The organism is Streptomyces sp. NPDC004647 (assembly GCF_040609575.1).
Classification (GTDB): Bacteria; Actinomycetota; Actinomycetes; order Streptomycetales; family Streptomycetaceae; genus Streptomyces.
In genome coordinates this window covers 1-57121 of the sequence record NZ_JBEXKU010000008.1, presented here as the reverse complement: position 1 = coordinate 57121, position 57121 = coordinate 1, and the positions used below count along the sequence as shown (strand labels likewise).

Genomic DNA, 57121 nt, shown 5'->3' with positions numbered 1-57121 from the left:
TACGTCACCTTCGCCTACTACGGCAACACCCGGACGCTGGACCTGAACGGGGTGCTCGGCGCCCAACCCAGCCCCCTGGGCGCGTGCCCCTGGCTGTGGGACGGCAGCGACGAGGCGCACCCGCTGGCCGAGATAGGCGAGGACATCGAACTCGACCTGGCGTCGGCCCTGGCCCCCTATGACTCCCCGGCCTGGGCCTGCGTCAGCCGGAACTCCGCCAGCGACGGCAACAGCTGGCTGCTGGAGCTTCCGCCGCCCGACCGCGCCGCGCGCATCGCGGAGCTTGTGCGCGGATACCACCCGGAGGCGACCGCACTCGTGGTGGACGGGCCCAGCGCCGGCGGACGCGTCCTCGAGGTCGTCGAGGGCGTCACCGAAGACGGCTCCGAAGCCCAGACCCGCCGACGCTGGTCGCGCGAGTGCGACCACGCCATCACCCGGCTCGTCGCCCAGATCTTCGCGCTGCCCGAGCTCGCGGACCGGCATCTCGTGCCGACCTACGGTCTCTACGCCTCCGGGGACGGCAGGGGCTCCAGTGACCTGGTGCGCCTGCTGCCGCTGCCGCCGACTGCGTAGCCGCAGCCCACCAGAGAGCACCTGATGAGCGGCACCGAGTGGGTCAACGAAGCGCCATGCGTGGGCGACCCGCGATTCACGATCCGACCGACATGGCCCGCGTTCGCGAGCGAACTGCCCCAGCTGCTGCTGCGGGTGTGCCAGAGCTGCCCGTTCCGTTCGGAGTGCATCGAACTCGTCCTGCCGCGCCAGACCCGGTTCGACGGGGTCTGCGGTGGCCGTCTGTTCGTCAACGGCCAGATCTACGCGACCTGCCAGAGCGCAGACCCCGACGAACTCACCGAACACGGCACGTACATCGCCCACGGCACGGAGGCCGGAGCCCGCGCCCACAACCGGCGCGGCGAATCCGCCTGCGCGTGGTGCCGGGAAGCCGGGCGGATCGCCCAGGCCCAGCGGCGCGCGAAGAAGCGTGCCGAGCGCCCCGACCATCCCAACCCACCTCAAGGAGAATGATGTTCACGATCAGAGCGGACGCGCTGTCCGCCATCCTCGACAAGGTCGCCCCGCACCGCCCGTCCGGGCCGGACATGGAGCACCTGGACATGGTGCTTCTCGACTGCAACCGCGGCTGGCTGCACGCCGTCGCGGGCGGAGACCGGACGCTCGCGGTCGCCCGCACGACCGTCGCCGGTTCGCACTGGACCGCACCCCTTGCCTTCGGAGACGCCTCCGCCCTGCGCGGCTGGCTGGAGTCCTCCGACCACGTCCTGGTGGAGCACGTCCTGGAGGACGGCCGACAGCTGCTGCGCTTCTCCGAAGGTTCGGCTCAGACGACGGTGCCGGTCGCCACGTACATGGCCGATCTGCCGTGGCGCACCCTGTTGCGCGCGGAGGCCGGGCCCCCGTCTTACGAGCGTGGTCCCGTCCGGCTCAGCGCCGAAGACCTCGCGCTGTGGGAGCACGTCGGCGAGGAGGTCGAGGTGCGGCACGCCGCCCGGCGGGCGGCGCTCGTCATCACGGCGGGCCCGGACTTCATCGGATTGCAGATGCCGCGCCCCGGCCACCGCAGCGTGAACGCACTGGACGGGTGGTCCACCTCGGTTCGCTCGCAGCACTTCCTGTACGAGGGGATGCCCTATGAAGTCGGGGCCCTCTACATGGACGTACTAGGGACGGTGTGGCGGGTGGTGGCGCGGCCTGCCCCCGGCGAAGAGCCCGTGGTCGTCAGCGCGGATCGATCCGGCGTGGTGCTGCCGCTGGCCGCCGTGCTCAAGGTCGGGGGACGTCTGATGCCCCTGGCGGTGTGATCACCTCGGCCTCAAGATAGGAGACATTCATGAAATCGAGTGAGTTGTTGTGGGTGTCGCCGCCCGGCCCCCAGGCCGCCACAGATCCCGAAGACGACCCGGGCGTGGGCCTGATCCCTCTCCCGGCCGCGTGGCGCGCCCCGCGGCATCACCCCGCACCACACGCCACCCCAACCTGCCCTTCCTGTACATGAATCGAGAGGAATCCCCCGTGAACAAGGCTCAGCTCGTCGAAGCCGTCGCCGCGCAAACCGGCGGCCGCGCCAAGGCGGCAACCGCCGTGGACGCCGTACTCGACGCCATCGTCCGCGCCGTCGTCGCCGGAGACACCGTCTCGGTCACCGGCTTCGGCAGCATCTCGGCCCGCGACGTCCCGGCCCGCTTCGCCCGCAACCCGCAGACCGGCGACCGGGTGAAGGTGCCCGCCACCCGCGCCCTGCGCTTCCGCCCCGGCGCGAAGTTCAAGGACCTTGTGGCCCGACGCGAACCGCTCCCCGCCTCCGGCAACAGCATCCAGAAGGCCCCCAAGACCCCCCGCCCATAACCCCGTACGACGGCGTGCCGCCCCGGCCTCGGGCCGGGGCGGCCCTGCCCCGAAGGAACTCTGATGAACGACCCTGTCGGAACCGAGATAGCAGCCACCGCGACGTGGCTGGAGGAGCACGCGGCACCCGGCGCGGCCACCGTCCTGCGCCGCGTCGCCCGTCAACGTGACCAAGCGCGAAGGGATCTGGCAGCCGAACGCGCCCGCCCCGCAGCAGCGCCCGCCGCGCCTCAACAACCCCAGGAGACCCGGCAGAGCGCGGATGACCACCCCAGCGTGCCGCCCGCCCCCGAGGCCGCCCGCGTCATCGCGATGCTGCGCACGGACCTGGCCCGCTTCCAGGCACTGGCCGAACGCGCGGGCTGGGTACCCGACGGCGGCAGCAAACGGCTGTGGCGCTGGCGCGAAGGCTGGTGGGAACTGGGCCACCGCAAGAAGAACCCGAAGGACGGCTACCACGACACGGGCTGGTACCTGTGGGGTCCCGACGGCAGCTTCGGCGAGTGGATCGCGCCCCACAAGGCGGACGCGATGACCGACGCCGACCGGCTCATCACCAAGCACCTCGCCGCCACGGCGGAGGTGAAGCCGTGACCGGCCAGCTCGAACTGATCACCGCCCGCGACGCGCACGGCCCGGACCCGTCGCCCGACCTTGCTGCCGCCGACCGAATCGTATTCAGTAGCAGCGGAGGCAAGGACAGCCAGGCGGCGCTCGACGAGACGGTGCGCCAGGCCGACGAGGCCGGCGTGCGCGACCGCATCGTGGTGCTCCACTGCGACCTGGGCGTCACGCCCCGCGGGCACACCGTGGAGTGGCCGGGCACCCTCGACCTCGCCCGGAAGCAGGCCGAGCACTACGGGCTGCCCTTCGAGGTACGGCGCGCGGCCCGGTGGGCCTCCCTCATCCACCGCATCCGCGCCCGGGGCCGGTTCCCCAACCTGTTCAACCGCTACTGCACCGGCCTGAAGCGAGATGTGTCGCGGACGTTCATCACCGAGCAGGTCAAGGCGCTGGGCATCACCGGCCGACCGGCGCGGATCGTGCTGATCCTGGGCCTGCGGGCCGAGGAGTCGCGGGCCCGCGCGGGCAAACCCGCCGTGGAGATCGACCGGCGCGCGAGCAGCGGACGCCGCACCGTCACCCTCTGGTACCCGGTGCTGCGCTGGAGCACCGCCGAGGTCTGGCAGCGCATCCGCGAAAGCGGCGTCCCCTACCACTGGGCGTACGACCAGGGCATGTCCCGCCTCTCATGCAGCCTGTGCGTCCTCGCCTCGATTCCCGATCTGACCCGCGCCGCGAGCCTGCGCCCCGAACTGGCCCAGGAATACGCGGACCTGGAAGAGGAGTTGGGCGAGCCTTTCCGCCGTGAGCTGCCGATGGCCGAGGTCATCCGGCGGGCCGGGACGGCGGCATGACGGCCCTGCTCCAGAGCGCGCCCGTGACCCTGCCCAGCGTCCAGAGCGCGGGGGAGTGGCAGCCGCGCGTCATCGGCCTGGACCTCTCGTTGACCTCCACAGGCATCGCGGGCACGGACTGGGCGCGGGCGGCTCGCCCTGGCAGGCGGCGCAGCCATGAGCGGATGGACTGGCTGTGCGGGCACGTCGCTGTCGGCGTGGACGGCGCGGATCTGGTGGTGGTCGAGGGCGCGGCCTACGCCCAGGGCGGCCAGGCCGGTCATCACGAACTGGCGGGACTGTGGTGGCTGGTGACCCAGTACCTGTGGCGGCACCGCGTCCCGTACGCCGTGGCCAACCCCCATCACCGCACGATCTACGCCACCGGCCGCGCGAATCCGGCACAGGACTTCCCGCGCAAGGAGCGGTCGCGGGTCGCCAAGGGCATGGTGCGCAGCGTGGCTGTCGAGCGGTACGGCGTCGAGTGCGAAGGGCCCGGCCGCTACGACCAGGCGGACGCCACAGTCCTCGCACAGATGGGGCTCGACTGGCTCGGCTACCCCACAGTCCCGGTGCCGGACACCCACCGGCGCGCGCTGGAGGCAGTGCGCTGGCCGGAGTTGATACCGGTAGCCGCGAAATAGGGAATTGAATTCCCGGAATCAATTCGAATTAAAAGGGGGTGAACCTTGAATTTGCGGTGTTTGCGATTAAGATATAAGTAACAAGTTCGGAAATGCCGGACGGAACGGAGGAGGAAATGAACGGCTGCCCGTGCGAGTGCAGCGGCGGCGGCTTCTGCGGCGGCTGCGGTCACGCCGGATGCCGCCGCTAAGCACCAGCAAGCACCAGGTCACACCCCGCGCCCCCGGCCCACCGCCGGGGCGCACCCATACGCGCAAGCGTCCTCTTGGAGAACACCACATGACCCACAGTCGAGGAATTCAAACCCTCTCCGAACAGATCGGCGTAGAGCCCGACCACGTCGCTCACGCCCTCCGCCTCGCCTCACGCACCTTCGCCGCCATACAGACCACCCACTTCCGGGACATGACCGCAGACCAGTTCCGACGCCTCATCGGCAGCGACCGCCACGCCGTCGCCATCGTCGCCAACCTCGCTATGCGCCATGCCAAGCGCATCGAGGACGCCCAGATCCTCATGAGCGTCTACAAAGCCAGCTCGGGCATCGCTCCCCACCGCCCGGTCATCCGCGAGGGCGTCGGCACACTGCCCGAGTACCGCGACCACGCCTACGTGCGGCAGGCCATCCACATCCTTCAAGCCGCCGACCTGCCGCCCATCCACACCGACGGCACCCACGAACTCAGCCCCGGTTTCCAGGTCATGCCCGGCTGCGACGACCTCCCCGGCTGGCTCTTCATCGCACCCGACCCGGACTGCGAGGACCGCCCTGGCTTCGCCGGCGGCCGACTCGGCTACCTCGCCGTCATGCGCTGGGCCGGATGGGGCGTCATCACCGAACCCCTCGCCGACGGCCTGTGGGCCGTCTGCCACCCCGACTACCGGAACAATCCCTTCCCCTCCTGATCACGCCGAACGAGAAAGGCCACCACCCATGCAAATCCCGGTAGACGACACGACACTCACCGCTTGGGCATCCCTCCTCGGCATGACCAGCCAGCAGACCGCCGACACCATCACCCAGATCGAAGAGAAGCTGCGCCTGGGCTACGCCTTCCGGCCCGATGCGGTGCGACACCTCAGCTTCGAAGAACTCATGGCCGACATGGGCGCGGACGAGTTCGCCCTGATGTTCCTGGAAACCGGCCTGCGCTGCACCGGACACCCTGACGCAGCCGCCTCCGTCCTTGCCCGCGCAATGAGCGCCGCAGGCCACACCACCACCGGCTGACCCCAACACCGCACCCCTTTCGCCGCCCCGGCCGCGCTCTGCGCACCGGGGCGGCGCCATGCGCGCAGACAGGAGACCCATGTCCGACGACGAACTGTTCGTCCCCCGAGCGGCCACCCCCGCCGCGCGGCCGGTCCCGGCCTGGGCCAAAACGGGCCCGCCCAAGTCCAAGGCCGCCGTACGAACCGCGCCCAAGGTCGCCGCGCGGAAGTACCTCGCACCCTCCGATCCGCACGAGCACGCCCGCAAGATCGCCGAGAACGTCATCGACGCCTGGTACCAGAACTTCGGCGGCAGCAGCATCGACATACCGCTTGGCACCGTCGGCGCCCTCGCGCTCCTGCGCCAACCGAAGGAGATAGGCACCGGCCTGGCGGACTGGATACTCAACCTCCGGCCTGACGAACTCCCGCAGTTCTTCAAGGAGATCTACCTCGGCCACTGGATCAAGCGCCCCGACCTGATCAACCGCGCCCTGCGCCTGCACGACTGGGCCTGGAACCCCGATCCCGACACGCAGCAGCTCCGCGCCGTCCACGCCGTCACTAACCGGGCTATCAACACGGGCCTGTTGGACCTCACCGGCCACGACGACCCGTACTGGCGCTCCGAGTCCGACGTCCTCAGCCCGTTGCTGACCGGCCTGCGGCACAAGAGCGACAAGAAGTGGCGCGGTGAGTACCACACGCCGGCGTGCGTGACCGACCTGATGGCCCGGATCCTCGTGGACAAGGACTTCGCCGGACCGAACATGGCCATCCGCGAACCCGCCGTCGGCTCGGGGACCATGTTCCGCTCCGTCGCCCAGCGCCTGCGCGACCTCCAGCTCAACCCGCACGACTACACCTGGTACGGCAACGACATCGACTCGCTCGCCGCAGCCTGCGCCGCCGTCAACACGATCATCTGGGACCTCGGCCCGCGCGCCCTCATCGGCTGCGCCGACTCCCTCGCCCCCGAAGACGACTACGCCAAGACCGTCGAAGAAGCCAAGGACGCTTTCGCGCAGCGCGACCGCTACGTGGACACCGCGAGCGCCATCGCCGCCTCCCGACGCGCCTTCCGGCTCATCGACCAGCTCATGCCCGACAAGAAAGACGTCCCCGCATGACCGAAGAACACGACCTCGCACGCCCCCGCGCCACCCCCGCCCCACGCACTCGCAGACCATCATTCGCCGCTCCTGACGAGACAGCCACCGCGCACCCACTCGACCAACTCGCCCCAGATCTGAAAGCGCCCTGGATCAAGGAGGACACCGACACCCCCGAGCGCACCACCCACTACACCCACCCCGAAGGCCACCGCATCGGCCTGCGAGTGCAGCCCGGCGACCTGATCATTCAGACCTGGATCACCGCAGGCCCCGAACTGCCGCCGCTTCCCGCCGGCACCGCCGAGGAGAAGGCCGCAGCCCAGGCAGCCAACGACGCCCGCGTACAGCCCGGACGCACCTGGCACGCCACCGTCCCGACCCGGCCCGCCGACGACCTCCCGGCAGCCCTCGCCACTGTCCTGCGCGACCAGTTGCTCCCCGCTCTCACCAACAAGCCCAGGCACGTGACCACCGCCACGACCGAGCCGAAGCCCGAGCCGAAGCCCGAGCCGAAGCCCGAAGCCAAGACACCTCCGGCCAAGAAGCGCCGCGCCACCACGAACAAGGGAACCCAGAAGTGACCACATCGCAGAAGCTCACGATCCAAAACCCCGGCGGCCTCGCCGAACTCCTGCCGTTCCTCCTCGGCCTGTATCCCGATGACAGTATCGTCCTCCACAGCGTCACCGGTCCCAACATCGTCGACGGGCCGACCATGACGGCACCTATCCCCGACGACCCCGCCACCTGGCAGGAGACGGCCGAGACATTCGCCTGCCACTTCCTCAACACCGTCCAGGACCGCGGAATCAGGCCCGAGAAAGTCATCATCTACCTCTGCCGCGAACCTCGTCCCGGCCAAGCCGCCGAGGACACCGCCGAGGAGCTGCGCTCCCTGGCCAACTGGATCACCGACACCTGCATCGGGCATGGGGTGCCCGTCCTCGAATCCCTCGGCATCACCGCAGGTCGCTGGTGGGCCTACCAGTGCATCACTCCCGGTTGCTGCTTCGGCGTACCGCTCCCGCCGCTCGACGCACCCCATAGCGTCACCGCCGAGCTGATCCGGAAGGGCTACTCACCCGGCCGCCGCTCCAGCGAGATCGCAGCCGAGTTCCATCCTCTCGAAACCAATGCCGCCCCGCTCCAGTGGCAGGCGTTCGAAGACGAAGGCGTCAGCCTCCAGGCGCAGAACACCACACCCACAGGGAAGCGCACCGCGCACGAGTTCACCGGCAGGCTCCTTGCGACCGCCATGCAGGATTTCCGGGAAGGAGCCACCGAACTCGCCGACGACATCACTGCCCGGCTCATTCTCGGCCTGCAAGACAGCCACGCCCGAGACCAGGCGGTCGAGTACTGCGAAGACGACGACCTTCCCCATGCGCGACGACTGTGGGCCTACCTCGCCCGACGCTGCGTCTCGCCACACACCGACAAAGCCGTCCCGCTCCTCACCCTCCTGGCATGGGTCGCCTGGCGCCAGAACGACACCGTGACCGCCCGCGTTGCCCTCCGACACGCGCTGACCACCAACCCCCGCTACACCCTGGCCGGTCTTCTCCACGACGGCATCAATGGCGGCGCGGGCCCACTCGGGTTGCTGGCCATAGCGCGCGACCAGCGAGCCGAACGCCTCTCCGAGGCACACCGCGAACAGCGCACCGACTCACACTGACCACCTCGGTGGCCCCGGCATCACCGGGGCCACTGCGGCCCGAGAGGCCAGAGCATGACCACCGCCAGCAGTTCCGTTACGTGGCTGCGCCCCGAGTACGAGGGACGCGAGGACGAACTGATCAACCTCGCCGAGGGCGCCCACCTCGCCGGCGTCAGCCGCAGCGCCGTCAGCAACTGGGCATCCGGCCACTCCAACTTCCCCTGCCTCGTGCTCTTGACGGGCATTGACAAGAAGCGCAACAAGTTCGTCGTACGTGAGGAGTTCATCGACTTCGCTCGCGCTGAGCGGGCCAAGCCTCGCAAGCCACCGGCCGACTACAAGCCCCGCCGACGCTCCATCGAGATCCGCGCCGACGAGGTCGAGCACTACACCCAGCAGGTCGTAAGGCTTACCGAGTTGGTCCCTCGGCACTCCGTACCCTCGCCGCTGCGCGGGGCCGGCTCCGCGCAGCGAAGCAGCGACTCCGCAAAGCCCGCCAGCAGGTGAACGGCGAACTCGCCGCGGCCCGCAAAGTCAAGCGCACCACAGCACAGCAACAGAAAGACCAGCCATGAGCACCCCGCCCAACCCACCCATGCCCAACCCCCGCCAGGCCAATGGCTTCCTCGTCACTGTCAGCCTCCCGTCGACGCTCATCGCGTCCCGCTTCCGCCGAGGCGACGTCTTCGCACTCCCAGAGAACCCGAACGCGCACTTGACGATCGAGACCATTGCGCCCCATCCCGAGCTCGGCTCACGGCTGATCATCACCCCCAACGACAAGACGGTCCCGTTTACGCTGCACGTCGACGAGCCCGTACAGCCCGTGCGCATGCCACGCACCATCCAGGTGACGTGCCAGCTGTGCGACACGGCCACTACTACAGACCTCGATCTCGTCGCCCACGGAGAACCAAAGACCTGGGTCTGCAACCGGCACTAGCCACCGATCGACACCTGGGACTGCCGACATCACAGCGTCCGCCCCGGGCATATCGGGAAAGGACACACTGACCATGACCGACAACGTCGGACGGAGACGTGACGCGGTCGCCTATGACGAGACGGCTGACCTGCGATAAGGCCGTGCGGCTCCACCCTCGGGCGAAGAGGGTGGAGCCCTTTTCGTCGGTAAGACATTCCGCGGCTGCCCTCTTCGAATCTTGCTGTGGCAGGCGCATCGACCCGCCGCGATTCCTGAGACCCGTCTCGCGAGGAGCGCGGGGCAGGGACGCGCGGCCACTGGGTGGCCCCGCAGCGGCCGGAAGGACAGGTAGATGCTCGATGGGCCTCGTGTGGCGTGAGATGTGATCGCGAATAGATGGCCGTCGGGGCCCCGGATTTGACCGAGCGAGTGCGCCGGGCCATGGGTCGTAGAACCCAATCAGCTGCGGTCGGCGTCTTCCCTTCGTGTCCATCGAGGGGGTACCCGCCGCTACCCTCCGCTTGTCAGCCAGTTGTGTGAGGGCGTGAGCATGGTGCAGCAGACATGGAGCAGCGATCGCAGACTGACCGCGATCAGCAGAGCAAGCCTCTCTGTCCCCGCGCGACAGGCCATGGTTGACAAGCAGGTACTCCCCGGGCGCACCGTCCTTGACTACGGCTGCGGCCGTGGGGGCGACGTACGTACGCTCCAACAACTGGATTGCCAAGCAGTCGGCTGGGACCCGTTCTACCAAGCCGACACGAAGCTGGAGCCAGCGGACGTCGTGCTCCTCACCTACGTCCTCAACGTCATCGAAGACCTACAGGAGCGACGCAAGACCCTGAAGAAGGCGTGGGACCTAGCTGGAACAGTCCTCGTCGCCTCAGCACGACTGACGTGGGAGAAGTCAAAGGTCAGAGGAGAGGCATTCGGCGATGGCCTGCTCACCAGCCGGCAGACGTTCCAACACCTCTTCGGGGCCAGTGAGCTACGGGCCTACGTCGAGGAAGTAACCGGAGTACGGACAGTCTCCGCCGCACCAGGGGTTGTCTATGCCTTCAAGGATGAGAGAGCACGGCTCAGTTACCTTGCCCGACGGATCGTTCCCGATGCGGAGTGGCTCGCATCCGAGGACACGACCTCAGCGATCGCAGCCGTCGTCGACTACGCCGAACGTCGCGGGCGGCTGCCTCGCATGGAAGAAGTCCCCCAGCCAATGGCCGAGTTGCTCGGCCACCTGCGCCCCAACGAGGTCCGTCGACTCGTACGGGACTCCGCCGACTCCAGCAAAGTCGAAGAAGGCGAGAGGCTAACCACGCTCAACACCTTGCTCTTTCTCGCCGTCGAGCTCTTCAACGGCCGCGGCCCCTTCAGCAGCCTCCCGCTCAGCGTCCAACTCGACGTCCGCGCCTTCTTCTCCTCCTACAAGGAAGCCTGCCAGCGATCCGACCGGCTGCTGCTCAAGCTGCGCGACGATACGTACATCCGCGGAGCCATGAACGCCTCCGCAGTTGGAAAACTGACCCAAACCGCTCTGTACGTCCACCAGCGAGCACTCGACCGCATGCCCACAGTGCTGCGCCTCTACGAGCACTGCGCATCCATCGCCGCCGGCCGCCCACAAGAATGGACCCTGGCCAAGCTCCGCCACCAAGGCCGGGCGGTGAGCTGGCTGGACTACCCGGACTTCGACACCGACCCACATCCAAGGACGCTGTCCTCGTACCAAGTGGACTTGAAAACGCTGGAGACGTCCTTCACCTCGTACGCCGAATCCCTGAACAGGCCTCTACTCCATCGCAAGCACGAGTTCCTGGCCGCGGATGATCATGACGTCGAGCGGTACAAGCGACTCACGGCCGCAGAGATGAAGGCGGGACTGTACGAGCGCCCTCACCTCATCGGCACAGAGAACGGCTGGGAGGCAGAGCTCATCCGCTGCGGTCGGGCCCTTCGCGGACATCGACTAGTGCGCCGTACGGCAGGATGAGCGATCAGGCAGAGTCGGGCTGCATCCACGCGATCAGGTCCGCCAGTTCCTCAACATCAAGGTCAGCTGCTTGGCTCGGGAACCAGGACAGGCGGAGCCCATTCTCCGCCGCATCCTCGGGCAGCCCCATGGCGGTGAGCACGTGACTCGGGGTGTACGAGGCGCTCGTGCACGCAGAGCCCGTCGCGACGGCTACGTGGTGCTTCAACCGGACAATGAGCGCCTCGGCGTCCACACCGTCGAAGGACAGGTTAAGGATGTGCGGGACGGTGTGATCTTGGTCCCCATTGATCCGGAATCGGGTCTTCGCGAGCGAATCCAAGAGCCGGGAGCGGAGCTCCGCCGCGCTCCTGCTCCACTGCCTGTGCTCCTTCTGGAAGATCTTCGCCGCCTCAGACAGGCCCATGATCAGCGGCACCGGCAGTGTTCCCGGGCGCAGTTTCCGCTCCTGACCGCCACCAAACATGATCGGCTGCAGTGGCAGCCTGTCCCAGCGTCGGCGCCGGGTGACCAGCATCCCGACACCCTTCGGAGCGCCAATCTTGTGACCGCTGACGCTGATCATGTCGATCGGCGCGGTCAGATCCTCAGGTACTTTCCCGTACCCCTGCGCGGCATCCACATGCAGGTACGTCGGGGTCTCACGTAGATGCCCAGCGAGCTCGGCCACAGGCTGGACCACACCCGTCTCGTTGTTCACGTGCATCAGAGAAACGAGGAGCGTGTCCGGACGCAGCCGCTCCATCACTGCTTCGACGGAGACCCTGCCTGACGAGCCAGGCTTGATGAAGTCGACTTCGAAACCGCGAGACTGCAGGTGCTCCAGGGGCTCGATCACTGCCTTGTGCTCGATCGCCGAGGTAATGATGTGACGCCGACCACTCTGCTCGCCATGGGGAGCAAGGCCGAGCAACGCGATGTTGTTGCTCTCAGTAGCCCCACTGGTGAAGATCAACTCGTCCGATTCGGCGCCGACAGTGCCTGCGAGGTACTCGCGCGCCTGCTGCACCGCTCGCTTCGCGCGGGTCCCGTACTCGTGTGTCCGGGAGCCGGCGTTCCCGAAGTCCTCGGTCATCCAGTGCATCACCACATCGGCCACACGCGGGTCCACACGTGTCGTAGCCGCAGCATCGAGATACGTCACCACTAGCCCCACCACACCTTTGACCGTTAATCCAGCACGTCTTGTACGTCTTTTACCTCACGTACGATAGCGTTACGCGAGTGGGATCATCGTCATCTTCGCAGCTTGCCGACACCGCCACCTCCGCCGGCTTTGACTACATCTTTCCAGCCATCCGGGGCGTCCAGGCGGGGCGCGAGTTCTACGTGTCCATGTGCCCTCTGCGGCTCATCCCGAAGATCTTCCTCTTCGACGAGGATGAGCTGGCGCCGGAGGTTCGAGCCCAACGAGTCCTGAACAAGGGACGGCTTCCAGCACTCACTCGGTACATCGTCGACAACCCAGACGATTACGTCTTCAGCGCGCTCACTGCGTCGGTCGACGGTGAGATGTACTTCGAGAGCATTGCCGACTCCGGCATGGGGATGCGTGCTGGTCAGATCCGCATCCCCATGGCTGCCCGCTTCTTGATCAACGATGGGCAGCATCGGCGGGCGGCCATCGAGCAGGCCCTGAAGGAGAACCCCGACCTTGGCGAGGAGACGATCGCCGTCGTCTTCTTCCATGATGCTGGGTTGGCCCGCTGCCAGCAGATGTTCGCCGACCTCAACCGCCATGCCGTGCGCCCGCAACGTTCCATCGGCGTGCTGTACGACCACCGAGATGATCTGGCGATCATGGCTCGACTGTTGGCTATGAAGTCCCCTGTCTTTAAGGGACACGTTGAGATGGAGAACAGCACCCTCGCTCAACGCTCCCGCAAGCTCTTCACCTTGAGCGCCGTCTACTACGCCACCCAGTCCCTCCTGCAAGGGCTGGAGATCAAGAAGGACAAGGCCCAGGCGCTGGCGGAGGCATACTGGGAGGCCGTCGACTCTGTGGTTCCCGAGTGGGGGATGGTGCGCGGGCGCGAGCTTGCAGCCCCTGAGGTACGCAAGGACTACATCCACAGCCATGGCATTGCCTTGCACGCTCTCGGCCGGATCGGGAACTCGCTCCTGCGGGATTCCGAGTCACCCCAGGTGTGGCATTCGAAGCTCAAGCGCCTGACTTCGGTTGATTGGTCCCGGATCAACCCGGATTGGGAGGGTCGCGCGCTGATCGGCGGGCGTGTGTCGAAGAGCCACCAAAACCTGACCCTGACTGTGAACTACCTGCGCCGTCACATGAAGCTCCAACTCAGCCCGGAAGAGCAGCGTGTAGAGGACGCATACCTGCGAGGAGATGCATGAGCACCCCGAAGTCGTCGGCCCCCTTCCAGGGGAGGGCCCTCGCCGAAGTAGTCAGCGAGCTCACGGAAGAGATCCGTGAGCTCTACACAGCTGACGAGGTGCCTTGGGTCATCGGCTACAGCGGCGGCAAAGACTCCACCGCCGTACTCCAACTCGTCTGGCTTGCCCTCCAAGGGCTGCCGGACGAGCAGCGCACCAAGCCCGTGCACGTCATCAGCACGGACACACTGGTTGAAAATCCGGTGGTCGCCGCCTGGGTCACCCAATCACTAGACACGATGGGGAAGGCAGCGAAGGAGCAGGGGCTGCCTATCGAGCCGCACCGTCTCATCCCCGAAGTCAAGGACACCTTCTGGGTCAACCTCATTGGTAAGGGCTATCCAGCCCCTCGCCCCAAGTTCCGCTGGTGCACGGAGCGGTTGAAGATCAAGCCGTCGAACGCGTTCATCCGTCGCGTCGTACGCCGTCACGGTGAGGCAATCCTCGTTCTCGGCATTCGAAAAACCGAGAGTCAAGCGCGTGCCCGCGCCATGGCGAAGCACGAGAAGCGCCGCGTGCGAGACCGTCTCTCTCCCAACGGCAATCTGCCGAACTCCCTCGTCTACAGCCCCATTGAAGCGTGGGGCACCGATGAGGTCTGGATGTTCCTGATGCAGTACTCCAACGCGTGGGGGCATCGGAACAAGGATCTGCTGACCATGTACCAGGGCGCATCCGAGGACTCAGAGTGCCCCTTGGTGGTGGACGACACCACACCTTCCTGCGGTGACAGTCGCTTCGGATGCTGGACTTGCACACTTGTGGACAAGGACAAGTCGATGACTGCCATGATCCGCAACGATGACGAGAAGGAGTGGATGCGGCCCCTCCTGGAACTCCGGAATCTCCTCGATGACGTGTCGACGGAGAAGGAGGACCGAGACTTCCGGCGGATGAACGGCAACGTTCAACTCTTCCACGACGGCGTCATCCAGGGGCCGTACACGCAGGAAGCGCGTCAGAAGTGGCTGACTAAGCTTTTGGAGGCGCAGACTCTCGTGAGGGAAACCGCACCGGAGAGTGTGCGGGGTATCGAGCTGATCTCGGAGGCGGAGCTGCACGAGATCCGCCGCATCTGGGTGTTCGACAAGCATGAAGTCGAGGACACGCTGCCGGCGATCTATGAGGCAGCCACGACCGAGACGTTTCCTGGACGGCCTCTTGACGAGCAGCTCGTGCTGGGGGCGGAGGAGATCGATCTCCTCAAGGAAGTGTGCGATGGCGACGACATCCACTTCACGATGACGCGTGAACTCCTCGCGGTCGAGCGGAAGCACCGGACTATGACGCGGCGCTCTGGCCTCTTCAAGGAGCTGGAGAGGACGATCAAGAAGGGGTTCTACGAGAACGAAGACGACGCCCTTCAGTTCGCGCAGCGTAAGCAGGAGATCCGCGACACTGCCCCGACCTACGTGACGCTGGACGAAGAGACCACCGATGCTCCTTCATAACATTGCACTTCACGATTTTGGCGCCTACCGCGGCAAGCAGTCCCTCGACTTGAGCGTTAAGCCCGGGCGGCCGATCGTCCTGATCGGAGGCCTCAACGGCTGCGGCAAGACGACCCTGCTGGATGCCATCCAACTGGTGCTCTACGGCAAGCGAGCGCAATGCAGCGGTCGTGGAACCCGCTCCTACGACTCTTACCTACGCGAGAGCATCAACCGCAAGGCCAACCCGGCCGACGGTGCGGAGATCGCCCTGGAGTTCTCCGTCGTTGTGGATGACCAAGAGCGGCACTACCGGGTTGTCCGGAGCTGGCACATCAGCGGTAAGCAGCTCAAGGAATTCCTGAACGTCATCGTGGATGGCCAGTTTGACCGGATCCTCAGCGACGGCTGGGCCGAGCACGTAGAAGACATCCTTCCGCTCGAAGTAGCCTCGCTCTTCTTCTTCGACGGAGAAAAGATCGAGTCTCTCGCGGACCCTGAGCGGGCAGCCACCGTCATCGAGTCTGCGGTCCACTCGCTCCTCGGCGTGAGCACGGTGGAGCAGCTCCGTACCGATCTTGTTGCGCTAGTACGACGACAGAGACTGTCCAGCGAGGACCAGGCCATCCTCGACCAGATCCGCGCCCAAGAAGCCGAGTACGAAGCGGCGAGACAGGAAATCGCGGACCGCACACAGACCTTGGGCAGCGTCCGTTCCAGGTGCGACCGGCTGCAGATGCGACTCGACAAGGTGGAAAAGGAGTTTGAGCGGGCCGGCGGAAAGCTCTTCGAGCGGCAGAAGGAACTCGAGAGTAATCAGAAGGCCATCGCCGATCGTCTGGCAGCCCAGCGTGCTTCCCTGAGGTCTCTCGCTGCCGGGCCATTGCCTCTCCTCATGCTCCCGCAGCAGCTGGCCAGGCTCCGCGAACAGGCCGGACGAGAGAAGGATGCTGACGACGCCACGCGAGTCGTAGGCGTCCTAGAGGACCGCGATGCGTGGCTCCTTGACCAGCTTCCTGCGTCGGTGACGGCTGCCGCGCGCACAGCGTTGAAGAAGAAGCTGGCCACGGATCGCCTGAAGCGCGAGAGCGCAGCAGAACTCAAGCAGAGCCTCGACCTTCCGCTCGACGCGCTGCAGCAGCTTTCGGCTCTCGATGAAGCTCTCTCTCGGGATGCATCCCGAGCTCGTGAACTCCTCAAGGAGTCCGCGGAGACAACTGACCGTCTCGATGACGCCGATCGCCTCCTCGCTGGTGTCCCGGACAAGAAGCTGATCAAGGATCTTGTTGAGGAGCGTAACGAGGCGATCAACGCGCTCGCCGTTGCGAAGGACGAGCACAGGCGCGGCGAAGAGCAGTTGGAGGAGATCAAGAGCCGACGTGTTCGCATCGGCGCCGATCTAGAGCGAGCGCAGCAGAAGCGGGTCAAGACGCTGGTCGAGATCGAGGAACTCAAGCGAATCGTCGATTACGCGGAAAAGGCACGAGACACGCTGGAGAAGTTCGGCGAGGCTCTGCTGCGACGCCACATCAGCCGCCTAGAAGTCGCTGTCCTCCAAAGCTTCAAGGCCTTGATGCGCAAGAGCGGTCTTATCCACGATCTGCGGATCGACACCGGCAAGTCCAACCTCATCCTTGCGGACTCCGACGGGGAACCCATCGATCCGGGACGGCTCAGCGCGGGCGAACGGCAGCTGCTTGCCATCTCGCTGCTCTGGGGCCTGGCCAAGGTTGCAGGAAACAAGCTGCCCAGCGTGATCGACACGCCTCTGGGGCGCCTCGACAGCCGGCACCGCCAGCACCTGGTCGACCGGTACTTCCCGAACGCCGGTCGGCAGGTACTGCTGCTGTCCACGGATGAGGAGATCGACGAGAATCTCCTCAGCCGATTGAAGCCCTCCCTCGCACACACCTACACCCTTGTTCACGACGACACGTCGTTCACCACCACCGTCGAGGCTGGCTACTGGTGGACCGCAGGAGCCCCGCATGTCGCTTGAGACAGTTCGCCTTTCGCAGACGGCGAAGGATCAACTCATCTGGTTGAAGCGCAACACCGGTATGACCCAGTGGAACGAGCTGTGCAGGTGGGCCCTGGCGCTGTCGCTCCGAGACTCATCCACGCCACTGGTGAAGGAAGTCGTGACCGACTCCAACGTCGAGATGTCCTGGAAGACGTTCACCAGCCCATACGGAGACATCTACCTTGCCCTGCTTAAGCAGCGGTGCCTCATGGACGGTGAGGAGCTCTCGGACGAGGCCATCGCTCGGACGCTGACGGTGCATCTGCACCGCGGTATCGGCTACTTGCACGGTCGCCCCGACCTTCGGTCCGTCGAACAGCTCGTCTCCACCGCCACGGGATAGCTCTGGACGGATGGATGATGGTTGGCCCGCCCCGCCTATAGGTGGGGCGGGCTTCTGCATGCCGACCTGGGGGTGTGCAGGCGCTGGACGGTGCTGGCAGACTTTCCCAGCAACACCTGCAACAACAGGCGCTGTTGCCCGACCTATCTAAGTGAGGGACAGTCAGGCGCCGTGCAGATTAGGTAGATTCGCCAACACCTGTCAGTGGCGCCTAGTACCCTTGCAGGACAACTGAATGAGCACCGCTTCAACACACGGACGCGAGCCACCGCATGGGGTTCGCCACCAGACCTCCTGGAGCGATCATGATCAGCCACCCCGTCGAGGGGGCTATTGTCGCGCTGCAACAGAGCGCGCTCGCCACCTTCGACACCTATCAGCTCGACAGGATCGACCGAGCCCTCGACGAGCTTCTGCGCAACCCCTCTGATGAGTCGACGCCGGCGGAGTACCGAGTCCGGTCAGCCATGGGACACGCATACGAGGTACTCGAGCGCCGCAAGACCATCACCCCTCTTGTCTCCCTCAGCGCGGAGCACACCGAGCAGGGTGTGAGCGACCGGGACTATCCGCTGGTCGAGATCAACGAGTGGCTCCGTAGCGAACCCGGCATCTCCCACGAGCAGCGAGCCCTGCTCCAGGCACTTGCACGTGGTGAGGACGCCGCGACCCTTGCGCATCGGGAGGGCCTCCCTGTAGCCCGAGTACGAGAACGCATCAGCCGCGCCCGGAGAGCAGCCCGCCAGTTCTGGAAGGCATCGGTGCTGGCTGCATGAATCCGAGACTCCTCCGACTTCGCCCGTGGCTCGTACGAGCACTCATCCCACCGCAGTACATCGGAACGTACGTGCTCTACACGTCAACAGGCGTCCCGAGCTACATCGGCCGCAGCGACACAGACCTTCGGCGACGGCTCCTCCGGCACTGCACGAACCGGCGTGGCGCGTACTTCACGTACGACGTTCACAACAGTCCACTGAACGCCTACGAGGTCGAGTGCGCACTGTTCCACACGCTTACGCCTGAGATCACCAACCGCATACACCCGGACCGTCCCGCCTACCAAAAGGCCAGCTGCGTGTACTGCCGGGCCACGCAACGCAGTGTGCGGAGGCTGCGCCTCGCACCCCAGGCTTCAAAGACCGATCCCGCTACCAGTCCGAGTGAGGACCACTGATGACGACAGCACCCCTGTTCCAGGCCCCAGGCGACCAGCGTGCCAGCATCATCCAGATCGACCGCGCCCTGGAATCAATGCGCGACGCCGGCTTCGACCTCACGGCTGCCATTGGCGAGCCCCTGGACAACTCCATCCAGGCGGAAGCCACCCTGATGCGAGTCCTGCCGGTGTACGGCGCCCGCAAGAAGACCATCGAAAAGTTCATCATCTCGGACAACGGCGTCGGAATCGACCCAGCGATCATGCACAACGTGCTGTCCATGGGCTACAGCGCACGCTACAACGAGCGTGACGGCCTTGGCCGTTATGGGATGGGACTAAAGCTTGCCGGACTGAGCATTGGCGAGCGCATCGACATCTACAGCAAGCGTGCCAACAGCACCACGATCCACCACAGTTACTTGGACCTGGAGGAGGTCAGGGACGGCAAGCAGCAGGACATCAGCGCCTACGAGGTCCAAGACTGGCCTGAGGAAGCCGCCAAGCAGATGGTAGGCAGGGACGGCCGCCCACTCGCCTCCGGAACCGTTGTGATCTTCAGCAAGATCGACCGGCTATCCACCGGCGGCACATACGGCACGTCCCTGGATGAGAAGATCGCCGACCTCCGCAAGTTTATCGCCCGTGCGTTTCGGACCTACATCGACACGGGGCGCACCATCGAACTGGTAGGCAAGCCGGTCACACTTCACGACCCCCTCTTCCTGCGGGACAACCCCCGCATCATCGCCAGGTACAAGTCCAAGAAGCTCGACCCCCGCGGCACCGTCGTCGAGGAAGGCGACATTGAGATCAATGGCCACAAGGTTCATGTAACAGTCGGCCTAGTACCCGTCCAATTCCGGCCCTACGCCGGGGCAGGCGGCGCTGTGGACCACGAAGGCCACGACATCGGCGAGTTCCAGATCAACCCGGAGAATGCCGGCAAGATCAGCATCCTGCGCAACGGTCGGGAGATCTTCTACGACGGCATCCCTCGACTCCTCGAGGCAGCACGGACAGACAAGGGCATCCGATACGTCGCCATCGAGGTTTCCTTCCCTGCCGACTTGGACGAGTACTTCCAGGTCCGCAACGTCAAGCGCGGAGCCGAGCCCGTGACGAAGCTCCGGAACCAACTGCGTGACTGGCTGAAGCGACCTGTACGTGAGGCTCGCAAGCAGATCCGAGAGCACTGGACCGAAGTCGACACGCGAACGCGTCTCGAGAGCGGTCCACACGACGGAAGCATGGCTACCGCAGAGCGAGCTAACTCCAGCCTTCCTCACGGTATTGCTGGACGAACTGTCACCCCCGAGCAGGAGGAACAGATCGTCCTGGACGCCGCAGAAGACATGGGACTTGACCCGGTAGTAGATGCCGAGAAGGTCGACGCGCTACGTGAACAGATCCTGACCAAGCCCATCACCCTCTTTGATGCGAGCTGGCCAGGCAAAGAGTTCATCGTGGTGCAGCACCTCAACGGCAAGGCCGTCGTGAAGTTCAACCTTCGGCACACGTTCTTCCGTGAGGTCTACGTGCCGTTGAAGAAGCTCGCTGACCAAGGCACGGACGGCCTCACCCCAGAGGACATGCTCGACCTCGCCCGCCGTGCCGAAGCAGCGATCGACCTCCTGTTCATGGGCTATGCACGCGCCGAATCCATGTCCCAGAACGCAGAAGAGGACTACAGCCAACTACGCACACATTGGGGCATGTTCACTGAGGCCATGCTCAAGGAAGAGCTCAAGGACGCGTGACCCTGTGCCGGTGCCGGGAGGGCCTGCCCCTGCCGGCACCGGCGTCACGCTCCAGCCAGGCTTGGCTGATTCCTGAGGCAGGACCACCCATGTTTCCGGCATCGGGCTCCGCGGACGCGCTGTGACCTGCAGGATGCCGTAAGGAAGCTCAAAAGCCACAAGCAGCGCGGCCCGTCCAATGGCCGCTGGCACCAGGTACAGATCACAGTGGGAAGGCAGTGAAGGATGTTCGGCTCGGGCGGCAGGCTCACGTTCCGCGACTACGTACAGGGCACTTGGGGGAGCTTCGATACCCCTGCGGGACGGGTTGACTACATCATGACCAAGGCCCGCCTCGGTGGGGACGCCGACACGCCTGAACGTCAACTGACCAGGAGCCTGGCCCCAGTACGAGAGGTGATGGACGCTGGCGACCTGGACTTCAACCAGCTTCTGCAGCGCGACCTTGATGACCACCGAGTGGCAGTCAAACTGATTCCCTATCTACTCAAACCTCAGACCACAGGACCGGCGTTCTTTCCCCCCATCGTCGCGGTGCTCCTGCCCTTTCGGAACAAGCAGCCGACGTCCTTCCCCGCGCTCGGCGAGGGCGCAGCCATCAATGCGGACGAAGCTACGTGGGAAGAGCAGCAGGCCGGAAACGCGTTCCAGACGCACCGTCTGCTTGGTGCCGACGGCAAGCCCCACGGAGCGAACGTCGGCAAGCTGTGGTGGAACAACACCGAAGCAAGCCTCGTCGTGTTGGATGGCCAGCACCGAGCTATGGCCCTGCTCGCTATCGAGCGGACGCTGACCAAATCGTGGCAGGAGTCATCTGCCGTCAAATTCCGTTCTTTCTACGAGCACCAGGTCCTACGTGCGCTCGAGGAGCACGGTGCCGGCGAGCCCGACCTGTCGAAGGTCGAGGTCCCTGTGACCGTGTGCTGGTTCCCGGATCAGACTGGGGACGGTGCTCGCCCACACGAAGCCGCCCGGAAGCTGTTCGTCGACGTCAACAAGGAAGCTCGACCGCCGAGCAAGTCTCGCATCATTCTCCTGTCAGACGCCGAGCTGTCCAACGTCCTCACACGAAGCATGCTCAGCGAGTTGCGGAGTCGCAGTGACGACTCCTACCTCCCTCTGTATGCGGTGGAGTACGACAACCCTGAGGTCAACAGCTACCGGCCGGCCCGCTGGTCGGTACTCACCAACATCAACTTGCTGAAGATGGCCGTCAACCGCTGCGTATTCGGCCCGGAGAAGTACCTCACCAACGTCGCGCAGCAAATTTCTGGCAGGGAAGGTGATGACAGGCGTGACAAGTTCATGCGCACCCAGCTCGACCTTCCGTCGCTCCTGCCGAAGTACTTCGAAGACGGTGGCCTGACCTTCGACCGAGACACCGTCGGTGACGAGCAGTTCCCGCTCGGGAAGATGGACGCACTAAGCGACAGGTTCAGGGAGACATGGGGCAAGGCAATCTTGACGCTGTTGTCCAGCACGGCCCCCTACGCTGCACATGCCTCGGCCTTGACCAACCTCAAGAACGACTGGCTTACCGCGGACACGTTCGCGGCCCTCGCTCATGATGCCCTGTTCGGCGGGGTGGGTGTCTTTTGGACCCTCCGCGACAGCTACGAGCATTACAAGTACCACCGGGACAGCGGCAGCAGCCGACAGCCTAAGTCGGATGTCATCCGCGCGTGGGAGGCCCTCAAGGGCAAGGAAGGTGACTTCGACGGGTATCGAGCATCGGCATACTTGGGGTCGACTCGGCCTGAGCGGGTCAAGAGGTGCAGGGAAGCATATTCCGTGCTGAACACGCACGCCTGCCAGCTCGGCCTCGTTATGACCTTGGGGTCGCTCTGGGAACTGCGCAAGGAACAGGCGGGGGATGTGGACCTCAAGGACCTGCCGGCCTTCGCGAAAGCCCTCGTGGAGGGCTGGAACTCCTTCTTCCAGATCGAGAACGGGAAAGCGCGAGACCGGAAGCTCTCCTTCAACAAGGTGGGCATCTCATATCCGATCAACCAGATCGCGAACATGGAGTCCCCGCAGGCTGTGTACTTCCGGTACTTCTGGATGCAGGCGCTGGCCGTCCCCGATGCCTGGTCCCACGTGGCTAGTTGGCTTCCGGACCGGGACGCCTACGACCGCAAACTCGGCCAGGCCCGACGGATGTACCTGGACCTGTGTATCAAGCAGCAGTTCAAGGCTCTCAAGACGAACCGGCCGACCGCAGTTGACAGTGACCTTCAGCGCGACGCAGAGAAGCAGGCGACCGGAGCCCTCAAGAGCGCGCTGAAGCATTGGTTCCATGTAGCTGACGAAGAGTTCGCAGAGTGGTTGAGCCACCCCGTTCCCCAGCCGAGTAACAAGGGCGAGCTGGTGTTGGACGACGCCCTCGATGAAGCGGTTTAGCCGACCAATGAGCTGGTGACGGCGAATAGCTGACCAATGGCTGTGCATTCAGACACAACGAGACCCCACGGCTCTGGCCGTGGGGTCTATCTCGAACGGGAGATCTAATACTGTGGATGACGAGCTTATTTCTCTGGCGCAAAATATGAGCTTCGTGGTCGACAAGCGTGAGAATGTAACAAGAATCCTGGTCGGCTGCATGGGGCTGTCACTGGCATTGGAGTCGGTCGAAGAGGGGAACGTCTTCCCATATCTTCACTGCCGTACCCCGTCCGGTACTTGGGACGGTGGCAGGAGTGACATCACCGACGTCACTACCTACATGTCGGCGGCCTACATGCACCAGGCAGGGAAAGCCTCGTACCAGCTGCTGGATGTCGAACATCCAGCAGTGGCAGGTGAGCTAGGGGAGAGATTCCTTGCGCCTCGACAGCCCATGAGCCTCAGTATCCGACCGGATCCTGACTCGATGAAGAACGCTCTGCAGGACCTATGGTCGTTCGCTGCATTCATGCATATGAATCTGCCGGAATATTGCCCTGACCGCTCAGATGATTTCTACTGTGAGGATCAGGCAGCAGAGGCAGACGAGTGGGCGCAGGGCCTGGCTGCTGCGTTGCCAGAGATATTCGATACAACCTTGGACTGCTATACCTTCCGCAAGAGTCCAGAAAACTTCTACTACAGAACTGCGGATGGAGAGATATCCATTACGCGGGATCAAGAGGTGGCCTTCGCCTTGGGCATGCTCCCGGGGAAGGTTGAAGTGATTCCTGGCCCGAAGGGGGAGATCCGACGGAGCGATGACCTCCTCAATGCGGTCTCATACAAGGACCTGGACAGAGCCCTGCTGATCATGAGGGCAGCTGGCGAACCAGTCGAAGACCGAGAGACGGTCACGGTCTTTCCCTTTGAGAACGCTCTCCTGTGCGCCGGCGCCGAGATCGTTGTGCTCCTCGGGAGCTCAGGCGGTAGGCAGGCCTACCAAGAGGAGCGTGAACGGATCGTCGCCCAGCACCAACTCGTGTCCTCCACCCTCTTGGCCCCGGACTCATTCACCTGGGCGCCGAGGATCGATGGGCAAGAGTTCGAGGATATGGTCAGAGAGCTCTTGGAGGCTGACCCATTTGTGACGCAAGTGCGGAGCGTAGGACCCGCCAGAGAGAGGGACGGCGGGAGGGACCTCCTCATCAAGCAGCTGGTGGCCGGCTTCCGTAGCGAGCGTTGGAGCGTGGAGGCTAACAATCTCACGGAGATCTCCGTCGTGGTCCAATGCAAGGCCACGGCAAACACCGTTGGTACAGGTGACGTTCGAGAGATCCGGGACGTAATCGAAGATTCGGGGTCGCAAGGGTTCCTTCTTGTCACATCAAGCAGGGTCAGCTCAGCCCTGACGAGCCGACTTGACACCATCAGGGACAAGAATGGCTTCCACACCGACTGGTGGGACCGAAACCAGCTGGAAGTGTTCCTGCGACGTAACCCTGACATCATCAAGCGTTACTCTTCCATCGTCCAGCCGACCTCCGGCTGATCGCAGACCGGAGATGTTATTCAGGTGCAGACGGCGGCTGGGCCTCCTGCGAGCGAGGCCCAGCCTGGCGCCTGCAGGACCCGCGATCGAGGACGCAGCACGTCAGGACGGAAACCAGTCAACCTCATTGCCTGCCGCATGCTCGCAGATCCGATGGCGGAACACGGTTTCGGAGTCCAGACATCCCGAGTCGCATTCTTCTCCCCACCTGCCATCCGGCAGGGAGGGTAGAATTCTTCCTTGCTCAGCTGCCGGGCGGACGCAGCGCCGACTACCGGTCCACGCTCGCAACCATGACGCAGCTAGCTGAACAGCAGCCTGGCCTGGAGAACTCGCACGGGCGGTTGAGGTGCGAGAGGTACCCCGCCCAGCCGTCTCTCGATACTGGCCCTTGCTCCCTACCCACACCGCCCGTGGGGAGGGGGGCTACACACCTCACGTCAGTGCCTCCAGGCTCTGACGCTTGGAAATCGCGGCATCAAGCTCTTGCTTGAATATCCGTAGAAATGTCTCTAGCGACCGCGGCCTGTCGTCGAACCACTCGTCACGAAGTATCTCGAATCCTCCGTGCGCGTACTTGTTGAACTCCCTCACTCCGTCGTCACTGAGGTGATGTCCAGGAGAATCAGGATCCAGGAGCTTCTTGATCTTCGAGTGGACATCCTTCTTCTCGCCCATCTCGATTCCGAGATCTGCCAGTTCCTGAGTCAGGAACAGGGCCACGAGCAGCTGCTTTCGCGACCCGTACCTCTCCGGGAAATAAGAGACGAGTTCAGATGTTTCATCTTTGGGAACCTGAGCCTTTTTCCCGGTGGCGATGCCGGCCATGAAACAGAAGTAGAAGGAGTCGAAATCTACGCGAAAGTCCCTCTCGCGCAAGGCCTTGAACCACTTCTTCGCGTCGTCACGAATGCGGAATGGCTGCGACATGGCTACACCTCCTGACTCTCCAGCTGGAATTTGTTGAAGAAGGACTCCTCTGAGACGACGAATCCATCCGAGCTCTCTACCGTGCCAGAGATCCCTCGGGCCTGGTCGTCGTACCCTTCGGAGCCTTTGCGGAAGATGGTCAGGAACTGGACCTCGTCGCTGCTTGCTTGCTTCAAAGACTGTACGAAACCAGGACGCTCCGAAGAGATCGTGAAGGCGATGAATTGCCTCGTGAGTAGCGGAATTAGCTCGCCGATTCGCCTGCGCACATCAAGGTCGATTGACCCGGCAGGGCTGTCCACCACGAAAGGCAGCTGATGATCCGACCGATCAAATAGGGTTGCGAGGAACGCGTAGGCCACCGAGAGTGTCTCCCCCATACTGCCTGCCGCTTGATCCTTGAGCTTAAGGCATCTATTGATTTCGGCGATTGTGATCCTGTTGCGGGGTAGCAGTTCATTGATGCGCCGATTTGCATCATCTCGCACTTCGGCCAGAATACCCTCACGCGCCTTGGCGTACGCACTGTTGATGATTCCGGTTAGGATGTCGCGCTTCTCCCGAAGATCGCGAGTTTCAGTGATCTCGGCCAGGCGGAGCTCTGCCTCCCTTATGCGCCTCTCGATGACCTTGATCCCGAAGGTCCGGTCGTCTCTTTCGTCCTCAGACGTGCTGGTAAACCTCTCTAGTCTTTGATCGATGACAGATATCCGTGCACGAAGTCTCTCAATCTCCTCTTTCGCTTCTTTCACGGCAGGGTCTGATTGCTCGACTTCTAGTCGGAGCTGGTCAAGTTCATTCTGGGCATCGCGTTCCTCCCCTACGGCAACATCGAGGTCGCTGATCCTCTCGCGGAGGTTGGCCTCGGGAGCAGTACGAGACTCTCCAACGGCTTCATGAATCGACGACTTCATGGAGTTGAGGAGAGAGACATCTTCAGACCCGAGGTACTGATGGGAGCGGCGCTGAATGACACTTCGAATCTCCTCATCAATTGGCCGCCCGCAGATGCACTCGAGTTCATCCGCCAGCTCCTCGAAGAACTCCCGAGCTGCACTTTCGGGGAGCTTCACACGATCGAGCCCAGTCTTGAGGTCGTACAATTTCTGGGCAAAAAAGGGTGACAATGACTGCGGGTTGCGCATGGCATCCAGCAGCTCTGTCGCTTCCTCGCCGGCCTTGCGTGAGAGATCCTCACAACGAGATTCCAGCCTCATCACCCGTTGACCGTGAGCTTCCCCCTTCTTAGTCTCCCGATCATAGATCTCTTCCCGCTCGGAAAGCTGCGCGGAGAGTTTGCTGCGTTCATCCCTAAGCTGCTTCCTCTCTTCTTTGAGGCTGCTCAGTTGCTCGCGAAGTTTGGCGAGCCTATTACGGCGCTGGCTCAACGCCTTCTCTTCGGTCGCTTTCACCTTACTAGCGTGGTTATCCCAGTATTCCGAGACTTTCCTGCTGATGGCAGGGAGAGAGTTAATCTGAAATAGATTCTCGACCACCGATTCGGCGCGAACTTGGCGAGGGTCGAGCAGGTCCTGCGCAAGTTCGCCATCAAACGCGAAGAATTTTACAAACGTTTCAGTGAGAAAACGCTGGAACTCGCGAGGCGGGTGAAACCCCTCGCTCTGACCTTTTCCGTGGGTGGTCTTGTAAGAGGCTCTTCCGTTATCGAAGTCGAGGATCAAGGTGATAGTGACGAGCTGTTCATTAAGTTGCAACCTTACTTCGAAAGAGCCGTGACTTAGGCGACCCTCACGCTTCCGATATCCCCTGACCCTGTCGCGGTCCCAGCTGTCGTCGGCGGCGGAACCAGACAAGGCTGCCCGCAACAGTTCAAGCGTAGTTGTTTTACCAGTGCCGTTTGGCATCTGAACAAGGGAGGTACTGTGGAGCGTGCCGGTCTGGCTTCGAAAGTTCACCTTGTGATCGGGGCATCGGAGTCCTTCAGACCTCCAGCCGAGGATCTGCATCACTGACGGCATCAGAACAACTCCCCGGTGTCGCCGCGACTGGTGGTGGTGCTCTCGTACAAGACTTCGAGACGGCGTTCAGCTGCGTCGGAGTCGTTCACATCTTCATTGCTTGACGTAACGGCAGTCATCCAAGCGATAAGCCGTTGCGCCAGCTTTGGGTCTTGCCCAGCCTCGGCCACAGCCTCTCTGATGCCTTCGGTGATCTTCGAATCCAGGCTCATCGGGGTTCCTCCTGGTGGCGGACACGGGAAAGATCCGTCAGCCACCTTTTCCTCTCCACGTCGGAGTTCGAGGTGTCATTTTCTGTAGTACGCACGAAGTCGATGATGTTTGCGATCTTTTCGGGGTTTGTAGGATCGGTTCGCAGGCATCTCCCGATTCGCTGGATAGTTTCCAGTCGCGCGCGTGCTGATGAGAACAGTACGACTGTGTGGAGGGAGCGTATGTCGATGCCCTCAGACAATCGATGGCAGGTAACCAGACACTGAAGATCCCCGCGCGCGAACCGGCTTAGCGTTACTGACTGCTCGTTAGTGAAGTAGCTATGAAAGTCAGGCCGGTATTTGTGGATTAGGTCCAGAACCTGCTGCCCGTACTCTTGAGTCTCTGTGAAGACGACGCACCTTTCCAGTAGTTCGGAGTGCATCGCGATGAACTCATCAAAGATAGGGAGTTTGGCCTGAGAGGTCTTGTGGACCTTGGCCAATTCAATTGCGACTTCCTTTTCGCTCATCGGGTCTCCAGCCGCTGCCCTTGCAGCCTTCCTGCCGTGTACATCTCTCAGGCGTTTTCTATCGGACTGCGTGAGTTCGTAAGGGAGCGGGAAGTAGTTGAATGGTGCAAGAATACCGCGCTGAATAGCCTTATCGAGCCCGAACGACATCAGTACGGGGCCGACGTGTTCCTCGATGAATGCGTTACCGGCGTCATCGTACTCGCGGTCCGGCGTTGCGCTCAATCCGAGTCGGTATCTGATTCGATCGGACAAACCGGCAAGGCGCTCCGTAGTGCCGGCGCTGCCGAGCCCGTGAACCTCGTCATGAATCAGGAGGGTTCGCTCGGCGCGCTGTGACGATAGTTTGCGCAGAGCGGACGCCAGCGGATCACGCGTGGGTCCCTTGCCACGAGAGACCAGCAGGATGCGATCCTTCGCTTCAAGGGAGTAGGCCTGTAGATCCTTATGCGATTCGAAATCTCTATACAGGCGGACCTGGCGAGGGAGGTCCCGCCGAGCCTGTAGAAGTTCCGCGTGCCACTGGTTGAGGAGGTCGGTGCCGTCCATCGCCACGACGACATTGTCAATCTTGCCCATGTCGAACAGGGCTTTCATGATCTTCAGTGCCGTCCGAGTCTTGCCTGTGCCAGTCGCCATGTTGAGAACTCCGCACTCCGCGGAGAGGAACACCTTGAGAGCCTCATCTTGGTGGCGCCATTTTTTGTTTCGTGGCTGCTGCTTGCGTGCATGAGCGCGGTAGCTTTGCAAGAGACGTTGTTTTGCTGCCTCGGGGAACGAGTAGACCTCGACGCCGATGTCTGTCCCAGCCCAAACGTGCTCGAAGTGCTGTCGTTTACGTTCTGCCCGCACGGGTGATTCCCATGCCGGGTACACGTCTATGCACTCGCGGTTGTTCTCGAATGCGTTCCGGGACTCGTTCGATGACCCGCTAAACGCTACATACTCGCCGTCCGCGTCGACGAATACGCCGATCTTTTCGTGATAGATACCGGTCCCGTGTTTGGGGACTGCGATCCGGATCTCTAGCCGCCCCATCTCGAGCAGGCGGCTAAGGCGGGCGACGCCGTCTCCGACGCCGTCTGAAAACTCCTCTTCGATGATCCGCTCTATTCGCTCGCCGCAGATCACCTCTTTGGAGGTTCCGTTTGATATCGTCTTTAGGTCAGTTTCGGTGAGCTGGACGCTTGTTACCAAACGGATTTTGCCGTCATTGAGCACGAACTCACCAAGGGGCGTTCCGAAGGACTCCAGTGCTGTGCTCGAGAAGTAGCCGACAGCCCTCCAGTACGAGCTCGCCTCGCGGAGAGACGGGCGGAAGAACTCCTCGACGAGGTTGTTGTACCCGGACCGGTAGTCCTCTTGGTACTGGACGTTCCTCAAGGCCATCTGAGACGGGACTCCCTTCAGACACCCGTACACCAGCACCGCTGGCGGTGTCCTCCGCACGCAAGGCTTTCGGGCCAAAGCATGCCAGGAGCTGCTGCGCCGTGCTGGGTGACGGCCGATCATCTTCTCGTGGAAGCGATGAAGTTGTTGCGTGCGTGGTCGAGGGGCTGGCCTTCCTGCGTCGGGTGAGTCTTTGGTCTCTGTACCTGGCCAGGGGCGCGCCTGTGCCGGTGGGCTGCGGCCGACGCCGACGGCCCCGCCCTGCGTGCGGGCCGGGTCGAATTGCCTGCGTACGAGGCAGAGGCTGGCTGATGCCCTGCTGGGGGCTCCAGTTGAGTGAGGCGACCCCCGTGGTGTGGACACCTGACAATGGATCTTCTTGGTCCTGGAAGGTGTAGATCTACGTGGCACGGCCCTCGAAGTACAGTGCGGAGTTCCGGTCCGACGCGATCGCGTTGTGGCGGGCCTCGGCGGGCAGGCGGACGTTCAAGGACGTCGCGGCCGATCTGAACGTCAATCCCGAGACGCTGCGCACCTGGGTGCGCGATGCCGATGGTTCCGCGACCGGCAGTGGCCCCGAACTGGACGGCCTGCAGGGCGAGTTGGCCCGGCTGCGTGCGGAGAACGCGCGTTTGGCCAAGGCGGAGAAGGAATGGCATCTGGAGCGGGAGATCCTGCGCCGGGCAGCGGCGTATTTCGCCCGGGAGACGAAGTGAAGACCGCCGCTTGGGACTTCATCTCCGCCCACGCCGAGGACTTCGGCATCAAGCGGATATGCCGGGTGCTTGACGTCTCCCGCTCGGGCTACTACCGGTGGATCGCCGGCGCGGACGCGCGGGCCGCCCGCCAGGCCGACGAGGACGCCCTGGTCGAGGAGATCCGCGAGATCCACACCGAACACCGCGGGAACTACGGCGCGTTGCGCATCCACGCCGAACTGCGGGGCTTCGGCCACACGGTCAACCGCAAGCGCGTCGCACGGCTGATGCGCAAGCACGCCATCGTCGGCCGCCACCTGCGGCGGAAGAAGCTGACCACGATCCCGGACCGGCTCGCGCCACCGGCACCGGACCTGGTGAGGCGCAACTTCACCGCCGACAGCCTGGACGAGAAATGGTGCGGCGACATCACATACGTGCAGGTCGGAGCCTCATGGCTCTACCTCGCCTGCGTCGTCGACATCTGTTCACGCCGGGTGATCGGCTGGTCCATGGCCAGCCACATGCGCACCGAGCCGGTCACAGACGCCCTGCGGGCCGCGGTCGCCACCCGGGGCGGGAACGTGACCGGGGTGATCTTCCATGCGGATCGCGGATCGCAATACACCTCGGCCGCGTTCGCGCAGGTCAGCGACGAGTACGGCATCCGCAGAAGCATGGGCAGAGTCGGCTCGAGCTACGACGACGCCCTGGCCGAAAGCCTCTGGCAGGGACTGAAGCGAGAAACGATGCACAAGAAGCTGTTCGTGACCATGAGTCAGGCGAGGCTGGAGATATTCGAGTGGCTCACCTACTACAACGCCCGCAGACGACACAGCTCGCTGTCCTACCTCTCCCCGATGGAGTTCGAGCACCAGTACCACAGGCAAGTTAAGCTCTCACTCGCAGCATGAACCCCTGTGTCCACACTCCGGGGGTCACCTCAGTAAGGCTGTGGGCCAAAGCCGAACACTGCCGGGCCGCCACGGTGTACTCGTCAGGTTGCCGCCGCGCGGCTCGATGAGGTTGAGACCCGCCGCCACGTCCGGGTTACGTGATCAGCCGCCTGCGGCGCCCGACCAGCGCCCGCTCTGCGCATCACGTCAGGAGCGGCGTGGCGCGGTAGCCTTTGATCAGGCGGCTGACCTGTGAAGAGGCCGTGCGGCTCCCCCCTCGGGCGAAGAGGGCGGGGCCCTTTTCATCGGTAAGGCACTCCGCTGCTCGCCTCTTCAAAACCCTCGGCGCTCCACGCCGCAGCCTGCATCGATGCTCGCGGAGAGGTCCCCATGGGGTTCGCGGAAGGGCGCGCGTTGAGCCGTAGTGGACACGCAGTGGACGGAAGGATCAGGAAGGACCGGGAAGCCCACGGGCGAGACCGGCAGCGCGTAGCCTTCTGACCTGCGGAAACGGGAAGATCGAGGCAGGGCCGGGAAGATCACGGAAGATTCGAAAAGGACTCATAATCCGTCGGTCGTGGGTTCGAGTCCCACCCGCCCCACCGCTCAATCGGTTCAAAGAATCGTTCTGACCTGCGAAAACGTAGAAGCGAGGGCCTTCACGGATCCCGTGAAGGCCCTCACTGTAGCCCCGAACCAAGATCAAGTGGCCCTGTAGTGGCCCGGAGGGTCGTACTGAGGTCCAGACGGCCCGGTGCGAGGTCCCGGCCGCTCCCTGGCGACCTACGCTGCCTCCCGCTCCTGTCCTGGATCTTGCTTCTCCTCGGCACCCGTGGGGCTGCTGGAGGGGGGTCCAGAGTCTTGGGGAAGGCCCCATCCGCAGATGTCCGGTCCTGCGGAGCGTGCGATGGTGAAGCGGAGGAGGGAGAAGTGCTCTCGCTGTTCCTCCGGGTACTGGTCGTTGAGGTTCTCAACCCGCAGGATCTCGAGGTCGTGGTCGGTGCAGTGTTCCCGTATCCACTTCAGCGCCGCGTCGGCTGCGTGCTCCTGGCCTCGGCCGACGGTCCGGATTTTGCCCAGCGGTTCGCTGTCCGGCCGGGTCTGCGCTCCGATGCCCCAGGTGTTGCCGCTCTGGCGGGCACCGTGAGCGAAGATCACGGCTACGTCGGCCTGGAAGGCGTCGTCAGGGATTCGGAGCGTGCGTCGCACGTCGTAGGAGACGTTGCGGGGCACAACGGACAGGGTGGATTCGGCCTCGGCGCGCATCATCTCCGGCAGGACGCTCGTGTAGGTGTCGGAGGTGATCTGGCGCGACGAGTGGCCCAGCCGCTCCTGGACGACCTTGATGTCGTTCTTCGCGAGGAGCGAGAGCGTGGCGGAGATGTGCCGCAGGTCGTGGAGGCGGACCGGCGGTAGGCCGGACAGCTCCACCAGGCGCTTGAAGCGGCGCGAGATCCAGTCGGGGTGGTATGGCTCCCCGTTTTCCTGGGTGAAGACGCGGTCCGATTCGACCCAGGCTTCCGCCTCGGACCACTCCTCGCGCTCCTTCTGCTGCCTCGCTCGCCACTGCCTCAGGACCTCGCCCGACTCCAGGCTCATGGACAGCGTTCGGACGCTGTCGGCCTTGGGGGCCTCGCCGTAGAGCCTGTAGGCGACTTCGACGATCTGGGCGGAGACGCGCAGCCAGAGAGCGTCGAGGCTGACTTCGGACCAGGGCAGCGCGCACATCTCGCCGCGCCGCGGGCCCAGGAAGATAAAGGAGTGCCACAGGGCGTAGAGCCGGTCGCCCTTGACGAAGTCGAGGAACTGGCCGGTCTGTTCGGCGGTCCACACCATGACCGGGGCCGGCTTCTCGCCGGTCCACTTCCAGTGCTCGACGCGCTCTGGTGTCCATACCAGGGGCTTGGGGCGGGTAACGGCCGGAAGCTCGACGAGCTGCGCCCAGTTCTTGGCGAACGCCTCCTCCAGCTTCATCCCCCAAGTGATGGCGGAGCTGAGGGTGTCGTTGATGCGGTGCATGGTCGCTGCGGAGGTGACCTTCCGCAGCCCCTTGCGGCCCTCGCGCAGTGCCTTGTTGGCATCGAGGTAGGCCCGTCGCGTCCGGCGCCGCTCTTCCTTCTTCCCTGCGGCGCGGACCCAGGCCGTGTACGCGGCGTCGCGGGTCTCGGTCAGCGCGTCGACGCGGAGGCGGTGGAGAACCCGCTCGGCGTTCTCTGTCTCGATGGCCTCATACATGCGGTCGAGATGGCGCACCCGGAGGTCCCGACGCTTGATGTGGCCGAGGTGCGGTACGAGGTAGTTGTCGATGTGTTCTTCGTAGCCGTGCCGGGTGGTGCGGGCGAGGGATCTCTTGGCCTTGATCCAGCGCCGCAGGTATTCACCCATGGTCTCGTTGGACAGCACGTCGGTGCCGCGGTCCGCGTCCTTGTAGACCCTCTCGGCCTCTGCTTCGGCCTTCTCCTTGGTGGGGAAGCCGCTGCGGCGCACCCGCTGGCGCTTGCCGTTCTCCCCGCGCTCGAGCTCAAGGGTGAAGGCCCACGACCCGTGCCCCTTCCGGCCGAGTTTCGGGCATGTCAGGCCGATGGACCCGATCTTCGGGCTACCGTCGTCGTTGAGACGGGGTTTGCCCTCCTCGTCGGTGAGCGGCCCCTTGCACTGGCATCGCCGGTAGAAGTTCGGCGAGTACATCCGACCCCCTGCTGACGGCTGGCTCCAAGCCAGCCGAGGTTGTGCGTACGTGTCCGTACGTGTCTGGCGTGATCACTCTTCATCTTCCTGGGGCTGTCGGACACTGTTGTAAAGTCAGTTCCAAGTTGGCGCGGGGGAGAAGGCGACCAACGAGATGGCTGCTCAGGAAGCGGGCGGACAGGCTTCGGCCGGAGCGATGGGTCTGGAGGAGCTGCTGGCTCTTCCGGCCACGGTCAACGTGACAACTGCCGGACGTGCTCTGGGCATTGGCCGAGACAAGGCGTATGAGCTGATCCGTAACGGGAAGTTTCCTGTTCGGACGCTCCCGCTGGGTGGCACGGTCCGGGTGCCGACGGCGGAGCTGTGGAAGGTCCTCGGCGTCGAGCAGCGGCGGGGGAGCGCGGTGAGTACGTGATCGACAGGGGCGATGCGCGATCTTGAGCTGTTTGGTTGGTTTACAACAATGTGACCTATCTTCGTTAAGCTAGTTCAGGCAAGGGGGTCGGTAGGAGGGGCGAGGAGATGCCAAGGCTGTACGGCTTCGAGGACATGGCGTACCGGCGGCTACGCGAGCCGGAGGCGGCTGCTCTCCGGCAGGCGGCCAGCCGCCGCTTGGAGAAGCAGTCCTATCCGGCGATCACCGACTGGATGAACGCCGAGGGGCATCGGACGACGCGCGGTGGTCTGTGGCGGCCGGCCGCCCTGGCGAATGTGCTGGACCACCCGGCGATCGCTGGCCTCACCGAGAACGAGAACGGCGAGCTGGTCAGCAGCGGCGGCCCGCAGATCATCACGCCTGACGAATTCCTGGCCATCCGCGCGCTCCGCCCGTCCAACGACCCCGACAGCGATCGGGCGGAGCAGCGTGAGTACCTGCTGACGGGCGGCGCGAGTGCGTGCGGGCTGTGTACGAAGTGGCTCGACGCGGCGCCCTCCAATAGCGGGGCCCGGGGGTACCGGTGCACCCCGAGTACGCGGCAGCATCCTGGTGGCTGCGGCAAGGTGCGGAGCAATGCCGACCTGCTGGAGACCTACGTGGCGGAGCACGTACTGGCGGAGCTGGCCAAGCCTGAGGTGCACGCCCATCTGGAAGCGGCGAAGGAGCAGGTGCTCGGCGAGGTCGAGCAGTTGCGCAAGGACATCCAAGCGGCCCGTGCGCAGCAGAAGGAGCTCGGGGAGTACTACGCCCGGCGGGAGATTTCGAAGGAGTCTTTCAAGACGGCCGACCAGGAGCTGTCGAAGAGTATCCGGGATGCCGAGGTGCGGGTACGGATCCTGGAGCAGGTCAAGAACGCGCCGTTGGGCGGCGTTCCCGACCTGGTGCGGTGGTGGAAGCATGCGCCGCTGCGGTCCAAGAAGGGCCTGGTGGTGCTGATGCTGGAGCAGGTGGTTGTGTATCCGGCTGCGTCCCGTGGGTCGCGCACGGTGGACAGCGATCGCGTTGCGCTGAAATGGCGTAGCTGGGCGCACCTGGCCGCCTAGGCGCTGGCAAATCTGGCTGGATAACCGCGCAGGCCCCCAGCCAGCCGAAGTGGCCCCGCGCTTCCGACCAGTGGAACGGGGGGCTACTCGGTCTGTGTGCCCGAAGACCAGAGTCTGCGCGAGGTCGAGGTCGAACCGCCGGAGCCGCAGGGCTGACCTCTTACTCCTCCTCGGTGTCGTTAACCCACCCCTCGGGGAGGGTGTCGATCCCTACGCCCGTGTTCCGCAGACGCTCTAGCAAGCCTGGCGACAGCGGCGGGACTTGTCCTGGGAGCGTGGGGATGTCGCTTGCGATGAACAGGGCGATGACGATGTCGTGAGCTCCGGAGGCTCCGGCGAGGAGGGAGCGTTGCAGTAGCCGTTCGGCGCTGCGCAGGTGTCCCCGGATGGTCTGCGGGTGTACGTCGAGCTCAGCGCCTGCCTGGTCGGCGTTGGTGTTGTGGGCGAGCCACACGCGCAGCGAACGCCTCAGATCCCGGCGATCCTGACCTAGCGGAGCAAGGGTCATCTCCGCCCAGGCTCGGGCCGCGGGGGCGGACAGCACGTCTTCGAGACGAACGGGCCCCGTGAGCGATGGCCTGGGATCGATGCCTGCCGCCTTGGCATCAATCTGGAGCGCCAAGTCGAGGACGGCGCGGGCCCGGATGTCTCCCAGGTCGAGCTGGAGAAGTTCAGCGGACCCCTTGAGGCGTCTGGCGACCGTATTGCGGTGCACGTCCAAGATCCTGGCCGCCTCCGCGATGGGGAACGCCAGGGCCACGCGCAGGGTGCTGAAGACCTCGACGCCTTCGGAGCAGGGCGCGCTGATCAGCGGCTGGAGGAACGCTTCTGCCCAGCTGTAGGCATGGTCCTCTAGTACGGCAGCGAGCTCTGCGTGTCCGTTGTACTGCCATGCCCGCTCTGGCATGTGTTGGGCGACGCTCAGGGCGCGGAAGGCATCTCGGTAGCCGTCTGCGGTGTGGTCGAGGGCTGTGGTCTCGCTGGCGCCGAGATAGTGGCCGGCGCGGTCGGCGATGACCGCCTGCAATCTCGCGCCCACAGGGTCGACAGAATGGGGCGCGGGCGGATGGTCGCGTGCGGGTGCGACCACGACGAGGTGATTGTCGTACGCCGGGCAGTGGACGACGAGCGCACCTTGTACGGGTGGCGTTGGCCCCCCGGGCTGTGTCTTTGTGGCCGGAGCCACGTCCTTGATTGCTGTTTCGATGGCTTCCGCGGTGCGATCACGGTGGCCTGTGCGGCATTCCACGATGTAGACGCGGACCGCGTCCGCCAGTACCCCCGGGGCGAGGCTGGCCGCCGAGCGACGAGCTGCTGGAGTCTGGCCGCACATCAGTAGCTGGAAGATGGACTGCTGCAAGCGGATGACGGTCTGGCGTACACCGTGCCGACTGGCTTCAAGTTCTGTTGTCGGCAAGAGCAGAGCAAGAAGATCGGCGACGTGGGAGACCATCTCGGTTGCGCTAGCGGGATATGGCTTGGTGCGGGCCACAGCGAGAACGGCATGGGGAGCTTGGTTCCCGATGGCCAGCAGCCGGGCCTTCAAGGCCCCGTCGTCAAGCCCGGCCGACATCAGCTCTCCAGCCGCCACGCGGGACATTTGGCGCGCGGCTGGAGCCAGGGCTCGAGAGGCCGCGTCAGATGACTGGGCCAGGAGTTCGCCCGTCGCTCCTGTCAGGGTCACGTGGCCATCGACGGCCTCCGCAAGCCATGCGATCAGGCGTGGCAAGTTGGGGTCCGTGGCTTGACGCCGTATCTGTCCCAGGAGCCCCAGCTCTAGCCGTTCCGATTGTGTCGCCTGGCCGACGATGGGCACGTGCACTCCCAAGGTGCCGCGTAGGCCGAGCGGTGGTGCGTAGTGGGGTGGGGCCCACTACTCCCGCGCGGCGGCGCGTGGGGGCGCCAGCGGCAGGTTGATCAGCATCTACTTTGCGCCAACATCAAAACTTCGCTCTTGTGGCATGTCAATGTCATTTAAGCCACGGCCTGTTGGGAGCGTGCCGCTTTGACTCGAGGGGTACAGAGGCGCGCTGAACTGTGCGTATGTGTAAAGCAGGCTTGACAGTTTGACGTGCCGTCGGGTGCAGGTCCCGCCGTCCGGGTGCAGGTCCCGGAGCCTCCCCATCTCGGGGCCACTCATCCGTGGCGAAAATGCGACACCCCGTTTGGTTCACCGTTCAAGGGAATCTGCCCGCTGTGCGCCGCGATAGGGGGACATCAGCTCACTGTGCGCAGAGAGTCGGCGCGCGTGGCTGGTTCTGACTAGCGTCACTTACGACGTCGAAGGACGGGTTCCGCTTGCAGTGCAGGCCGACAGCCTGCCGGTGGTGGTGCGAGTCTGAGTTCGGCGATGCGGTGGCTGGCCGACGTCAGCGGGTGACGCCGGCCTGAACGGGAGGAATGGCATGGTCGAGCTGGATCTGGAACGCGTCACCGCATGGTCGAAGGAGCCCTCGCGCGTGCTGCCCCCAGGCGCGGCGCCGTCGGATGTGGCCATGGCGGCACGCGCAGTGGTCGAGCTGCTGGCCGTGACGCCGGGATCCGGGCAGACCCCGAGGGCGATGAGGGACGACGAAGCCTGACCCCGCCCGCCTTAGATAGATGACATTGTTTGAAGCGTGCGATACGTTCGTGGGGTCGCTCGGGTACGGCAGCCGCGGGATCCCGAGCGATAGCGCCGTGTTTCGCGGCGCCCTTCCCTGCTCCTCGCGGGTGGCCGACCCCCCGCGCCCCGCCCGCGAGGAGCTGGCCGCAGACGGATGCGGCCGTTGGGGTGCGTGATGGGAGCGGAGCCCGCCGTGGTCATAAGGCCACGGCGGGCTCGCTCATTCCCTGGCGTCGCGATGGCCTCTCGCTGCTCTTCAACTTCACTTCCCTCGTCGGCCGTCCGGGTGCCTGGTCCCCCTCGGCGGCGCCTTGCAGGTGGCAATGAATTCGGAATGAAATTCCAGAAATTAAAAGGAATTCCCACTTGCTTTAGAGGTGTACGCGATTAAGATATAAGTGTAAGAACAAAGGGAAACCAAAAAGGACGGTTTCCCTCGGAATTGAGAAAGGCGCGGGAGACATGTTCACGAACCTCAAGATTGAAGAGATCGCCCCCAACCCCGACCAGCCCCGCAAGTTCTTCGACGAGGGCGCACACGAGGAACTGAAGGCCAGCATCCAGGAGAACGGCCTCCTCCAGCCGATCGTCGTCCGCCCGGTCGAGGGCGGCGAGGTCCCCTACATGCTGATCGCGGGTGAGCGCCGGTGGCGGGCCTGCAAGGCGGCAGACCTCGAGGTCATCCCGGCCAAGGTTGTCGAGGGCGCCAGCGAGGAGCGGGCCTACGTCCTCAGCATCGCCGAGAACGTCAACCGCTCGGACATGACCATCATGGAAGAGGCCGGCGCGTATGCCGACCTCAAGGCGGCAGGGTGGACCCCGGCCAAGATCGCCAAGCAGTTCGGCAAGACGGAGACGCACATCACCTGGCGGCTGGGCCTGCTCACACTGCGCCCGGAGGTTGCCGAGATGGTCGACAAGGGCCAGATCAAGAACAACCTGGCCTGGCACATCGCCCAGCTCAACCCGGCCAACCAGATGGTCGCCGCCATGCGGTACGTGCGCGGTGACTTCGACTCGGAGGCCGAGGCGCAGCACTTCGCCAACGGCCTCAAGATGATGGAGCAGCAGACCTCCCTCACAGGCGAGAAGGCCCCCAGCGCCGAGGAGCAGGAGAAGCGCAAGAAGCAGAAGGCCAAGGCCAAGGACGGGCTGGGCAAGGCCGAAGAGGTCCTGCTCCCCCTGCTGGAGGAGCTGGCGGCGAAGAAGCCGGACGACCTGGCCGTTATCCTCGGCGACGACCTCTCCCGCCACATCAAGGTGGTCGGCAAGCTCTACAGCCAGGTGCAGCTGGTCCGGAACCTCCTCAGCAAGGCCCAGGGCATCCAGCGGGCCATGGCCGAGGACTTCAACAAGAAGGCCCTGGAGGTCCAGCAGGAAGCGGCCAAGGCGCAGGAGGGCGAGGCGAAGCCAGAGGCTCAGCCGAAGCCGGTCGCGAAGAAGGCGGCCAAGCCCGCGGGGGCTGCGCGCACGGGGAACCGCGCGGCGGCTGGGACAGCCAGCAAGACCACCCCGGCACGCAGGGTGCCTGCCCAGAAGAAGGCCGCCGAGAGCAGCGGAGCCAAGCAGGCGAAGGCGGCTGAGAAGGCGGAAGCGGCGAAGTGAGCTAGCAGGGGCGCGGCGTCCGCCGCGCCCCTCCGGCCCGGAGGTGCGGGCGTGGTCGAAATCCCCGGGCCGCGCCCGTTCTTCAATTCCAAATTACCTGCGAATTCCTATTCGTCTCCCTGAGTAGAGCCCCCTAAACTCCCTCCCGGCCGCACGGCTGGAAGGGTCAAGGCCCCGGTCTATTCCGACCGGGGCCAGACGCATGATGGGACCACTCGTCCCCCAGTAAGGAAGGAGCCAGGGTGCTTACCCTGTTCACCAATCGCTATCAGGAGTACACGTCGGCACAAGGGGTCCCGGTGCGTATCACCTTGGGCGCTCCCCGCTTCCGGCTCTCCTACCAGCTCAAGCACTCAGTGCGCGAGCTCGCGCCGCGCCGGGAGTACTTCTCCAGGCCCCTTCCGGAGTTCACCACGGCCTACCGGGCGGACCTCGACGAGCTCGGCGCGAGGTGGGTCGCCGAGCGGCTGCGGCAGATCACCGAAGCCGAGGGAGACCACAGGCTGGTCCTGCTCTGCTTCGAGGATCTCTCGGACCCGGCGCAGTGGTGCCACCGCAGGATCTTCGCCGCCTGGTGGAAGGCAACCACCGGTGACACGGTGCGCGAGCTGTCCCCCATGGCCGAGCAGTACGAGCAGGGCACCTTGATGTGAGGGCCGGAACTGCCCTCCCAAGATAGATGACATTATTTCAAGGGGCTCTGCGCTCCTTGTGTTAGGTTCCAGCGCAGCGCCCGGCCCGGCACCCGCCAGGCCGGGCGTTGTCGTTCCGTGCCAGGAGGCGAGAGATGTTCCAGGGCACCATCCCGGGCCCCATGCGCGCCATCGTGCGCGAGACCGCAGGGAGCTGGCCGCGCGGCGAGGTGTACGTCCCATGCTGCGGCAACTTCACCATCGAACGCAGCCTGGCTGGCATGGGCTTCGTCCTGCACTCCGCGGATGTGTCCATCTACACGACCGCCATCGGCCGGTGGCTCACCCGGCAGCCGGTCGGCATCCAGCTCCGAGACGAGAGCAGGGACCAGCTCCACTGGCTGGCCGACTCCCTGGACGACGGCGTCGGCACCGTCGCCACGATGATGCTCGGCACCAGATTCCTCGGCAGCGTCGGTCGCGAGGGGCTCTGGCACCAGCGGGTCGTGCGCTCCTACCGCGACCAGTGGAAGACCAAGCACGCCGAGACCGTCGAGCGGCTATCCGGCTCGGACGTGGCACTCGCCTCCTACCAGGTGGAGGACGTGCGTTCCTGGCTGCAGAAGGTGCCCCGCGATGCCCCGGTGTGCAGCTTCCCTCCCTTCTACGGCAAGGGATACGAGAAGCTGTATGAGCCGCTGAACGAGCACTTCACCTGGGACACGCCCGAGTACGAGCCACTGTCGGACGCCGACGTGGTCGACGTCCTCGGTGCGATCACCGACCGGCCGTACTGGCTGACCGCCTCCAACCACGACGTGCCGGAACTGCACCGCTACCTGCGCGGCGTCATCAAGGCCACCCCGAGGGCGGCTCCCTTCTACGTCTACGCCAGCGAAGCACCGACGCGCATCGTCTCGCCACGTCAGCCGATCGAGCCGGTCAAGGCTCCCCGGCTGCGGCGCGGCGAGGAGCTGGCAGAGCCGCTGTCGCTGTCGCTGCTGAAGCCGGGCCAGTTCAACGCGCTGCGCTCCCGGTACCTCAACCCGCGTATCGCACCGGGCGCGGCGAACCTCGCGGTCGCGGTCAAGGACGGCAACGGCCGGATGCTCGGGGTTTTCGCGATGGCGCCGAGCAGCTACACCCCGGACGAGGCGTACCTGCTCTCGGACTTCGCGGTCGCGCCGACGGACTACCCGCGGTTGTCGAAGCTGATCGTGCTCGCGGCCACCAGCGCGGAGGCTCGGCTGCTGTGCCAGCGGGCGTTCTCGCGGCGCATCCGGTCGGTGTCGACCACCGCGTTCAGCAACAACCCGGTGTCCATGAAGTACCGCGGGCTGCTGCGGCTCACCAAGCGCGGCCCGTCGAACGAGGACGGCTGGGAGTTCCAGCTCCAGTACCAGGGCGCAATGGGCGAGCACACGCTCGCCGATGCCCTGGAGAAGTGGGCGAAGCGGTGGGGCGCCCGTGCCACGACGACGCAGACGGGAGTCTGATCATGGAGGAGTCGACGCAGCTTGCCCCGCCGCAGATGGTGGAGGGCGACCCGCGCACGCTGACGCTGCTGGACCTGAACGCGCGGTTCTTGCCGCACGAGCAGTTCCGGCAGCTGGTCGCGAACATCCAGCGGGATGGGTGCCTGACCTCGACGCCGCTGGTGTGGAACGACACGGAGAGCAGGCGCCTGATCGTGCTGTCCGGCAATCACCGGACGCTGGCGGCGATCGAGGCCGGCCTGAAGACGATCTGGTGGATGCAGATAGACGAGCCGCTGCCCCGCCAGCGGCAGATTGCGCTCCAGCTCTCGCACAACGCGATCGCGGGACAGGACGACCCGGCGATCCTCAAGGAGCTCTACGACGAGCTGGAGTCGGTGGAATGGCGGCAGTACACGGGCCTGGACGACAAGGCCCTGGACCTGCTGGAGAAGGTGGACGTCTCCAGTCTCGGTGAGGCGAACCTCGACTTCGCGAGCGTGCAGCTGATGTTCCTGCCCAACGAGCTGGAGCGGGCGGAGGCTGCGTTCGATGCGGCGCGGGCCACGGGGTCGGCGGACCAGCGGTGGGTGGCTGGCCTGGAGCAGTACGAGCCGGTGCTCGATGCGCTGGAGACCTCGCGGGCCGCGTACAAGATCGGCAACACCGCGACGGCGCTGGGCGTGATCCTCGCCGTATTCGAGCGTCACCTCGGTGAGCTGGCCGAGGGCTGGTTCGACGCAGAGAGCGGCGAGGCGAGCCGGGGCGGCACCGCCCCGCTGGAGACGGTGTTCGGGGTGCGTGAGATCCCCGTCGAGACGGCCACCGTAGTACGCGCAGTGATTGACCGCTTGGTGAAAGACGGCAGCGTGCCGGAGTCCGAGCCGTGGCGCGCTCTGGACGTTCTCGCTGGTCATGGGCAGTAGACACGGTCGTCGGCCAGTCGAACACGGTTGGGGGCTCGGCACCGACGACCCGGCCCGCCGGCCGGGACGGTACTCGGCCGTTCAGCCGGTGAGCTGGGCGCCCGGCTCGTACGCTTGAAGTGCACGTAGTGACCGGGCTCGGGAGGTACCTCATGGCCCGCAGCCACCGCTTTCACCTTGACCGGGGCGGGCATTCAGTCACGGTTCACACGGGCGCAGCATCGGGCGAAATCGAGCTCCTGGTGGACGGTAAAGTGGTCGCCTACCAGCAGGGGCAGAGCAAGGGTGTCACGGTGCTGGGCGCGGAGCTGCCCGGCGACCCGCCGCAGCCATTCACCATCCGCATCGACCGGTCGAAAGAGGCGGGGGATGTGCCCGTCTGCGTAATGGAAGCCGATAGTACGCGCGACCCCATGCCTCGCACACCGCTTGCTGCTCGACAGGGACTGTCCCCCACCGCTGGCACTCCGGTACATCCAATGCGGTGGCTGCGGAGACTTCTACGTCGGCGTTTGAGGCACATCCGCATGCGCCGCCATTAGGCGCCCGATGACCGAGAAGTCGCCGCAGCCATCCGCCTGTTCGCTGCCGCGCTCAAGCCATCTCAGCCGCTGAGCCGATCTCCGGGGCCTCGCGGTGGAGCGGCCCGCCACCGGAGGCGGCACGCCAAACGTACGTGGACCTGGTGTGGGCGTTGTGGGATCTGTTCCCAACCCTGGAGTGCTCACCGGCTCTCCGTGCCGCGGAGTGCGTGGACCTGGATGAGCCGGGAGACGTCACGCGCGGTGATGATGCCCACCAGGCGCTGGCCTTCGATGACGAGGATCCGCATGCCGCTGCTTGGGCGGAGCTCTTCGACTACGTCTTCCAGGAGGTCGTCCGGCGCGCATGTGGTGCACTGCGACAGCGGAGTTGCCACGTCACGCACGCGCAGTGTCTCCCGCTGCAGTACCAGTGTCTTCGCGAGCTGCGGCAGGTGAACCATGCCGCTGGGGCGTCCTTCGAAGTCGAGCAGGGGCAGCGTCGAGTGGCGGGCCCGCATCGCCACATCCTCGACGCAGCGTTCCACGGTCAGCCAGTCCGGGCAGGTCTCCACGGGACTCGACATGGCATCAGCCGCTCGTACCCCGCGCAGGGCTGGAGCCAGCACGGCGTGCTGCCGTTCCGCGTTGGCGACGATCATGACGAAGAAGCCGATGACCGCCAGCCACAGACCGCCCAGGGCGCCGCGCAGGACGGAGATCCATCCGACGGCGATCAGCAGGATGCCGAGGACCTGCCCGCTGCGTGCGGCTGCTCGTTCGGCCCGGTCCCGGTCTCCGGTACGCCACCACATCACCGCCTGGACCACGCGACCTCCGTCGAGCGGTGCGGCAGGCAGCAGGTTGAACACTCCCAGCACGAAGTTCGCCCATCCGAGCCACACCAGGACAGCAGCGGGTACCGCCCAGCCGGTCAGCGCGTTCAGCCCGACGCCTGCCCCGAGCGCCGCTGCACCGACGACCAGGCTGGTTAGGGGCCCGCTGATGGCTACCAGGAAGGCCGCGCCGGCCGTGCGCGGCTTGCTCATCTCGGTCATCCCGCCCAGTGCCCAGAGCGTGATGCTCTGGACTGCGATGTCCTTCTTCCGGGCTGTGATCGCGTGGGCGGTCTCATGAGCCAGCAGGCTCCCGAGGACCAGCAGGGCACCAGCCAGGCCGGCGACGGTGTATGTGGCGTTCGACTGTTCCGGAATCCAGGCGGGGAGCGTCTGGCTTCCCAGGCTGTATCCGAAGAGCACCACGAGCAGGGGCACGGTCCAGTGGATGCGCATCGGTACCCCGAGAACTCGTCCGATCCGTACGGAGCTGTTCATCACCGTCTCCCGCGGACTGAAGCAGGCGGTCCTCCACCCGAGCCGATACGCCCTCGGGGCGTCCCCTCGACCGATCCAGCACGGTGTCCGCCTACTGACAGTCTCGCTCGGCGGGGGCCGGTAGCTGAGGGCGTGGCTTTCCTGGGCATGGGTGGATCACCTGTCGAATGCGGATGGGTCGTCGCGGCCGCCGCTTTGATCAGGGCGGTCCACGTTCGGAGTCTCCCGGGCGGCGCTGTCCTGCGGCTGGGTGGAATCGTCCTGCTGGTAGATGTCGGGGATGCCGTCGGCGTTCTCGTCGGCGGTCTCCTCCTCGTACAGTCGCCGGTACTTGTTGTTCCGCAGTTTCAGCAACACGCACGCCAGGAGCGCGGAGGACAAGGACCCGAGCAGGACGGCGGCCTTGATGTGCTCGATATCCGCCGGGTCGGGGTAGGCCAGCTCGCCGATCAGCAGGGAGACGGTGAAGCCGATTCCGGCGAGCATGGCCACGGCCATGACGTCGGCCCAGGCGAGGTCCGGGTTCAGTTTGGCTCGGGTGAAGCGTACGGCCAGGTAGGAGCCGCCGAAGATCCCCAGGACCTTGCCGATGGCCAGGCCCATTGCCACGCCCAGCGGTTCGGGACGGCCGACGACATCACCCAAAGTGTCCCCTGATACGGCCACCCCGGCTGCGAACAGAGCGAACAGCGGGACGGCCACTCCGGCGGAGACCGGGCGGACGAGGTGCGCGATGTGCTCGACGGGCCGCCAGCCGCTCTCGCCGTCCTTCGCCGTCCGAAGCAGCAGCCCCATGGCGATTCCCGCCACCGTGGCGTGCACGCCGCTGGCATGCATCAGGCCCCAGATCGTCAGCGCCAGCGGCACGTACCAGTACCAGCCGTGCACCCGCCTTCGGTCGTGCAGGTGGAAGAACAGTCCCAGCCCGAGCACGGCTCCGGCGAGGGCGGCCACATTGATGGTCGAGGTGTAGAAGAGGGCGATGACGACGATGGCGCCCAGGTCGTCGACCACCGCCAGGGTGAGCAGGAATGCGCGCAGAGCCGACGGCAGGTGGGTGTCGATGACCGCGAGCACGCCGAGGGCGAAGGCGATGTCGGTGGCCATGGGGACGGCCCAGCCGTTCCACGTGCCTCCCGTGGACGTGGCAACGAGCCCGTAGACCAGAGCCGGCACCGCCATGCCGCTGGCCGCTGCGACCACCGGCAACACGGCTGTTCCGGGATGGCGCAGTTCGCCGACGACCAGCTCACGTTTGAGTTCGGCGCCGGCGACGAAGAAGAAGATGGTCAACAGCCCGTCAGCCGTCCAGTGGGCAATGGAGAGGTCCAAGCCGAGCGCGTCGATACCGAAGTGGAAGTCGCGTACCGACTCATACATCCCGCTCAGTGGCGTGTTAGCCCATACCAGCGCCACGGCCGCGGCGGCGAGCAGCACCATGCCGCCGACTGTTTCCGTGCGCAGAGCGTCTACCACGAAGGTGCGTTCCGGCAGCGGGAGACGGCCGAGGAAGGTGCGGTTCTTGCGGTTCCGGTCGGGCATGAAACTGCACTCCGGGCAGGGGGAGGAAGGCCGGGCGGCGCCTGAGTCCGGGCCGCTCAGACAGCCTGGAGGAGCCGGTCCAGCAGGTACGTCGCGGTGATCACCCCGAGAAGCCGACGCCTGCCATGTCTGGGCCGCTCTACAACGGCGACCAGGGGACTGTGCGTATGCTCCATGAGCTCTGCGATCTCCATGGCTGTGCTGTCAGGACCGGTGGTCGGCAGAAAGGGCACGCCCAGCGGCAGACAGTCGGCGATCTGTCGCCCGAGCAGTGCCCTGCACAGATGGTCGCCATGCGGCTCGTCTATCACGTGGGCCAGCCCGCGGTCTTCCTGTACATAGGCGGGAACCAGTGCCCCTACCAGATGGTCGGCAGGCGCGATCGCGCGCGGCTGCGCGTCAGGATCAACCACCAGCAGGCCGGGCATGCGTTGCTGTACCAGCAGGCGGACCGCCTGGATGGCATCACTGTCCACGCCGACTGAGGCGTACGGCTGGATGAGATCACGTGCGCACATGGCGTGACTCCTCGGGTGCGAGGTCGGTGGTCTGCTTCCACGAAGGCCAGCCGGCGTTCCCGGGCGGCGTCCGGGACCGGCGATCACGCCGCTGGACATGCACGGACACGGCCGGAGCGAGGCCGTTCGGTGATGCGGGCTTCCCGTCGGCCGGCGGCTTGACGAGGACCGCCGTGAGGAGCAACCCCGCAAGGGCGAGGACGGCCAACATGACAACGGCCGTCTTCCGCCAGTTCCACCGTTTCCGGTCGTGCTCGTGGCCCTCGGGGAACTGCTGGTTGAGCGTGTCCATGCGTACGGCCAGTCCGGGGTCCTCGCGGGTCAGGCGTCGCTCGATCCTCGCGAGGGTGCGCTCCTCGTCCATGTCGGGTTCCATGCCAACCACCTGCCAGGTGTCGAGTGCAGTGTCCGCGCTGGGAGCGCGCGGTCTGCACGTGTCGGTGTTACAGCTGTTCGGCGCGGGCCGTGGCCCGTGGTCCATCGGGTGGTCGGAGCATGTCGACGAGGCGCAGCACCTCCATGGGCAGCGGGAAGATGAGGGTGGAGTTCCGCTCGCCGGAGATTTCGGCCATGGTGGACAGGATCCGCAGGTGCATCGCCGCGGGGTGATCCTCGAGCCGTTCTGCGGCGTCCGCGAGCGTTTCGGCTGCCTCGAATTCGCCCTTGGCGTGAATGACTTTGGCGCGCCGGTCTCGTTCGGCCTCGGCCTGGCGGGCCATGGCCCGGCGCATGGCCTCGGGCAGCTCGACGTCCTTGACCTCGACCAGGGTGACCTTCACACCCCATGGGTTGGTCACGTCGTCGATGATCTGCTGGAGCCGCTGGTTGATCTCGTCCCGGTTGATCAGCAGCTCATCGAGGTCGACTTGGCCGAGGATGCTGCGCAGTGTCGTCTGGGCAATCTGTGAAGTGCCCTTGATGTGGTCCTCGATGGCCATGACGGAGCGGTTGGGGTCGACGACGTTGAAGTGGTCACGGCGTTGACCCGTACGGTGACGTTGTCCTTGGTGATGACGTCCTGCGGGGGAATGTCCATGGTGACGGTCCGCAGGGAGACGCGGATCATGCGGTCGACGACGGGGATGATGAGGAACAGCCCCGGGCCCTTGGCGCCGATGATGCGTCCCAGGCGGAAGATCACCCCGCGTTCGTACTCGGGCACGATCTTGATGGACATCATCGCGAGCAGGAGCAGGATGGCCGCGGCAACGATGATGCCGGCCAGTGCGGAATTCATGATGGTCCTCCTCGGTGGGGCGTCGGCCCTCGCGGGTCTCGGCGCTATCGACGATGAGGTCGAGGCCCTCGCGGCCCACGACCCGGATGTGCTGGCCTTCGTCGACCGGGGCGTCGCGGCTGCGGACGGTCCACCATGCCCCGTCGAGCAGCATCTGACCGGTCCCGCCTTCGACACGGCGGACGACCGCCTCACGGCCGACGAGCGCCTCCCCTCCGGTGGTGGCCGGGGCCCGGCGGGCTTGCCAGGCGAGACGGCCGGCCAGAAGCGAGCCGTCCCCGACCATGAGAGCGGTCGGCCACAGGACGGCCGGATCGACGCCCACCTCGCCGCGGAAGAGGAAGATCCCGGCCAGCATCAGGGACGCCGTGCCGCCGGCAGCGAACACCCCGACTCCCGGGGTGAGCACTTCGCCGATGAACAGGGCGGCGGCCAGCGCGAGCAGGAGCAGGCCGGCCGCGTTGAAGGGCAGCACACTGAGCGCGACGAAGCCGATGACCAGCAGGATCAGCCCGGTGATGCCGGCGAAACCCATGCCGGGGCTGGCCAGTTCGTAGATCACGGCGAGTGTGCCGATCGACAGGAACAGGTACGCCAGTTCCGGGCTCGCCAGCATCTGCCGGAGTTCACCGAAGAACCCGAGTTCATGCTCGACAACCTGTGCTCCGGTCGTGTGCAGCACCACCTCGTTTCCCGGGGCGAGGGCCACTGGGCGGCCGTCCAATGCCGTGAGCAGGGCATCGCGGGACGGCGCCACCAGGTCGACCACCCTCATGCGCAAAGCCTCCTGATCGGAGACCGAGGTACCGTCGCGCACCATGTCGTCGGCGAACTCGGTGCTGCGGCCTCGCTGTTCGGCGATGGAGACCGCGAACGTGGCCGTGTCGTTGACCACCTTCTCGCTCGCCTTCTCGCCCTCTCCGCTGACGGGCGTGCCGGCGCCGATATGGGTGCCGGGGGCCATGGCCGCGACATGAGCCGACATCGCGATGTAGGCCCCGGCCGACGCCGCACGAGCGCCTGAGGGGGCGACATGGACGACGACCGGGACGGGTGAGCCGAGGAAGGTCTGGACGATCTCCCTCGTCGACTGGAGCAGCCCGCCGGGGGTGTCCAGCTCGACCAGGAAGGCCGCGTGGTTCTCACGCTGCGCGATGCGTATCCCCTCCTCCAGGTGTTCCGCGACGACCGGCGTGATGGTGTCGTCGATGCGCGTCGTCAGGACCGTCGGAGCTTGCGCCGCGGCCGTGGGCAGGGCGAGGAGATAGGCGAGGCCCACCAGGAGCGCCTGCGCGATCAGCGGGATCGGCGACACTGCGTCGCGTCCCCGAAGCACGGCGGCGCACCCCCCTCGTCCCTGGATCGGAGGATGTTCCTTCGGTGCTGTTCCAGTGCCCGTGGGAGATCGCGTGGACGCCCGTCGGTCGCGTTCAGGGACGGCCGTCTTGGGCGTCCTTTTTTGCCGGGCTACGGCAAAATGAAATCAAGGGGACCAACGCTGCAAGGGAGCACGCATGGCTGCCTCCATCACAGTCCGCAGTGATGCCGACGCACCTGCGCACTTCGCCGACAGGTACGTGGACCTCCTGACCAGGGCCGACGGGCGGAGGCTCCGCGATGAGGAGCTCAAGGGCCTTCGGGAGCTGGCCGCGGCAGCGGCTGACCACGGCGTGGCGCTGCGTACTCTGGTCGGCGAGTGCCTCACTGCCGCCTGCCAGGCATGGCCGGACATACGCGAAACTAGCAAGGCCGCAGACCGGGACAGCCTCAGCGAAGGGCCCCCGTCCGTCCTGCAGGCGGTGCGTGACGCGACCGTGGCCCTCACCGAGGGCTATGAGACCGCGCACCGGGGGGCGATCCGCCGGGAAGAGGCGATGCGGCGCGAGTTCGTCGACGACCTTCTTCACGGGCGCACCGATCTCGGCAAGCTCGCCGAGAGAGCGGAGCGTTTCGGGCTGCGTCTCGTCGGGCCTCACAGCGTCGCCGTAGTCCGGGCTGCGACCGCCTTCGGCGCAGGAGATCCTGCCACTCGCTATGTCGAGGAGGGCATGGCCGCCGCGTTCGGTGTGCACGATGTCCTCATCACGACCAAGGACGGCCTGCTGGTCTGCGTATCCCCCGCCACCGAAGCGGACGCCCCGCAGCGTTTCGCCACACAGGTCCGCAGCGCAGGCATCAGCGGATATCAGATCGCTGTCAGCCGCCCCCGGCCGGGCCCCAGCGGCATTGTCCGTTCCTACCAGGAAGCGCGCAGCACTCTCGATCTTGCCGACCGGCTGGAACTGACCACCCCGGTGGTGAACGCCTCCGACCTGCTGGTCTTCCAGGTACTGGGTAGGGACCGGGCGGCCATCACCGACCTGGTGGCCACCGTGCTGGGGGCCCTGGAACGAGCGCGTGGCGGCCCACAGCCCCTGCTGGACACGCTCACCGCCTACTTCGCCAGCGGCTGCGTGAACACCACCACAGCCCGCCGACTCGGCCTCAGCGTCCGCGCGGTCACCTATCGGATTGCCCGCCTCCGGCAACTTACCGGTTACGATCCTGCCGATCCCGACCAGCGATACACCCTGCACACCGCGACGCTGGGAGCGCGTCTGCTGGGCTGGCCCTCCCGTCCCCTGGAGCGCGCTGACTGGTGACTGCGCCGGCCGTCGGGCACCCGCCGGCCTGCGCAGCGCATGGTGGTCGGCACAATGGGAGGCCCGGACCGACGTCAAAGGATGTGTCCACCGCAAGGCGCCGGGTGCAGCTCCGTGGAGCTGTCTCCTGCCGCGTCACTACGCCCCGGCGCTGTCCGAGAACCGTCTGGAGCCGCTTCCGGCTCCCAGGCCCTGGCCATGGTCGGCGGCGTATGCAGCGAGGACATCCTTCCGCGACCCACCCGTGCGGAGATACAGCTGGTCGAGGACAGTGGCGAGGTCATCCAGAGCAGCAGCCAGCATGGCAGCCGTCAGGCGCACATCCCTCCGTCTGGCCGTCTGCCCGTACTCGGCGAGGTCGGCGGCACAGTGGACCGTGACGGCCAGGGAGGTCCGCTTCTCACCGTCGTGGAAGTAGTAGGTCTCCGTGTACTGCGTGAAGTCGACACGAACGCGCACCACTTCGGTGGCCAGGCTCTCCAGAAGGGAGGCCCCCAGGGCGCAGCCCAGCTGCCGCATCGACGGATCCGTACGGCTCAGCAACGCCAGCCGGATCGCCAGGGCCCGTCGGCGCGCGAGTGCCGGATAGGTCTCCAGGACCCACGCGACGGTGGCGGTGAGCAGAACGAAGCCGACCAGGGACTCCAACGGTGCAGCGACGCGGAGCCACCAAGCCGTCGGTGCGATGTCCCCCAGCCCCAGGGTGGTCACCGTGACAAGCGACAGATACAGGGCATCCAGCAGGTCCGCGCGTTCGAACCGTTCCGGTCCTGCGGCGAAGGCGAAGGACTCGGGCATGTGGGGCCAGTAGATGAGGGCCCATCCCAGAATAATGGCCAGGGCCCACGTGCCCATGACCGCGACCATCCCCAGCGGTCCTACGAGCCCGGCCACCCGCCAGCGGGCAGGCAGGTGCCGGGACAGTCTCCACAACGCCGTCATGACCAGTCGGCTCAAGCCTCCCCGACGAGTGGGGTGCCAGATGGTGTGGAACAGGTCCCGCAGGCCGGCCATCACGACCACGGCTCCCGCCACAGACACCGACCATTCCATACGCTGCTCCCACCATCGCAGCTGTCCATGGGTGCCTGGAGTGATGACCGCCGCCCGGGCGCCGCGCCCGCCTTGACCGCGACAGTAACGACGAAGATTACCTGTCCGGCGCAGACCCGCCGCAACGCCCAGGCACACCTCATCCAATCCGTCCAGCTGATCCTGCCCGCGCTCAGTGGGTACAGGATCAGATATGAGCGGGTGGTCGCCAGCGAGCCGAGAGCGGTACCTGCCGATCGAAGACCACGGCCTGATCGGCGACGGCCGCGGTTGTGCCCTGGTGGGCCGCGACGGCGCGGTCCGCTTCATGTGCGTCCCCCGGTTCGACGCACCACCCCTGTTCTGCTCACTGCTCGACAGGCAACGGGGCGGTTCCTTTCTGCTCGCACCGGAGATGCTGCGGCAGAGCCGCCAGCACTACGTGGAGGACACCGGCGTCCTCGTGACAGAACTGCACGCAGACACAGGCGTCGTAGAGATCACCGACCTTCCTCCTCCAACCGGGCGCGCACCTGGAGGAAGACGCCCCAGCCGGCAGGGGGCAACTGGTCCGACATGCAAGAGTCACACGCGGCAGCGTCGACCTGACAGTGGCGGTGCAACCGCGTGGCGGAGCGCGATCCGAGCGTCGGCCCGATGGATGGCAGCTGATCTGCCCCCGCCAGTCCCTGAAGCTGTACCTGAGCGCCTCGCGGCCGCTGCCCGGCCCCCAGTCCACCGTGACCCTGAGCGCAGGGGAGGACCTCTGGGTGGCCCTGCGCTGGAGCGAACAAGCCGTTCCCTACCAGAGCCCACCGATCGATCAGTGGATCAGCGACACCGAAAGAGCGTGGCGGCACTGGTCGGCACGAGTGGTAGACGACTGGCTTCGTCGATCTCTGGGAACAGCGTTTGTCGACGGGTTCCGGAGTCAGTTGGTGATCACTCGGCTCGTGATTGTCGAGCAGAAGTGACGGCGCTGCGCGTGGGGACGGCTACGAAAAGGGAAGGCGGGAACCAACGGGCGTTGGCAGGATGTCCGAGCTCAGCACCCGATGGAAAAGGACCCGCCGACTATGGCTCGTGCCATCACGTTGATCCGCTCTGCCTCCCTGTCCGACGTCGCCGAGTATGCCTACGCGGCTACGGCGCCCGCCGAGTCACGCCTGATCTTCCTCGCCGGGGCGTGTCCGCTGAACGAGGACGGCTCCACGGCAGCGATCGGTGACTACGCGGGTCAGGCAACGAAGGCCATCGAGAACATGCAGGCCGCCCTCGCCACCTCAGGTGCGTCGCTCCAGGACGTCATCAGTACAAGGGTTCTCGTCGCGTCGGCCCGGCGAGAGGACCTGGTGGCTGCCTGGGAGGTAGTCCGGGACTCGTTCGCTGACCATGACGTGCCCAGCACCTTGATGGGCGTCACCGTGCTCGGCTACAAGGACCAACTCGTCGAGATCGAGGCCGTCGCCGCCGTGCTCGATTCTTGAGCCCACTGGCACGCTGAGGCGGCATGACCAGCAACCTTCACCAACGGCATCCCAATGCTGCGATGGCAAGAGATCCAGTGCCTCCCGAACTCATCAACACCACTTCTCCATGGATTGACGCGCCTCCCAGACCCATCGACATGTGACTTCACCACTGCTCGATAAAGCCAGACGACACTCCCCACGCGGATATGGTGCGCCGCTCAGCCATCACCCTCAAGCTATTGGACCATGTCGAGAACGGCGCCATCCTCGCCGCTCCCACCTCATCGCTGCCCGAATGCATCGGAGGCGACCGGAACTGGGACTACCGCTATGCCTGGATACGCGATGCCGCGTACACGGTCTTCGCCCTGCGCCGGATCGGCCTTCCCGATGAAGCCGGAGGATTCCTCCGCTGGGCGCTGACCGCCGCCCAGCGCGAAGGACGGATGCGAGTTCTCTACGACGTGGACGGTCGGCCGCCGCCAGTGGAAGTGATCGATGAGGAACTGGAGGGCTACCGCAGTTCCGCACCCGTGCGGTGGGGGAACGCCGCGGCCGAGCAGGTGCAGCACGATATCTACGGGGAAATCCTGGACTGCGCCTTCCAGTGGGCGGCCACGGGCGGAGCGTTGAGCTATGACCTGTGGCATCGTCTGGCCCACTTGGCTGAACAGGCCCGCACCGCTTGGAAGACGCCGGATCACGGCATCTGGGAGGTACGCACCCACGGGCGCCCGTTCACGTATTCCGCAGCGATGTGCCAGGTGGCGCTCGACCGCGCGGCACGGCTCACCACCCGCCTGGACCTCCCGGGCGACGGCACCACTTGGGCCACGGAGGCCCGCCACCTCACCGGAAGGATCATCCGCGATGCGTGGGACGAGCGCATGAACTCCCTCACCGAACACCTCGGTCATGGTGGAGGACTGGATGCCTCGCTCCTCGCCCTGCCGCTCAGACGCGTCCTCCCAGCCGATCACCCGCGCATGGTCGCCACCACGCGGGCGATCGCCGAACGGCTCGGCGCGGGCGATGGCTTGCTGTACCGCTATCTGCCGCAGGACTCACCCGACGGGCTCGACGAGCCGGAGGGTGCATTCCTGCTGTGCAGTTTCTGGCTCGTGGACAACCTCGCGGGCCAAGGCCGCGTCGACGAAGCCTCCGAGCTATTCGAGAAACTGTGCTCCTACGCCAGCCCGCTCGGCCTGTTCGCCGAGCAGATCGACCCCAGCGACCGCTCCTTCCTCGGCAACTATCCCCAAGCACTCAGCCACGTCGGGCTCCTCTCCAGCGCCGTCGTCCTCGCCCGCGCTCAGCGCGGCGTACGCCCGGAGCTCTCCACCCACGCATGGTTTCAGTGAGGACAGCCGCCGGGGCCCCTGGACAAGCCCTGTCCCGGCACGCCAAGCATGCCCGGAGAGAGCGTCACAACAGCGAGTAAGGCGTGGCCAGATGTGGTCCCAAGCGGCTTCCCCCTCACCGCTGTGATGGCTGTCTTCCGCCTCAATCTTGTGAAGTGGTTCTCAGCCTGGAAACAGGGCCCATTCGAGTCTGCATACGGTTTGCCAGAATAGCCCCCGTGACCCTTGCTGGCCCGTTGCCGCCCAGGTGAGACGTATCCGCCGGGTCCACGTGGACGTGCGCGCTCCGGCACGCGAATTGCAGTCAGTAACCGCCGTCGTACCGGGGAATTAGCCATGATTCTTGGGGCCCACTACGGTCGGAAGACATCGGGGGTGCCCCTGCGAAGGGCCCCTCTCGAGTGAGCCGGAAACACATGGAGCAGGCCGTATAAAGGAGTTACGGGCTGTGCTCAGCCTTGGCGCACGTGGTGCATACCAACCGCCGAGCGGGCTGGTCATGGCTGGTCTTTCCCATGCCCGCGAATTCGTGCAGTTCCTGTTTCTCTACCTGGACATGGAGAGGGCACAGGCCTGCGCCGCAGAGGGTGCACACGGCCAATGCGGTCATCGTTTGGCCGAGCGAATGGCAGTCGAAGCAGTTCACTTGTTGCCTCCTTCTCGTGACGTTTTACGGGATGGATCCCTCCGGTCCCGCTGGGTCAGCGTTGATGCGGTCGGCGCAAGCCCATTGGGGCCTGCCGGATTCGATTCCTCGGATGGCCCCCCAAGCACCGAAATGCGATGCGTGCAGGCAGCTCAGGAACCCGTCCCGAGCAAGGCGTTGTTCGATCTGCGCGAGCATGCGCTCTTCATCCATCGAAGTATTCATGCCGACCACCAAGGGTTGAGGGATGCCGAATGAACCTAGGGCGAGCCCTCGGTCCCGCACCCCTCGCCCGGTTCTTCGGCGCTTCATGACCTGTGACTACCCGGGCACGTTATGAAGACCCTGGCCATCGTTGTGCAGGGAGGGCCACTTCTTGGGGGCCCACATTGCTGGACTTCGGCAAGATGGAGACATAGAGCTATTGAAGGCCAGCGGCGAAGTAAGAATGGTGGCCGAGCTACCGAGGCCGACCGGGTCACGGAGGAACATGGGCCCATCGCGGCTCATTATGTGGAACTCCTTGCTCGGAGCGGCGCCCGCAAACCACAGGTACCGATGAAGATCTCACCGTTCTTCGCGGGCCCGCCGCGGCGGCGGCCGACCGGGGCGTGGCGGTCCGCACTGCTGACCGAGTGCCTGACCGCCGCCTTGCCGGACGCGGCCGGACACATGGCGGCGAACATCAAGCGTGACGGGTGCCTGGCCTCGACGCCGCTGGTGTGGAACGACACGGAGAGCGGGCGGCTGATCGTGCTGTCCGGCAATCACCGGACGCTGGCGGCGATCGAGGCCGGCCTGAGGACGATCTGGTGGATGCAGTAGCCGAGCCGCTGGCCCGTCAGCGGCAGATCGCGCTCCAGCTCTCGCACAACGCGATTGCGGGACAGGACGATCCGGCGATCCTCAAGGAGCTGTACGACGAGCTGGAGTCGGTGGAGTGGCGGCAGTACACGGGTCTGGACGACAAGGCGTTGGAACTGTTGGAGAAGGTGGACGTCTCCAGTCTCGGTGAGGCGAACCTCGACTTCGCCAGCGTGCAGCTGATGTTCCTGCCCGACGAGCTGGAGCGTGCCGAGGCCGCGTTCGATGCCGCGCGGGCCACGGGGTCGGCGGACCAGCGGTGGGTGGCTGGCCTGGAGCAGTACGAGCCGGTGCTCGATGCGCTGGAGACCTCGCGGGCCGCGTACAAGATCGGCAACAGTGCGACGGCCCTGGGCATGATCCTCGCCGTGTTCGAGCGGCACCTTGGTGAGCTGGCCGAGGGCTGGTTCGACGCTGCAACGGGTGATGCGAACCGCAAGGGCACAGCGCCGCTGGAGACGTTGTTCGGCGTACGGGAGATCCCGGTGGAGACGGCGGCTTCTGTGCGGGCCGCGATCGACCAGCTCGTAAGGGACGGCAGCGTGCCCAAGGCCGAACGGTGGCGGGCTCTGGAGGTGCTGACCGGTCAAACCTCGTAGTCGAGATGTCGGATACCGTTCGAACGGCACCTTGCAGGCCACGGCAACCGCTGGCGCCCGCCGCAAGAGGATGAGCCGACGATGTGCGCGGGTGGAGATCACCGGGCTGAGGCTGCTGCGTCCAGCCGCGCTCCGACACGCCCGCTCGACGACGACGGCGTCGCGAGGTTGCTCCGCCGCCATGGTGGACATTGCACCGACTCCGGCGTTCCCTGGAAGCACAGGCGCACCAGCACAGCGAGGGGGCGTCCGTGCTCGACACGTTTCATGTCGCGGTCCGCCAGTCAGGACCTGACATCTGCGAGGTGACCGTGACCGGGGAGCTGGACGTCGCTACCGCCCCGGAGCTGCGCGCCGCCCTCCACCAGGCCGTCGCCACGTGTAGACGGATTACCGTCGATCTGTGTCCCTGCGGTTCTGCGACTGCACTGGCCTCACCGTATTGCTGACCGCCGCCCGTACGGCGAAGGCTCACGGTGCCGAGCTGCAGCTCCGCGCCGTCCCTCACGTCCTCGCCCGGCTCCTTCGGCTGACCCACACCCACGGCGCGTTCACCATCGAGTAGCGAAACGCTGACACCGTTCGTGTTGCGCGCTCGCCGATCGGCGGCTGTGGCGGCGGACAGCGGCGAGGCGTGCGCAGTGGCAGGGGCAACTCGACTTGCTTGTGAAAATCATTTTCATTTATGGTGAGGCGCCAGGACGCTCAGTGTGCTGGAGAGCATCGGTGCCCGGGGCTTGCTGAAAGCGGCGTGCGGCCACAGTGGTGGCGCGCCGACTCGGTGACGTTCTCCGCCAACGCTTCAGCTGACAACCGGAACGGTGGCCGTATTGGTGTCAATACCCGTGCAGAAGTGGGTCATTCGAGCTCTGCTCCGTTGGCCTGAAACCGGATATTCATCCTGCTGTCTCTGGGGCACTGAACAGTCCTTGTAGGGTGATCGTACTGAGTGAGAGACGCGGGAGCT

Annotated in this window: 51 protein-coding genes and 3 pseudogenes (1 of these 54 cut by a window edge); 38 read left to right on the top strand and 16 right to left on the bottom strand. The window is 65.3% G+C overall.

Features of this window, described 5'->3' with window-relative positions; translation table 11 throughout:
• The 15 genes and pseudogenes from ABZW18_RS05495 to ABZW18_RS05425 form a co-directional block, all read left to right on the top strand.
• On the top strand, positions 1–576 hold the 3' portion of the coding sequence (locus tag ABZW18_RS05495; RefSeq protein WP_356182446.1) for a hypothetical protein. 150 nt of this gene lie to the left of the window's left edge; only the last 576 of its 726 coding nucleotides appear in the window; its start codon lies off the left edge, out of view; its stop codon occupies positions 574–576.
• 24 nt (positions 577–600) lie between these two features.
• The gene (locus tag ABZW18_RS05490; protein ID WP_356182444.1) at positions 601–1032 is read left to right on the top strand and encodes a hypothetical protein; all 432 of its coding nucleotides are present in this window, start codon (positions 601–603) and stop codon (positions 1030–1032) included.
• Positions 1032–1826: a hypothetical protein gene (locus ABZW18_RS05485; RefSeq protein WP_356182442.1), complete on the top strand. Its 795-nt coding sequence runs from the start codon at positions 1032–1034 to the stop codon at positions 1824–1826. The genes ABZW18_RS05490 and ABZW18_RS05485 overlap by 1 nt, the downstream gene beginning before the upstream one ends.
• A 211-nt stretch (positions 1827–2037) precedes the next feature.
• Positions 2038–2355 (top strand): annotated as a pseudogene (locus ABZW18_RS05480) (HU family DNA-binding protein); the annotation flags it as partial.
• 78 nt (positions 2356–2433) lie between these two features.
• A complete protein-coding gene (locus tag ABZW18_RS05475; RefSeq protein ID WP_356182439.1) occupies positions 2434–2964 on the top strand; it encodes a hypothetical protein in 531 nt (176 codons plus the stop codon).
• On the top strand, positions 2961–3788 hold the full coding sequence (locus ABZW18_RS05470; RefSeq protein ID WP_356182436.1) for a phosphoadenosine phosphosulfate reductase family protein: 828 nt from the start codon (positions 2961–2963) through the stop codon (positions 3786–3788). Before ABZW18_RS05475 ends, ABZW18_RS05470 begins: the two co-directional genes overlap by 4 nt.
• Positions 3785–4411: a hypothetical protein gene (locus tag ABZW18_RS05465; protein ID WP_356182433.1), complete on the top strand. Its 627-nt coding sequence runs from the start codon at positions 3785–3787 to the stop codon at positions 4409–4411. Before ABZW18_RS05470 ends, ABZW18_RS05465 begins: the two co-directional genes overlap by 4 nt.
• Before the next feature lie 280 nt (positions 4412–4691).
• Complete coding sequence (locus tag ABZW18_RS05460; protein ID WP_356182430.1) at positions 4692–5318, top strand: hypothetical protein; 627 nt, start codon at positions 4692–4694, stop codon at positions 5316–5318.
• A gap of 28 nt (positions 5319–5346) precedes the next feature.
• Positions 5347–5643, top strand: coding sequence for a hypothetical protein (locus ABZW18_RS05455; RefSeq protein ID WP_356182427.1), 297 nt, complete (start codon positions 5347–5349; stop codon positions 5641–5643).
• Positions 5644–5722: 79 nt separating this feature from the next.
• Positions 5723–6754, top strand: coding sequence for an N-6 DNA methylase (locus ABZW18_RS05450; RefSeq protein WP_356182424.1), 1032 nt, complete (start codon positions 5723–5725; stop codon positions 6752–6754).
• On the top strand, positions 6751–7320 hold the full coding sequence (locus ABZW18_RS05445) for a hypothetical protein (protein WP_356182422.1): 570 nt from the start codon (positions 6751–6753) through the stop codon (positions 7318–7320). Before ABZW18_RS05450 ends, ABZW18_RS05445 begins: the two co-directional genes overlap by 4 nt.
• Positions 7317–8417 carry a DUF4192 domain-containing protein gene (locus ABZW18_RS05440; RefSeq protein WP_356182419.1) on the top strand — a complete coding sequence of 367 codons (1101 nt, stop codon included), beginning with the start codon at positions 7317–7319 and terminating at the stop codon, positions 8415–8417. Before ABZW18_RS05445 ends, ABZW18_RS05440 begins: the two co-directional genes overlap by 4 nt.
• A 54-nt stretch (positions 8418–8471) precedes the next feature.
• The gene (locus ABZW18_RS05435) at positions 8472–8906 is read left to right on the top strand and encodes a hypothetical protein (RefSeq protein ID WP_356182416.1); all 435 of its coding nucleotides are present in this window, start codon (positions 8472–8474) and stop codon (positions 8904–8906) included.
• A gap of 64 nt (positions 8907–8970) precedes the next feature.
• Positions 8971–9342: a hypothetical protein gene (locus ABZW18_RS05430; RefSeq protein ID WP_356182413.1), complete on the top strand. Its 372-nt coding sequence runs from the start codon at positions 8971–8973 to the stop codon at positions 9340–9342.
• Positions 9343–9874: 532 nt separating this feature from the next.
• Positions 9875–11314: a DNA phosphorothioation-associated putative methyltransferase gene (locus ABZW18_RS05425; protein ID WP_356182410.1), complete on the top strand. Its 1440-nt coding sequence runs from the start codon at positions 9875–9877 to the stop codon at positions 11312–11314.
• A 4-nt stretch (positions 11315–11318) separates the two neighbouring features.
• Here the strand turns inward: ABZW18_RS05425 and dndA are convergent, their stop codons facing one another.
• The gene (dndA, locus tag ABZW18_RS05420; RefSeq protein ID WP_356182633.1) at positions 11319–12470 is read right to left on the bottom strand and encodes a cysteine desulfurase DndA; all 1152 of its coding nucleotides are present in this window, start codon (positions 12468–12470) and stop codon (positions 11319–11321) included.
• 68 nt (positions 12471–12538) lie between these two features.
• Here dndA and dndB point away from each other — a divergent pair, with 68 nt between their 5' ends.
• From dndB to ABZW18_RS05380, 8 genes are all read left to right on the top strand, one after another.
• Positions 12539–13669, top strand: a complete 1131-nt coding sequence (gene dndB, locus ABZW18_RS05415) for a DNA sulfur modification protein DndB (protein WP_356182408.1) — start codon at positions 12539–12541, stop codon at positions 13667–13669.
• Complete coding sequence (dndC, locus tag ABZW18_RS05410; RefSeq protein ID WP_356182406.1) at positions 13666–15159, top strand: DNA phosphorothioation system sulfurtransferase DndC; 1494 nt, start codon at positions 13666–13668, stop codon at positions 15157–15159. The genes dndB and dndC overlap by 4 nt, the downstream gene beginning before the upstream one ends.
• Positions 15146–17137 carry a DNA sulfur modification protein DndD gene (gene dndD, locus ABZW18_RS05405; RefSeq protein ID WP_356182403.1) on the top strand — a complete coding sequence of 664 codons (1992 nt, stop codon included), beginning with the start codon at positions 15146–15148 and terminating at the stop codon, positions 17135–17137. Before dndC ends, dndD begins: the two co-directional genes overlap by 14 nt.
• A complete protein-coding gene (dndE, locus tag ABZW18_RS05400; RefSeq protein WP_356182400.1) occupies positions 17127–17504 on the top strand; it encodes a DNA sulfur modification protein DndE in 378 nt (125 codons plus the stop codon). The genes dndD and dndE overlap by 11 nt, the downstream gene beginning before the upstream one ends.
• A 305-nt stretch (positions 17505–17809) precedes the next feature.
• Positions 17810–18280: a hypothetical protein gene (locus ABZW18_RS05395; protein WP_356182398.1), complete on the top strand. Its 471-nt coding sequence runs from the start codon at positions 17810–17812 to the stop codon at positions 18278–18280.
• A gap of 400 nt (positions 18281–18680) precedes the next feature.
• Positions 18681–20423: an ATP-binding protein gene (locus ABZW18_RS05390; RefSeq protein ID WP_356182395.1), complete on the top strand. Its 1743-nt coding sequence runs from the start codon at positions 18681–18683 to the stop codon at positions 20421–20423.
• A gap of 225 nt (positions 20424–20648) precedes the next feature.
• Complete coding sequence (locus ABZW18_RS05385; protein WP_356182392.1) at positions 20649–22823, top strand: hypothetical protein; 2175 nt, start codon at positions 20649–20651, stop codon at positions 22821–22823.
• Positions 22824–22935: 112 nt separating this feature from the next.
• Positions 22936–24357: a restriction endonuclease gene (locus ABZW18_RS05380; protein WP_356182389.1), complete on the top strand. Its 1422-nt coding sequence runs from the start codon at positions 22936–22938 to the stop codon at positions 24355–24357.
• Positions 24358–24792: 435 nt separating this feature from the next.
• Here the strand turns inward: ABZW18_RS05380 and ABZW18_RS05375 are convergent, their stop codons facing one another.
• The 4 genes from ABZW18_RS05375 to ABZW18_RS05360 are packed head-to-tail and all read right to left on the bottom strand — an operon-like array spanning position 24793 to position 29379.
• The gene (locus ABZW18_RS05375) at positions 24793–25287 is read right to left on the bottom strand and encodes a hypothetical protein (protein WP_356182386.1); all 495 of its coding nucleotides are present in this window, start codon (positions 25285–25287) and stop codon (positions 24793–24795) included.
• 2 nt (positions 25288–25289) lie between these two features.
• Entirely contained in the window at positions 25290–27254 is a 1965-nt protein-coding gene (locus tag ABZW18_RS05370) for an AAA family ATPase (RefSeq protein WP_356182630.1), read from the bottom strand.
• Positions 27255–27265: 11 nt separating this feature from the next.
• The gene (locus tag ABZW18_RS05365; RefSeq protein WP_356182383.1) at positions 27266–27478 is read right to left on the bottom strand and encodes a CxC ATPase DNA modification system associated small protein; all 213 of its coding nucleotides are present in this window, start codon (positions 27476–27478) and stop codon (positions 27266–27268) included.
• Positions 27475–29379: a DEAD/DEAH box helicase family protein gene (locus ABZW18_RS05360; protein WP_356182380.1), complete on the bottom strand. Its 1905-nt coding sequence runs from the start codon at positions 29377–29379 to the stop codon at positions 27475–27477. Before ABZW18_RS05360 ends, ABZW18_RS05365 begins: the two co-directional genes overlap by 4 nt.
• Positions 29380–29783: 404 nt before the next feature.
• Between ABZW18_RS05360 and ABZW18_RS05355 the strand changes: the two genes are divergently transcribed.
• Positions 29784–30991, top strand: a protein-coding gene (locus ABZW18_RS05355) for an IS3 family transposase (RefSeq protein ID WP_356182377.1) whose coding sequence is annotated in 2 segments (ribosomal slippage) — positions 29784–30027 and positions 30027–30991 — 1209 coding nt in all. Because the reading frame shifts where the segments join, the coding sequence is not laid out codon by codon here.
• A 765-nt stretch (positions 30992–31756) separates the two neighbouring features.
• Here ABZW18_RS05355 and ABZW18_RS05350 read toward each other — a convergent pair.
• Entirely contained in the window at positions 31757–33661 is a 1905-nt protein-coding gene (locus tag ABZW18_RS05350; protein WP_356182374.1) for a tyrosine-type recombinase/integrase, read from the bottom strand.
• A 154-nt stretch (positions 33662–33815) separates the two neighbouring features.
• Here ABZW18_RS05350 and ABZW18_RS05345 point away from each other — a divergent pair, with 154 nt between their 5' ends.
• Together ABZW18_RS05345 and ABZW18_RS05340 are read left to right on the top strand one after the other, a co-directional pair.
• Positions 33816–34076 (top strand): DNA-binding protein, encoded by a 261-nt coding sequence (locus tag ABZW18_RS05345; protein WP_356182372.1) that lies wholly within the window; start codon positions 33816–33818, stop codon positions 34074–34076.
• A gap of 107 nt (positions 34077–34183) precedes the next feature.
• Positions 34184–35143 (top strand): recombinase family protein, encoded by a 960-nt coding sequence (locus ABZW18_RS05340; protein ID WP_356182369.1) that lies wholly within the window; start codon positions 34184–34186, stop codon positions 35141–35143.
• Between the two features lie 160 nt (positions 35144–35303).
• On the opposite strand, the gene ABZW18_RS05335 is transcribed toward ABZW18_RS05340, so the two are convergent.
• Positions 35304–36959 carry a helix-turn-helix domain-containing protein gene (locus ABZW18_RS05335; protein ID WP_356182366.1) on the bottom strand — a complete coding sequence of 552 codons (1656 nt, stop codon included), beginning with the start codon at positions 36957–36959 and terminating at the stop codon, positions 35304–35306.
• Positions 36960–37548: 589 nt separating this feature from the next.
• Between ABZW18_RS05335 and ABZW18_RS05330 the strand changes: the two genes are divergently transcribed.
• From ABZW18_RS05330 to ABZW18_RS05310, 5 genes are all read left to right on the top strand, one after another.
• Positions 37549–37725: a hypothetical protein gene (locus ABZW18_RS05330; protein ID WP_356182363.1), complete on the top strand. Its 177-nt coding sequence runs from the start codon at positions 37549–37551 to the stop codon at positions 37723–37725.
• A gap of 485 nt (positions 37726–38210) precedes the next feature.
• Positions 38211–39353: a ParB/RepB/Spo0J family partition protein gene (locus ABZW18_RS05325; protein ID WP_356182360.1), complete on the top strand. Its 1143-nt coding sequence runs from the start codon at positions 38211–38213 to the stop codon at positions 39351–39353.
• A gap of 242 nt (positions 39354–39595) precedes the next feature.
• A complete protein-coding gene (locus tag ABZW18_RS05320) occupies positions 39596–40006 on the top strand; it encodes a hypothetical protein (protein WP_356182357.1) in 411 nt (136 codons plus the stop codon).
• A 134-nt stretch (positions 40007–40140) separates the two neighbouring features.
• Positions 40141–41481 carry a hypothetical protein gene (locus tag ABZW18_RS05315; protein WP_356182355.1) on the top strand — a complete coding sequence of 447 codons (1341 nt, stop codon included), beginning with the start codon at positions 40141–40143 and terminating at the stop codon, positions 41479–41481.
• Between the two features lie 2 nt (positions 41482–41483).
• A complete protein-coding gene (locus ABZW18_RS05310) occupies positions 41484–42386 on the top strand; it encodes a ParB N-terminal domain-containing protein (protein WP_356182352.1) in 903 nt (300 codons plus the stop codon).
• A 724-nt stretch (positions 42387–43110) separates the two neighbouring features.
• Here ABZW18_RS05310 and ABZW18_RS05305 read toward each other — a convergent pair.
• The 7 genes and pseudogenes from ABZW18_RS05305 to ABZW18_RS05275 form a co-directional block, all read right to left on the bottom strand.
• The gene (locus ABZW18_RS05305) at positions 43111–44241 is read right to left on the bottom strand and encodes a site-2 protease family protein (RefSeq protein ID WP_356182349.1); all 1131 of its coding nucleotides are present in this window, start codon (positions 44239–44241) and stop codon (positions 43111–43113) included.
• 156 nt (positions 44242–44397) lie between these two features.
• On the bottom strand, positions 44398–45783 hold the full coding sequence (nhaA, locus tag ABZW18_RS05300) for a Na+/H+ antiporter NhaA (RefSeq protein ID WP_356182346.1): 1386 nt from the start codon (positions 45781–45783) through the stop codon (positions 44398–44400).
• A 56-nt stretch (positions 45784–45839) separates the two neighbouring features.
• Complete coding sequence (locus ABZW18_RS05295) at positions 45840–46301, bottom strand: CBS domain-containing protein (protein ID WP_356182344.1); 462 nt, start codon at positions 46299–46301, stop codon at positions 45840–45842.
• Positions 46288–46677: a DUF3040 domain-containing protein gene (locus tag ABZW18_RS05290; protein ID WP_356182342.1), complete on the bottom strand. Its 390-nt coding sequence runs from the start codon at positions 46675–46677 to the stop codon at positions 46288–46290. The genes ABZW18_RS05295 and ABZW18_RS05290 overlap by 14 nt, the downstream gene beginning before the upstream one ends.
• 67 nt (positions 46678–46744) lie before the next feature.
• Complete coding sequence (locus ABZW18_RS05285) at positions 46745–47239, bottom strand: SPFH domain-containing protein (RefSeq protein ID WP_356182628.1); 495 nt, start codon at positions 47237–47239, stop codon at positions 46745–46747.
• Positions 47146–47478 carry an SPFH domain-containing protein gene (locus tag ABZW18_RS05280; RefSeq protein ID WP_356182626.1) on the bottom strand — a complete coding sequence of 111 codons (333 nt, stop codon included), beginning with the start codon at positions 47476–47478 and terminating at the stop codon, positions 47146–47148. The genes ABZW18_RS05285 and ABZW18_RS05280 overlap by 94 nt, the downstream gene beginning before the upstream one ends.
• A gap of 121 nt (positions 47479–47599) precedes the next feature.
• Positions 47600–47824 (bottom strand): annotated as a pseudogene (locus tag ABZW18_RS05275) (NfeD family protein); the annotation flags it as partial.
• A gap of 1228 nt (positions 47825–49052) precedes the next feature.
• On the opposite strand from ABZW18_RS05275, the gene ABZW18_RS05270 reads away from it, so the two are divergent.
• Complete coding sequence (locus tag ABZW18_RS05270; RefSeq protein ID WP_356182339.1) at positions 49053–50180, top strand: helix-turn-helix domain-containing protein; 1128 nt, start codon at positions 49053–49055, stop codon at positions 50178–50180.
• 138 nt (positions 50181–50318) lie between these two features.
• Here the strand turns inward: ABZW18_RS05270 and ABZW18_RS05265 are convergent, their stop codons facing one another.
• On the bottom strand, positions 50319–51221 hold the full coding sequence (locus tag ABZW18_RS05265) for a potassium channel family protein (protein WP_356182336.1): 903 nt from the start codon (positions 51219–51221) through the stop codon (positions 50319–50321).
• A 205-nt stretch (positions 51222–51426) separates the two neighbouring features.
• Between ABZW18_RS05265 and ABZW18_RS05260 the strand changes: the two genes are divergently transcribed.
• The 3 genes and pseudogenes from ABZW18_RS05260 to ABZW18_RS05250 all read left to right on the top strand — a co-directional run.
• Positions 51427–52440: a trehalase-like domain-containing protein gene (locus ABZW18_RS05260; RefSeq protein WP_356182334.1), complete on the top strand. Its 1014-nt coding sequence runs from the start codon at positions 51427–51429 to the stop codon at positions 52438–52440.
• Positions 52325–52699, top strand: a complete 375-nt coding sequence (locus ABZW18_RS05255) for a Rid family hydrolase (RefSeq protein WP_356182623.1) — start codon at positions 52325–52327, stop codon at positions 52697–52699. Before ABZW18_RS05260 ends, ABZW18_RS05255 begins: the two co-directional genes overlap by 116 nt.
• A gap of 191 nt (positions 52700–52890) precedes the next feature.
• Positions 52891–54045, top strand: a pseudogene (locus tag ABZW18_RS05250) (glycoside hydrolase family 15 protein); the annotation flags it as partial.
• 439 nt (positions 54046–54484) lie between these two features.
• Here the strand turns inward: ABZW18_RS05250 and ABZW18_RS05245 are convergent.
• Positions 54485–54655, bottom strand: coding sequence for a DUF2180 family protein (locus ABZW18_RS05245; protein WP_356182621.1), 171 nt, complete (start codon positions 54653–54655; stop codon positions 54485–54487).
• A 594-nt stretch (positions 54656–55249) separates the two neighbouring features.
• Here ABZW18_RS05245 and ABZW18_RS05240 point away from each other — a divergent pair.
• From ABZW18_RS05240 to ABZW18_RS05230, 3 genes are all read left to right on the top strand, one after another.
• Complete coding sequence (locus tag ABZW18_RS05240; protein ID WP_356182331.1) at positions 55250–55516, top strand: hypothetical protein; 267 nt, start codon at positions 55250–55252, stop codon at positions 55514–55516.
• The gene (locus tag ABZW18_RS05235; protein WP_356182328.1) at positions 55504–56154 is read left to right on the top strand and encodes a hypothetical protein; all 651 of its coding nucleotides are present in this window, start codon (positions 55504–55506) and stop codon (positions 56152–56154) included. The genes ABZW18_RS05240 and ABZW18_RS05235 overlap by 13 nt, the downstream gene beginning before the upstream one ends.
• Positions 56155–56557: 403 nt before the next feature.
• Positions 56558–56719 carry an STAS domain-containing protein gene (locus tag ABZW18_RS05230; protein WP_356182326.1) on the top strand — a complete coding sequence of 54 codons (162 nt, stop codon included), beginning with the start codon at positions 56558–56560 and terminating at the stop codon, positions 56717–56719.
• The last annotated feature ends 402 nt before the right edge of the window (positions 56720–57121 follow it).

What these genes read in the sequence shown, in the direction of transcription:
- ABZW18_RS05490 (WP_356182444.1), top strand. Translation starts at nt 601, where the DNA reads ATGAGCGGCACCGAGTGGGTCAACGAAGCGCCATGCGTGGGCGACCCG.
- ABZW18_RS05485 (WP_356182442.1), top strand. Translation starts at nt 1,032, where the DNA reads ATGTTCACGATCAGAGCGGACGCGCTGTCCGCCATCCTCGACAAGGTC.
- ABZW18_RS05475 (WP_356182439.1), top strand. Translation starts at nt 2,434, where the DNA reads ATGAACGACCCTGTCGGAACCGAGATAGCAGCCACCGCGACGTGGCTG.
- ABZW18_RS05465 (WP_356182433.1), top strand. Translation starts at nt 3,785, where the DNA reads ATGACGGCCCTGCTCCAGAGCGCGCCCGTGACCCTGCCCAGCGTCCAG.
- ABZW18_RS05460 (WP_356182430.1), top strand. Translation starts at nt 4,692, where the DNA reads ATGACCCACAGTCGAGGAATTCAAACCCTCTCCGAACAGATCGGCGTA.
- ABZW18_RS05455 (WP_356182427.1), top strand. Translation starts at nt 5,347, where the DNA reads ATGCAAATCCCGGTAGACGACACGACACTCACCGCTTGGGCATCCCTC.
- ABZW18_RS05450 (WP_356182424.1), top strand. Translation starts at nt 5,723, where the DNA reads ATGTCCGACGACGAACTGTTCGTCCCCCGAGCGGCCACCCCCGCCGCG.
- ABZW18_RS05445 (WP_356182422.1), top strand. Translation starts at nt 6,751, where the DNA reads ATGACCGAAGAACACGACCTCGCACGCCCCCGCGCCACCCCCGCCCCA.
- ABZW18_RS05435 (WP_356182416.1), top strand. Translation starts at nt 8,472, where the DNA reads ATGACCACCGCCAGCAGTTCCGTTACGTGGCTGCGCCCCGAGTACGAG.
- ABZW18_RS05430 (WP_356182413.1), top strand. Translation starts at nt 8,971, where the DNA reads ATGAGCACCCCGCCCAACCCACCCATGCCCAACCCCCGCCAGGCCAAT.
- ABZW18_RS05425 (WP_356182410.1), top strand. Translation starts at nt 9,875, where the DNA reads ATGGTGCAGCAGACATGGAGCAGCGATCGCAGACTGACCGCGATCAGC.
- dndC (WP_356182406.1), top strand. Translation starts at nt 13,666, where the DNA reads ATGAGCACCCCGAAGTCGTCGGCCCCCTTCCAGGGGAGGGCCCTCGCC.
- dndD (WP_356182403.1), top strand. Translation starts at nt 15,146, where the DNA reads ATGCTCCTTCATAACATTGCACTTCACGATTTTGGCGCCTACCGCGGC.
- dndE (WP_356182400.1), top strand. Translation starts at nt 17,127, where the DNA reads ATGTCGCTTGAGACAGTTCGCCTTTCGCAGACGGCGAAGGATCAACTC.
- ABZW18_RS05395 (WP_356182398.1), top strand. Translation starts at nt 17,810, where the DNA reads ATGATCAGCCACCCCGTCGAGGGGGCTATTGTCGCGCTGCAACAGAGC.
- ABZW18_RS05390 (WP_356182395.1), top strand. Translation starts at nt 18,681, where the DNA reads ATGACGACAGCACCCCTGTTCCAGGCCCCAGGCGACCAGCGTGCCAGC.
- ABZW18_RS05385 (WP_356182392.1), top strand. Translation starts at nt 20,649, where the DNA reads ATGTTCGGCTCGGGCGGCAGGCTCACGTTCCGCGACTACGTACAGGGC.
- ABZW18_RS05375 (WP_356182386.1), bottom strand. Translation starts at nt 25,287, where the DNA reads ATGTCGCAGCCATTCCGCATTCGTGACGACGCGAAGAAGTGGTTCAAG.
- ABZW18_RS05370 (WP_356182630.1), bottom strand. Translation starts at nt 27,254, where the DNA reads ATGCAGATCCTCGGCTGGAGGTCTGAAGGACTCCGATGCCCCGATCAC.
- ABZW18_RS05365 (WP_356182383.1), bottom strand. Translation starts at nt 27,478, where the DNA reads ATGAGCCTGGATTCGAAGATCACCGAAGGCATCAGAGAGGCTGTGGCC.
- ABZW18_RS05360 (WP_356182380.1), bottom strand. Translation starts at nt 29,379, where the DNA reads ATGGCCTTGAGGAACGTCCAGTACCAAGAGGACTACCGGTCCGGGTAC.
- ABZW18_RS05350 (WP_356182374.1), bottom strand. Translation starts at nt 33,661, where the DNA reads ATGTACTCGCCGAACTTCTACCGGCGATGCCAGTGCAAGGGGCCGCTC.
- ABZW18_RS05345 (WP_356182372.1), top strand. Translation starts at nt 33,816, where the DNA reads ATGGCTGCTCAGGAAGCGGGCGGACAGGCTTCGGCCGGAGCGATGGGT.
- ABZW18_RS05340 (WP_356182369.1), top strand. Translation starts at nt 34,184, where the DNA reads ATGCCAAGGCTGTACGGCTTCGAGGACATGGCGTACCGGCGGCTACGC.
- ABZW18_RS05330 (WP_356182363.1), top strand. Translation starts at nt 37,549, where the DNA reads ATGGTCGAGCTGGATCTGGAACGCGTCACCGCATGGTCGAAGGAGCCC.
- ABZW18_RS05325 (WP_356182360.1), top strand. Translation starts at nt 38,211, where the DNA reads ATGTTCACGAACCTCAAGATTGAAGAGATCGCCCCCAACCCCGACCAG.
- ABZW18_RS05315 (WP_356182355.1), top strand. Translation starts at nt 40,141, where the DNA reads ATGTTCCAGGGCACCATCCCGGGCCCCATGCGCGCCATCGTGCGCGAG.
- ABZW18_RS05310 (WP_356182352.1), top strand. Translation starts at nt 41,484, where the DNA reads ATGGAGGAGTCGACGCAGCTTGCCCCGCCGCAGATGGTGGAGGGCGAC.
- ABZW18_RS05305 (WP_356182349.1), bottom strand. Translation starts at nt 44,241, where the DNA reads ATGAACAGCTCCGTACGGATCGGACGAGTTCTCGGGGTACCGATGCGC.
- nhaA (WP_356182346.1), bottom strand. Translation starts at nt 45,783, where the DNA reads ATGCCCGACCGGAACCGCAAGAACCGCACCTTCCTCGGCCGTCTCCCG.
- ABZW18_RS05295 (WP_356182344.1), bottom strand. Translation starts at nt 46,301, where the DNA reads ATGTGCGCACGTGATCTCATCCAGCCGTACGCCTCAGTCGGCGTGGAC.
- ABZW18_RS05290 (WP_356182342.1), bottom strand. Translation starts at nt 46,677, where the DNA reads ATGGAACCCGACATGGACGAGGAGCGCACCCTCGCGAGGATCGAGCGA.
- ABZW18_RS05285 (WP_356182628.1), bottom strand. Translation starts at nt 47,239, where the DNA reads ATGGCCATCGAGGACCACATCAAGGGCACTTCACAGATTGCCCAGACG.
- ABZW18_RS05280 (WP_356182626.1), bottom strand. Translation starts at nt 47,478, where the DNA reads ATGTCCATCAAGATCGTGCCCGAGTACGAACGCGGGGTGATCTTCCGC.
- ABZW18_RS05270 (WP_356182339.1), top strand. Translation starts at nt 49,053, where the DNA reads ATGGCTGCCTCCATCACAGTCCGCAGTGATGCCGACGCACCTGCGCAC.
- ABZW18_RS05260 (WP_356182334.1), top strand. Translation starts at nt 51,427, where the DNA reads ATGAGCGGGTGGTCGCCAGCGAGCCGAGAGCGGTACCTGCCGATCGAA.
- ABZW18_RS05245 (WP_356182621.1), bottom strand. Translation starts at nt 54,655, where the DNA reads ATGACCGCATTGGCCGTGTGCACCCTCTGCGGCGCAGGCCTGTGCCCT.
- ABZW18_RS05240 (WP_356182331.1), top strand. Translation starts at nt 55,250, where the DNA reads ATGAAGATCTCACCGTTCTTCGCGGGCCCGCCGCGGCGGCGGCCGACC.